45 protein-coding genes, 2 tRNA genes and 1 pseudogene (2 of these 48 cut by a window edge) are annotated in these 57671 nt (G+C 39.4%); 34 read left to right on the top strand and 14 right to left on the bottom strand.

Features of this window, described 5'->3' with window-relative positions:
- A protein-coding gene (locus ACTB00_RS03460; protein ID WP_463298552.1) for an RNA polymerase sigma factor crosses the window boundary here: on the bottom strand, positions 1-383 show its 5' portion. It extends 163 nt beyond the left edge of the window; only the first 383 of its 546 coding nucleotides appear in the window; it begins with the start codon at positions 381-383; the stop codon falls past the left edge of the window.
- Positions 384-608: 225 nt separating this feature from the next.
- On the opposite strand from ACTB00_RS03460, the gene ychF reads away from it, so the two are divergent.
- From ychF to ACTB00_RS03440, 4 genes are all read left to right on the top strand, one after another.
- Positions 609-1709, top strand: a complete 1101-nt coding sequence (gene ychF / locus ACTB00_RS03455) for a redox-regulated ATPase YchF (protein WP_463298551.1) — start codon at positions 609-611, stop codon at positions 1707-1709.
- A 369-nt stretch (positions 1710-2078) separates the two neighbouring features.
- The gene (asnB, locus tag ACTB00_RS03450) at positions 2079-3755 is read left to right on the top strand and encodes an asparagine synthase B (protein ID WP_463298550.1); all 1677 of its coding nucleotides are present in this window, start codon (positions 2079-2081) and stop codon (positions 3753-3755) included.
- 214 nt (positions 3756-3969) lie between these two features.
- Complete coding sequence (locus ACTB00_RS03445; RefSeq protein ID WP_159522703.1) at positions 3970-4161, top strand: ferredoxin; 192 nt, start codon at positions 3970-3972, stop codon at positions 4159-4161.
- A gap of 513 nt (positions 4162-4674) precedes the next feature.
- Complete coding sequence (locus ACTB00_RS03440) at positions 4675-5592, top strand: DMT family transporter (protein WP_463298549.1); 918 nt, start codon at positions 4675-4677, stop codon at positions 5590-5592.
- 6 nt (positions 5593-5598) lie between these two features.
- Here the strand turns inward: ACTB00_RS03440 and ACTB00_RS03435 are convergent, their stop codons facing one another.
- From ACTB00_RS03435 to glgX, 5 genes are all read right to left on the bottom strand, one after another.
- Positions 5599-7383, bottom strand: a complete 1785-nt coding sequence (locus ACTB00_RS03435; protein WP_463298548.1) for an ABC transporter ATP-binding protein — start codon at positions 7381-7383, stop codon at positions 5599-5601.
- An 18-nt stretch (positions 7384-7401) separates the two neighbouring features.
- A complete protein-coding gene (locus ACTB00_RS03430) occupies positions 7402-9147 on the bottom strand; it encodes an ABC transporter ATP-binding protein (protein WP_463298547.1) in 1746 nt (581 codons plus the stop codon).
- A 23-nt stretch (positions 9148-9170) separates the two neighbouring features.
- Positions 9171-10541 carry a glutamate--cysteine ligase gene (locus tag ACTB00_RS03425; RefSeq protein ID WP_463298546.1) on the bottom strand — a complete coding sequence of 457 codons (1371 nt, stop codon included), beginning with the start codon at positions 10539-10541 and terminating at the stop codon, positions 9171-9173.
- Positions 10542-10615: 74 nt separating this feature from the next.
- On the bottom strand, positions 10616-11617 hold the full coding sequence (locus tag ACTB00_RS03420; RefSeq protein WP_463298545.1) for a glutamate ligase: 1002 nt from the start codon (positions 11615-11617) through the stop codon (positions 10616-10618).
- 178 nt (positions 11618-11795) lie between these two features.
- Positions 11796-13937 carry a glycogen debranching protein GlgX gene (gene glgX / locus ACTB00_RS03415; RefSeq protein WP_463298544.1) on the bottom strand — a complete coding sequence of 714 codons (2142 nt, stop codon included), beginning with the start codon at positions 13935-13937 and terminating at the stop codon, positions 11796-11798.
- A 253-nt stretch (positions 13938-14190) separates the two neighbouring features.
- Here glgX and treZ point away from each other — a divergent pair, with 253 nt between their 5' ends.
- From treZ to treY, 5 genes are read left to right on the top strand one after another with little or no spacing between them, the layout of a single operon-like run.
- Entirely contained in the window at positions 14191-16017 is a 1827-nt protein-coding gene (gene treZ / locus ACTB00_RS03410; RefSeq protein WP_463298543.1) for a malto-oligosyltrehalose trehalohydrolase, read from the top strand.
- A 6-nt stretch (positions 16018-16023) separates the two neighbouring features.
- Entirely contained in the window at positions 16024-18015 is a 1992-nt protein-coding gene (locus tag ACTB00_RS03405) for an alpha-1,4-glucan--maltose-1-phosphate maltosyltransferase (RefSeq protein ID WP_463298542.1), read from the top strand.
- Positions 18016-18028: 13 nt separating this feature from the next.
- Complete coding sequence (treS, locus tag ACTB00_RS03400) at positions 18029-21349, top strand: maltose alpha-D-glucosyltransferase (RefSeq protein ID WP_463298541.1); 3321 nt, start codon at positions 18029-18031, stop codon at positions 21347-21349.
- Positions 21350-21381: 32 nt separating this feature from the next.
- Positions 21382-23400 carry a 1,4-alpha-glucan branching protein GlgB gene (glgB, locus tag ACTB00_RS03395; protein WP_463298540.1) on the top strand — a complete coding sequence of 673 codons (2019 nt, stop codon included), beginning with the start codon at positions 21382-21384 and terminating at the stop codon, positions 23398-23400.
- Positions 23401-23414: 14 nt separating this feature from the next.
- Positions 23415-26099, top strand: coding sequence for a malto-oligosyltrehalose synthase (gene treY / locus ACTB00_RS03390; protein WP_463298539.1), 2685 nt, complete (start codon positions 23415-23417; stop codon positions 26097-26099).
- Positions 26100-26176: 77 nt separating this feature from the next.
- Here the strand turns inward: treY and ACTB00_RS03385 are convergent, their stop codons facing one another.
- The 3 genes from ACTB00_RS03385 to ACTB00_RS03375 form a co-directional block, all read right to left on the bottom strand.
- Complete coding sequence (locus ACTB00_RS03385; RefSeq protein WP_463298538.1) at positions 26177-27151, bottom strand: hypothetical protein; 975 nt, start codon at positions 27149-27151, stop codon at positions 26177-26179.
- A gap of 104 nt (positions 27152-27255) precedes the next feature.
- Positions 27256-27714, bottom strand: a complete 459-nt coding sequence (gene smpB / locus ACTB00_RS03380; RefSeq protein WP_159522749.1) for an SsrA-binding protein SmpB — start codon at positions 27712-27714, stop codon at positions 27256-27258.
- Positions 27704-28288 (bottom strand): Yip1 family protein, encoded by a 585-nt coding sequence (locus tag ACTB00_RS03375; protein ID WP_463298537.1) that lies wholly within the window; start codon positions 28286-28288, stop codon positions 27704-27706. Before ACTB00_RS03375 ends, smpB begins: the two co-directional genes overlap by 11 nt.
- A 59-nt stretch (positions 28289-28347) precedes the next feature.
- On the opposite strand from ACTB00_RS03375, the gene miaA reads away from it, so the two are divergent.
- Positions 28348-29274, top strand: coding sequence for a tRNA (adenosine(37)-N6)-dimethylallyltransferase MiaA (miaA, locus tag ACTB00_RS03370; protein ID WP_463298536.1), 927 nt, complete (start codon positions 28348-28350; stop codon positions 29272-29274).
- A 2-nt stretch (positions 29275-29276) separates the two neighbouring features.
- On the opposite strand, the gene ACTB00_RS03365 is transcribed toward miaA, so the two are convergent.
- Positions 29277-30017, bottom strand: a complete 741-nt coding sequence (locus tag ACTB00_RS03365; RefSeq protein ID WP_463298535.1) for an acyl-[acyl-carrier-protein] thioesterase — start codon at positions 30015-30017, stop codon at positions 29277-29279.
- Between the two features lie 95 nt (positions 30018-30112).
- Here ACTB00_RS03365 and map point away from each other — a divergent pair.
- The 4 genes and pseudogenes from map to ACTB00_RS03345 form a co-directional block, all read left to right on the top strand.
- Positions 30113-30889: pseudogene (gene map, locus ACTB00_RS03360) on the top strand (type I methionyl aminopeptidase); the annotation flags it as partial.
- 76 nt (positions 30890-30965) lie between these two features.
- Complete coding sequence (locus ACTB00_RS03355; RefSeq protein ID WP_463298534.1) at positions 30966-32273, top strand: sensor histidine kinase; 1308 nt, start codon at positions 30966-30968, stop codon at positions 32271-32273.
- Positions 32274-32346: 73 nt separating this feature from the next.
- Positions 32347-32730: a co-chaperone GroES gene (locus ACTB00_RS03350; RefSeq protein WP_463298533.1), complete on the top strand. Its 384-nt coding sequence runs from the start codon at positions 32347-32349 to the stop codon at positions 32728-32730.
- Positions 32731-32911: 181 nt separating this feature from the next.
- Positions 32912-34204, top strand: coding sequence for an aminotransferase class I/II-fold pyridoxal phosphate-dependent enzyme (locus tag ACTB00_RS03345; protein WP_463298532.1), 1293 nt, complete (start codon positions 32912-32914; stop codon positions 34202-34204).
- Positions 34205-34258: 54 nt separating this feature from the next.
- Here ACTB00_RS03345 and ACTB00_RS03340 read toward each other — a convergent pair whose 3' ends face one another.
- Positions 34259-34981, bottom strand: coding sequence for a 3'-5' exonuclease (locus ACTB00_RS03340; protein ID WP_463298531.1), 723 nt, complete (start codon positions 34979-34981; stop codon positions 34259-34261).
- 2 nt (positions 34982-34983) lie between these two features.
- A complete protein-coding gene (gene udk / locus ACTB00_RS03335; protein WP_463298530.1) occupies positions 34984-35589 on the bottom strand; it encodes a uridine kinase in 606 nt (201 codons plus the stop codon).
- A 133-nt stretch (positions 35590-35722) separates the two neighbouring features.
- Between udk and ACTB00_RS03330 the strand changes: the two genes are divergently transcribed.
- The 8 genes from ACTB00_RS03330 (at position 35723) to ACTB00_RS03295 (ending at position 41084) form a co-directional block, all read left to right on the top strand.
- Positions 35723-36022, top strand: coding sequence for a Dabb family protein (locus ACTB00_RS03330; protein WP_463298529.1), 300 nt, complete (start codon positions 35723-35725; stop codon positions 36020-36022).
- A 21-nt stretch (positions 36023-36043) separates the two neighbouring features.
- Entirely contained in the window at positions 36044-37024 is a 981-nt protein-coding gene (locus ACTB00_RS03325) for a type I phosphomannose isomerase catalytic subunit (RefSeq protein WP_463298528.1), read from the top strand.
- An 89-nt stretch (positions 37025-37113) separates the two neighbouring features.
- A complete protein-coding gene (gene yihA, locus ACTB00_RS03320; protein WP_463298527.1) occupies positions 37114-37701 on the top strand; it encodes a ribosome biogenesis GTP-binding protein YihA/YsxC in 588 nt (195 codons plus the stop codon).
- A 159-nt stretch (positions 37702-37860) separates the two neighbouring features.
- Positions 37861-38799 (top strand): ribose-phosphate pyrophosphokinase, encoded by a 939-nt coding sequence (locus ACTB00_RS03315; RefSeq protein ID WP_463298526.1) that lies wholly within the window; start codon positions 37861-37863, stop codon positions 38797-38799.
- A gap of 106 nt (positions 38800-38905) precedes the next feature.
- Positions 38906-39538, top strand: coding sequence for a 50S ribosomal protein L25/general stress protein Ctc (locus ACTB00_RS03310; RefSeq protein WP_463298525.1), 633 nt, complete (start codon positions 38906-38908; stop codon positions 39536-39538).
- Positions 39539-39587: 49 nt separating this feature from the next.
- Complete coding sequence (gene pth, locus ACTB00_RS03305) at positions 39588-40154, top strand: aminoacyl-tRNA hydrolase (RefSeq protein WP_463298524.1); 567 nt, start codon at positions 39588-39590, stop codon at positions 40152-40154.
- Between the two features lies 1 nt (position 40155).
- The gene (locus ACTB00_RS03300) at positions 40156-40539 is read left to right on the top strand and encodes an RNA-binding S4 domain-containing protein (RefSeq protein WP_463298523.1); all 384 of its coding nucleotides are present in this window, start codon (positions 40156-40158) and stop codon (positions 40537-40539) included.
- A gap of 2 nt (positions 40540-40541) precedes the next feature.
- Positions 40542-41084, top strand: coding sequence for a DUF4924 family protein (locus ACTB00_RS03295; protein ID WP_463298522.1), 543 nt, complete (start codon positions 40542-40544; stop codon positions 41082-41084).
- Here the strand turns inward: ACTB00_RS03295 and ACTB00_RS03290 are convergent.
- Positions 41081-41488 (bottom strand): thiol-disulfide oxidoreductase DCC family protein, encoded by a 408-nt coding sequence (locus ACTB00_RS03290; protein WP_463298521.1) that lies wholly within the window; start codon positions 41486-41488, stop codon positions 41081-41083. The two genes, ACTB00_RS03295 and ACTB00_RS03290, sit on opposite strands and share 4 nt — an antisense overlap.
- Positions 41485-42516 carry an N-acetylmuramoyl-L-alanine amidase family protein gene (locus ACTB00_RS03285; RefSeq protein WP_463298520.1) on the bottom strand — a complete coding sequence of 344 codons (1032 nt, stop codon included), beginning with the start codon at positions 42514-42516 and terminating at the stop codon, positions 41485-41487. The genes ACTB00_RS03290 and ACTB00_RS03285 overlap by 4 nt, the downstream gene beginning before the upstream one ends.
- Before the next feature lie 111 nt (positions 42517-42627).
- Here ACTB00_RS03285 and ACTB00_RS03280 point away from each other — a divergent pair, with 111 nt between their 5' ends.
- The 12 genes from ACTB00_RS03280 to ACTB00_RS03225 form a co-directional block, all read left to right on the top strand.
- The gene (locus ACTB00_RS03280; protein ID WP_463298519.1) at positions 42628-43383 is read left to right on the top strand and encodes a 5'-nucleotidase C-terminal domain-containing protein; all 756 of its coding nucleotides are present in this window, start codon (positions 42628-42630) and stop codon (positions 43381-43383) included.
- Positions 43376-44299, top strand: coding sequence for a bifunctional metallophosphatase/5'-nucleotidase (locus ACTB00_RS03275; RefSeq protein ID WP_463298518.1), 924 nt, complete (start codon positions 43376-43378; stop codon positions 44297-44299). The genes ACTB00_RS03280 and ACTB00_RS03275 overlap by 8 nt, the downstream gene beginning before the upstream one ends.
- On the top strand, positions 44296-45897 hold the full coding sequence (lnt, locus tag ACTB00_RS03270) for an apolipoprotein N-acyltransferase (RefSeq protein ID WP_463298517.1): 1602 nt from the start codon (positions 44296-44298) through the stop codon (positions 45895-45897). Before ACTB00_RS03275 ends, lnt begins: the two co-directional genes overlap by 4 nt.
- 578 nt (positions 45898-46475) lie before the next feature.
- A tRNA-Ser gene (locus ACTB00_RS03265) sits at positions 46476-46564 on the top strand.
- A gap of 15 nt (positions 46565-46579) precedes the next feature.
- Positions 46580-46654, top strand: a tRNA-Pro gene (locus ACTB00_RS03260).
- 310 nt (positions 46655-46964) lie between these two features.
- Positions 46965-48182 (top strand): site-specific integrase, encoded by a 1218-nt coding sequence (locus ACTB00_RS03255; protein ID WP_463298516.1) that lies wholly within the window; start codon positions 46965-46967, stop codon positions 48180-48182.
- Between the two features lie 182 nt (positions 48183-48364).
- Positions 48365-48955, top strand: coding sequence for an RNA polymerase sigma-70 factor (locus tag ACTB00_RS03250; RefSeq protein ID WP_463298515.1), 591 nt, complete (start codon positions 48365-48367; stop codon positions 48953-48955).
- Positions 48956-49057: 102 nt separating this feature from the next.
- Positions 49058-50065: a FecR family protein gene (locus ACTB00_RS03245; RefSeq protein WP_463298514.1), complete on the top strand. Its 1008-nt coding sequence runs from the start codon at positions 49058-49060 to the stop codon at positions 50063-50065.
- 163 nt (positions 50066-50228) lie between these two features.
- A complete protein-coding gene (locus ACTB00_RS03240; protein WP_463298513.1) occupies positions 50229-53696 on the top strand; it encodes a TonB-dependent receptor in 3468 nt (1155 codons plus the stop codon).
- Between the two features lie 11 nt (positions 53697-53707).
- Positions 53708-55513, top strand: coding sequence for a RagB/SusD family nutrient uptake outer membrane protein (locus tag ACTB00_RS03235; RefSeq protein ID WP_463298512.1), 1806 nt, complete (start codon positions 53708-53710; stop codon positions 55511-55513).
- A gap of 17 nt (positions 55514-55530) precedes the next feature.
- Entirely contained in the window at positions 55531-56454 is a 924-nt protein-coding gene (locus ACTB00_RS03230; protein ID WP_463298511.1) for a DUF5017 domain-containing protein, read from the top strand.
- 90 nt (positions 56455-56544) lie between these two features.
- A protein-coding gene (locus ACTB00_RS03225) for a T9SS type A sorting domain-containing protein (RefSeq protein WP_463298510.1) crosses the window boundary here: on the top strand, positions 56545-57671 show its 5' portion. The gene runs 1273 nt beyond the window's last position; 1127 of the gene's 2400 nt are visible here — the first part of the coding sequence; the start codon lies at positions 56545-56547; the stop codon falls past the right edge of the window.

The following is a 57671-nucleotide window of genomic DNA, read 5'->3' as shown; positions in this document are numbered from 1 at the left end:
GCTATTGCTTTCTGCAACCGATACTGAATTTCATCACCATCAATATATGGATCAGTCTGTAGATTTTCCAGAATATAGTCGTTGGACTCTTCATTGCCGACAAAGGTTTTCTTCTTTTTCTGGTTTAAAAAAGTTAGAGATTCATTCGTCGCAATTCGGTACAGCCAGGTAAACAATCCGGATTCCTCTCTGAAATTGTCGATGTTGCGCCACACCTTAATAAAAGTATTCTGCAAAACATCGTCAGTATCATCATGACTAATTACGATTTTGCGAATGTGCCAGTACAACCGTTCTTTATAGGTCGATACTAAAGATCGAAAAGCTGCTTGTTTTGTCTTTTCTTGTTTTAGCTCGAGAATGAGTTGCTGGTCGCTTTTCATGAAATTATCCGAAAGGGTTTAGTCGATAGATCAATTAATCTTGCAATGGTTTAATCTCCTTAACGATTTTTAACGTTGCGTTTAGGCACTTCAATCAGCCTGTTATTAATAGTAATTTGTTGCGATTTTTTGTTTTGTTAATTTATTATTCTCAGAATAGAATCGGTGTTCAAAAATAGTCAAAAAGGATTAACTTTGCCCCTCAATTTTTAAGAAGAGAATAGAATGGCTTTAAAGTGTGGAATTGTAGGACTTCCAAATGTTGGTAAGTCAACCTTGTTTAATTGTTTATCGAATGCAAAGGCTCAGTCGGCAAACTTTCCGTTTTGCACCATTGAACCGAATGTTGGAGTAATTACTGTCCCCGATGATCGTTTGATTAAACTGGAAGAATTGGTAAATCCCGAGCGGGTAGTGCCTACAACAGTGGAGATTGTTGATATTGCCGGATTGGTTCGTGGAGCCAGCAAAGGCGAAGGACTGGGAAATAAATTTCTGGGAAACATTCGGGAGACTGACGCAATTATTCATGTATTGCGTTGCTTCGAGAATGAAAATATCACACATGTTGATACCACCATTGATCCGGTTCGTGATAAGGAAACAATTGATATTGAGCTTCAGCTGAAAGACCTGGAAACTGTTGAAAGTCGTTTGGCAAAGGTTGAAAAACAAGCCCGCACCGGAAACGATCCTGATGCCAAAAGGTTGTTTAAAGTTCTTTCCTTGTATAAAGAGGCTTTGAATCAGGGAAAGTCTGCCCGCACGGTTGAGCTGGATGAAAATGATTTAAAAATTGCAAAGGATCTTCAGCTATTGACTAACAAGCCCATTCTTTATATCTGTAATATTGATGAGGCTTCGGTAACCACTGGAAATGCCTATGTTGAGGCAGTGAAAGAAGCGATTAAGGATGAAAATGCTGAGATGTTGATGATTGCAGCAGCGACAGAAGCTGACATTGCAGAGTTAGAAGATTTTGAAGAGCGGAAAATGTTTTTAGATGATCTTGGCCTTGCAGAATCGGGTGTTAATAAATTAATTAAGACGGCCTATAAGTTGCTGGAGTTGGAAACTTATTTTACCGCTGGAGTGAAAGAAGTGCGGGCCTGGACTTATAAAAAAGGCTTTAAAGCCCCTCAGGCTGCCGGAGTTATTCATACTGATTTCGAAAAAGGTTTTATTCGTGCCGAGGTTATAAAATACAACGACTTTACAACGCTCGGATCAGAGCAAGCGTGTAAAGAAGCCGGGAAGATGTCCGTAGAAGGGAAAGAATATGTGGTTCAGGATGGAGATGTTATGCATTTCAGGTTTAATGTTTAATGTACATTTCAACCCTAAATATAGAAAGCAGCTTGAAAAAGCTGCTTTTTTTGTTGCAGTTGTAAAAATTACGGGTATTCGCGAAGTTCCTATAAAAGGTTGTCTTTTTCAATGAAGGGTGTCGAAAAGTGGGGGTGTTTTTCTAAAAAGATTTCTTTCTCGAATAGGAGTTGCCTCTTTTTAGGGGTGGTGTGGTTTTTAATCTATTTCAAATAGAAATCAAAGCGTTGGTTTTTATCACTGTATGATAATATAACTTCAGTATTTGTAGAAAAATGTCAGAATATGTTTTTGTGTTTAATCAAAAAGCTTATTTTTGTCAGGTTGTTTAAAGGTATTATAAGAAATTAGATTTAAAATTTTGGCATTATGTGTGGAATAGTAGGTGTATTTGATTTGAAGACAGATGCCCAGCAATTGCGGCCTCAGGTTTTAGAACAATCAAAAAAAATTAGACATCGCGGGCCAGACTGGTCTGGGATTTATTGTGGCGACAAAGCAATCATTGCTCACGAACGATTATCAATTGTTGACCCTGAATCGGGAGGTCAGCCATTATATAGTAAAGATAAAAAGCTGATTTTAGGAGTTAATGGTGAAATCTACAATCATCAGGAAATTCGTGAACAAACCAAAGATAAATATGAATACCAAACAGGGTCGGACTGCGAAGTAATTTTGGCGCTCTATCAGGAAAAAGGAATTGATTTTCTGGACGACTTAAGCGGAATCTTTGCATTTGCCCTTTATGATGTTGAAAATGATACTTACCTGATCGGTCGCGACCATATTGGCATTATTCCATTGTACATGGGATGGGACAAAAGCGGAAACTTCTACGTTGGATCCGAGTTAAAATCATTGGAAGGTGTTTGCACCAAGATTGAGGAATTTCCTCCTGCCAGCTATTTATATAGTAAAGATGGCGAAGTTAAAACATGGTGGACCCGCGATTGGATGGATTACGAAAATGTAAAAGATAATGAAGCCAGTATCGAAGAATTGAAGGAGGCGATGGAAAAAGCAGTACATCGTCAATTGATGTCGGATGTGCCCTATGGTGTTTTGCTTTCCGGTGGCTTAGATTCTTCTGTTACTTCTGCTTTAGCTAAAAAATTCTCAGGCAAAAGGGTTGAGGCTGGGGATGAGAAAGACGCCTGGTGGCCACAGTTGCACTCCTTTGTAATTGGATTAGATGGATCTCCTGACCTGGCTGCAGCGCGTAAAGTAGCTGACCATATTGGAACAATTCATCATGAGATAAATTATACCATACAGGAAGGACTTGATGCAATTCGCGACGTAATTTACCACATTGAGACTTACGATGTAACTACAATACGGGCTGCTACTCCGATGTATATGTTGGCTCGTGTCATCAAATCCATGGGGATCAAAATGGTTCTGACCGGTGAAGGTGCTGATGAGATCTTTGGTGGTTACCTGTATTTCCATAAAGCACCAAATGCCGAAGAGTTTCACAAGGAAACACTGCGCAAACTAAGCAAACTGAATTTGTACGATTGCTTGCGTGCCAATAAGTCGTTGGCAGCTTGGGGAGTTGAAGGTCGTGTTCCATTCCTGGATAAAGAGTTTATTGACGTGGCCATGCGCATGAATCCTCAGGCAAAAATGGCTAGCAAAGAAAAGATGGAAAAATGGGTTGTTCGTAAAGCATTCGAAGATATTTTACCTGCAAGCGTTGCCTGGAGACAAAAGGAACAATTCTCAGACGGCGTTGGTTATGGATGGATTGATACGCTGAAGCAAATTGCTAAAGATAAAATCTCGGATGAGATGATGGAAAATGCTAATTTCCGTTTTACGGTAAATACACCGAGATCGAAAGAAGAGTATTTGTATCGTACCATTTTTGAGGAGCACTTCCCCTCTGATGCCGCTGCTTCATGCGTGCCATCGGTACCATCAATTGCGTGTAGTACAGCCGAAGCTTTGGCGTGGGATGAATCTTTCAAGGACAATGTTGATCCATCAGGACGCTCAATAAGTGGAGTGCATGAGCAAAGCAAAATATTTGAAAAATAAGTTTAGACCAAAACCTCTTATAAATAGGCGTTGCTGAAAAGCAATGGCACATTTTGCCAAAAATGAGCGGAAGCCAGTGTTGAAAGACACTGGCTTTTTTGTTTGAAACGCTGAAAGTTGAATTGTTTTAAAACAAATTAAAGCTTCTCTCGTTGAAAAATAAAGTACTAATTAAATAGAAAATTAAAATTAATTATAACTAAAATTTATTGTTATGGCAATTACAAAAGTTTGGATTGAAGAAGGTTGTACGTCGTGTGGATTGTGTGAAAGTTCGTGCCCCGATGTATTTGAAATGCCCGATGAGGCTATTGTTAAAGAGGGAGCTGACTATGCAGCTAACGAAGATTGCATTAAAGAAGCAGCAGAAGAGTGTCCGGTAGAAGTTATTCAGTTCGAAGAATAAAGGAAGCATTCATTCTTATTCCATAATTTTATAACCGATTTTTAAAATGTAGTAATGAGCTTGGGGTACGCTAATTCTAGATCTGAATTAAAAACCCCAACTTGTTATTTTTAGAATAAAAACGAATTGACTTATCGGGAATCATAAAATAGAAAGACCGTTGGTTAGACGGTCTTTCATTCATGAGTAACAAAAATGAAGATCTTGCTTCATATTTAATCGTGCTAATTAAAGCAATGTTTTTTAGTAATTTGTGTGTTTTGCATTGAAAAATGGCAAAAGGTAACTTTTACACCAAAAACAGGCCTCCTGAATGATTTTGCTTCAACCTTAGAAGACCTTAATCTTTTATAACTACGATGGCATATTGTTGAAAGATCGAAAGCGAGACATCCTTTTTAAAACCTGAATTTTATATGCCTGTAAGTCTGATTATTTATTTAAATTAGCCGCCTTTCGATGGGTATCTAAAAATCAGAGTTAAGGTTTAAGTATGAAGGAGATTTTGTTGTAATGCAGGCTTATTGGGGTGAAATAGCGGCTTTGCTCACCGCTGTGTTTTGGACGGTAACCAGTATGGCATTTGAGTCAGCCGGTAAAAAAGTAGGCTCTTTGGCTGTAAATCTGATCCGATTGGTTATCGCATTCTTTATTTATTCGGCCTACACACAGGTAACACGTGGAATGTGGTTTCCTTTTGATGCGAACGCCTATCAGTGGTTTTGGTTGGTTGCTTCGGGCATTGTCGGGTTTGTAATTGGCGACTTGCTGTTGTTTCAAGCCTTTGTGGTTATTGGCGCCCGTATTTCAATGCTAATGATGGCCATGACTCCGCCTTTCACCGCGTTTATCTCCTATTTTGTATTAGACGAAGTTCTTTCACTTTCGAATTGGATTGGCATGGCAATTACCTTATGTGGAATTAGCATGGTCATTTTGAAACGGGAGGCTGGTCCTTTAAATGGAGAGAAAAAAATACGAAAACGGTTAACTTCAGCGTATTCAGTCCCCGGTATTTTGTTGGCGTTGGGAGGCGCGCTTGGTCAGGCAACCGGATTAGTAATGAGCAAAAAGGGGATGGGAGATTACGATGCTTTTGCGGCTTCTCAAATTCGGGTGATGAGTGGAATTGTTGGCTTTGCGATCTTGTTGTTGGTATTGAAACGTTATCATCGGGTATGGGCGGCTTTGAAAAATATCTCAGCGATGAAACGCATTACGCTGGGTTCTTTCTTTGGGCCATTCTTAGGAGTTTCCTTTTCACTAATTGCCATTCAAAATACAAAGGCCGGAATTGCGGCAACGATTATGGCAATTGTTCCGGTTTTAATTATTCCTCCGGCCATTCTTATTTTTAAAGAGAAAGTAAACTGGAAGGAAATTATTGGTGCCGTGATTACAGTAATCGGAGTCGCCATTTTCTTCGTTTAGCTTTTACTACTCTTGTTGATTTTCTTCGGCCAGTTGATGAAGCAGTTGTGCATATTTCCCTCCGTGTTGAATTAGCTCAGTATGATTTCCCCGTTCAATAATTTTTCCGTCTTCCAGAACCAAAATCAAGTCTGAGTTTTTAATTGTACTCAGTCGGTGAGCCACGGCAATTACTGTTTTCATCGAGAAAATATTAGCTATGGCTTGTTGGATGTATTGTTCAGTAACTGAATCTACAGCACTGGTTGCTTCATCCAGGATGATTAGTTCGCTGTTGCCGCTAATTGCCCGGGCAAATGAAATAAGTTGTGCCTGACCTTTTGAAAGGTTGTCACCATTATCTTGAATGATGAAGTCATACCCTCCCGGAAGCTGGTTGACGAAGTGATTGGCAAAAACAAAAGATGCTGCTTGCTCCACATCGCTTCGACTTATGAATTTTCGACCCAAGGAAATATTAAATTCAACCGAGTTATTGAACATGAAAATATCTTGTTGCATGACCGATATTGTTTCGCGAACCTGTGCTAATGGGATGCCGGTGAGTTCGCTGCCATTAATTTTTATCGATCCGCGGTAGCCGGTGTAGGTTTTGGTTAGTAGTTTGATGATGGTCGACTTGCCCGATCCGGTTGTGCCCACCAACGCCATACGATCACCTTTCTTAAGTTTAAACGAAACATTTTTCAACACATCGGGCGAATCTTCATTGTACCGGAAAAAGACGTTTTTAAATTCAATTTCTTTTAGCTCGAGTGGCTCAATTGGTTGATTGGTTGCAACTTCTTCGGGTGCTTCAACTCTTTGTTTAAATAACTCGCTGATATGTTCCAGCGCCGACAAGGCACGTTGAATGGTGGAAATTTGCTGTGCAAACTGCCTGACCGGAATAAAAAGACGTTCCAGTGTTGTGACGAAAACAATGAGTACCCCCATTGTAAATCCATAATCCCAAATTTGGATGGCACCGTACCAAATTACCAACGCTGTCGCCAAGGAGGTAATTCCTTCAACAATTGAATAGAGTGCTGAATCGTATACGTTTGAACTGTTTTGGGCATCGCAATACTGCTTGTTCAGGTCGTTATATTTTTCGAGTACTTCATCTTCGGCAGCATAAAGCTGAATGGTTTTCATACCATTGAGTGATTCCTGTAAATAAGCTGCCGATTTGGCCAGGCTGCTGCGGGAAGTATTGTAGGCTTGGCGGATCTTTTTCCGAAGATACCGCATGACCAGAATAATCAGAGGAACGACCAGGAGTAAAACCAAGGTTAGTCTCCAATTCAGATAAAACAGGTAACTGACTAATGCCAGCGTCTTAATACTGTCGGCCAGCAGTCCCAAAATTCCGGCAGCAAACGACTCCTGAATAGATTCCATGTCGCTGGTCAGCCGCGATAAGGTTACGCCGATAGGGTTTTTGTCGAAGTAGCTCAACGGGAATCGCAACGATTTCCCAAATAACCTTTTGCGAAGGTCGACAATGGCCAATCCTCCGGCTTTGGAGAAGGAATAACTGTAAAAACCATCAAATAATAAATTGACGAGCAGTACCACTGCCAGTAAAATAATTTGCGTTGTTAGCCCATCAACATTACCTGGCACAATATAATTATCCACAATATTTTCAACCAGCCAAAGAAATAAAATACCGGCAACGGTTGTAATCGGAATTGAAGCAATGCTCAAAAAGAACCACTTTTTGTGTGGCACAAAAAATCCAGCAAACTTCCGGAGTAGTTTCCAATCGTTAGTATTCGATATCTTATTTATTGTTGCCTTAAACATTTCTTTTGCCTTCAGTTCTTAATTTTCTTGTTGCAGGGTTAAAATCTCCCGGTAAAAATCTGATGTTTGAAGTAACTCCTGGTGATTGCCTTTGGCTGCCATTCGCCCTTCTTCCAGAACAATTGTGAAGTCGGTTTTTTCGAGTACGCTTATCCGGTTCGAAATAACTAACAGGCTCTTTGCCGGATGATGATCGAAAATCTGCTTGATCAGAAATCGTTCGGTGTCCGTATCTACGGCCGAAAATACATCATCAAGAATGAGCAAATCGCAAGGAGTGTAGAGTGCGCGAGCCAGACTAATCCGTTGTTTCTGTCCGCCCGAAAGCATGATGCCTTTCTCGCCAACCAATGTTTTTTCTTGCTTGGTCAGTCGATGTAAATCATCATAAAAGGCACTTTTATAAATCACATCATCAAATTCATTCTTTACAGGCGATTTTTCTGCGCCAAAAATAATATTGCTTTCAATCGTATCGGAAAACAGGAATACCTCTTGTGTTACCGTTCGAACGACCGATCGAATATCTTCACTCCGCAAATCAGCCGTATCTTGCTTGTCCAGATAAATCATTCCTTTCTCAGGACGCAGATAACCATTGAGGCAGTTAATCAAAGTTGTTTTACCCGAACCAACTTGTCCGGTGATGCCAACAACCTGTCCCGGTTTTATCGAAAATGAAATATCTTTCAAAACGGGTTTGTCCCCGTTGTGGTAGGTGAAGCTGAGATTTTTTACCCGGATGCCTTCACTGAAAAGTTGGTCTTTTGCTTGTGCTGGCAGGGCTTTTTTATGATCGTCGGTTCCCTCGCGGTTTAAAATAGTTTGCAAGCTGCTAATACCAACAAAACCTTGCTGAAATACGGTAAGTACCCAGCCCAATCCCATAATTGGATGACTTAAAAGGGCTGCGTATGCCATATAAGCAGTCAGCTCTCCAATCGTAAATTTTCCATCGATGACATACATTCCGCCTACAAAAAGCACAACGATCTTCAGGATTTGTCCAAGGTTCACGAGCAGTGGCATAATGAATGAGCGAATCCAGCTGATTTTAAGTGTTCTTTTATACAGCGAAACACTTTCTTTGTGGACTTCTTCTTCGGCCCATGGGTAGATGTTGTAACTTTTAATGACACTGTTTCCTGATAAAAAGGAGATTGTTTTGCCCGATAACTTCTGGAGAATATTCATTTGTGCCCGGGTGTTTTTAACCATAATTGCCATCCCAACGCGAACAACGATAAAGACAACGATCATTGGAATAACGCATAGCAAGGTTAGTTCGGGCGATAGTTTCCACATTTTGTATGGCGTGAGCGAAAGGGAAAGGATGATATTCCCGATTTGCAGAATACCAAATCCGGTAATCATGCGCACGCCGTTGATGTCGTTATTGATTCGGGAGATAATATTTCCGGTTGAATTTAAATCGTAATAATCTTTTCCAAACGAGGACAGCTTTTTAAACATCTCACCTTTAAGCTGTTTTTCAATAAGGCGCGCCGGAATAAAAATAAGGATTCGCGAAAAGGTTCTCACGAGTATCAGTATTAATGCAAGTCCCACAATTATTAGTACATTTTTGTGGAATTCCGATTCGTTGCCTATGCGTCCCTTCTCAATCAGGTCGATACTTTGTTGGATGAATTCGGGAATAGTAACCGATACCCAAACTGTGAGAGTCAAGAAAAACAATCCTCCGGTGTACCACCAGCGATATTTATGTGTGTAGTTTAGTAAAAATTTCAGTTTCGAGAACATGAATATACGTGTCGTTTTACTTTTTATTCGTTTGGACAACTTTGCAATTGCAACATCTGCCAATCATCCAGGAGCGCGGTTAAGTTACTATTATATTTGTTGTGGTAGCGATCCAACAACCTTTCAGCCTGAGTAATTCCACTTGCTGTAATTTTTCGAACCGGCTCAAGATATTGAGCTTCATCTTCTGAATTGCATATTACCGATCGACGGATTAGTCCGTCTACAGCAATTTGATATAGCTTTTTGGCTACTTCGCCAACATTAATATTTCCTGATGCTGCTTTTAGTCCTCGTTTTGGCACCTGACTTCTTACAGCCTGAATCGTTTCAATATCCCAGTCTGAGATCATTTTATAGGCTTCGTCGCGACTTTGTCCATCGTAAAGTAATCCGACCCAAAGAGCCGAAAGTGAGGCGATATGTGTGGCGCAGCTCGCATCGGCTCCACGCATTTCGATAAATTGTTTTAATCGAACATCCGGAAAAGCCGTTGACGTGTGTGTTTCCCAATCTTCCAATGTTGGCGATAGGCCATGCTTTCCGCCCATAAATTCGCGGAAGGTGATGCCATTGGCAGAGATGTATTTCCCATCACGATAAATGAAATACATGGGGATATCCAGCAAATAATCAACCCAGCGTTCAAATCCAAATCCTTCATCGAAAAGAAAAGGCAAGAATCCGCAACGATCCGGATCGGTGTCGTTCCATATTTTGGAACGGTAGCTGAGGTAACCATTGGGTTTGCCCGCCGAGAATGGTGAATTCGCAAAAATGGCGGAAACAATTGGTTGCAGGGCTTGCGCAATGCGCATTTTTACAACCATATCTTTTTCACTGTCATAATCGAGGTTAACTTGAATTGTGGCCGTATTGGTCATCATTTGTAAGCCTAAATTCCCTTTGGTTGGCATGTAGTTACGCATGATTTTGTAGCGTTCCTTGGGCATCCATGGCATATCCTCCAGCTTGGTTATGGGATCAATTCCCATCGGCAAACTGAAAAAATTGAGTTTTTGACAAATTACTTTCAGTTCCTCAAAATGCTTCTTCGTTTCAATATAGGTGTGGTGTATGGTTTTAAAATTTCGACCCGATAATTCGAACTGACCGCCTGGTTCGAGGGTGATTGAGGCACCATTTTTGCGCAACCCAATCAGGTGTTCTTGTTCCATAATGGGCTGCCAGTCATTTTGCTGCATGTGCTCCAAAATGGTACGGATACCTGTTTCCGAATTGTAGGTTAGTCGTTTAAAATCACCGATTTGAAAAAGGAATTTCTCGTGCTCGGTGCCAATACCCCAATCCTGAGGTTTTTTGTTTCCTCTTTCAAAGTACTCAACTAATTGCGATTTGTGCAATATTGCTATGTTACGTTCTGTTTCTGTCATCTAACAAGTGCTTTGCTTGCGTTCGGTTGATTGTTCTTATCAGAACCCGATCAATCTTGCGACTTTTATTTTATCTATTTTGAATTCAAAATACTGTCTAATACATATTTCTCTACCTGTCTGTTTTTTCCCTGATAGGGAAAATCGTGCATTGATAACATGGCTGGAGCATTTAGTTCTACCACAATATAATTCTTGGTTGAAGGAGTTTTCGTCATATCACCGATAATAATGTCGATACCGGCAATGTTCAAGCCTGCAGCTTGAGCTGATTTTACTGCCACGTCTTTGTAAAAGTCAGGCATGTCGTCAGTCACATCAATGCTGTCGCCCCCTGTGCTCAAATTGGAGTTATTTCTTAAATAGATTTTCTCTCCATCTTTCAAGATACTTTGGGGTGTTAGCGATAAGGCTTTTAAATGCCTGTATACTTCCTCGTCAATCGTAATCTTTAACAATGGATGGCGGTAATCGGTTCCCCGGCCTTTGTTTTTTTGATCAATCAATTGTTTGATGGTGGATTGCCCATCGCCGGTTACATTGGCCGGAACACGATAGGCAATGGCCCGAACTTTTTCATCAATGACTAAAAAGCGATACTCCTGCCCTTTAAAATATTCTTCAACAATGACTTTTTCAGAATGCGAAAAAGCGGCGCTGATGGCCAGTTGCAAATCTTCACGATTTTGAATATTCGTGCTGACAGCAATGCCATGATCGGTATCGGCAGGTTTCACTACTGCTGGGAAATTAATTGAATTTAATTGTTCCGGTTGATAATTTCTGGCCAACAAAATTCCGGAGGCCTGTCGAATTCCTTTCCTTTTTAAAAACTGACGACTCATCCATTTGTCGTTCGAAATCCAGTAAGCAATCAGGCTGTTGGCATCGGAAATGGTTCCCTCGTGGATAATGTATTCTTTGTTGTTGTACTTTACCGCGATGAGGTTGTTATCGGCATCAATAATCTCAAAAGGAAGATTGCGACGCAGAATTTCGGCAATGATAATCTGAGTCGTTGCTTCAAAATTCTCGTATCCTTCAAGTGGCTTGAAATTATAATTGCTGTTTTCCATTTCCTGAATCCCCCATTTATTGAAAGATCAAAATTAGGAATAACAACCGGAAAAAAGCCTTATCTCGGTCAGGTTTAGGAAATCGGTAATTCAGAATAAAATAGAAAGTACTTTCTTTGTAGTGTAATGTTCTGTTTGTGAGTGTTTTATTTTCGTGTTAAGATGTGTTTAAACTTATTTATTTGATATTTTTCAAAAGTGCGATGGATCGTCCGTTCAATTCAAAAACATTCGATACTTTGTTGTTTTTGGGATCAACATCATCCAGGTAGGAGTCAACAAGAACCTCCCAATCAGTGCTCAATCCTTCATGCGGAAGTGTAAATGAAATAGGCTCCCAGAAGCTGTTTACCAAAATCAGTAAAATGTCTTCGCCAAGCACATTCCCATTTTCATCTATTTCTTTCATCAGCTCACCATTAAGCAGCATACCCATTCCGCGAATAAAACTTGTATCCCATTCTTCCTGGCTCATGTCAATCCCATCCGTATTGATCCAACGAATATCTTTAATTCCTTCACCCTGGATGCGACGGTTCTTGAAATAACGACGTCGATGTGTTACAGGATGGTTGTTTCGGATATGGATAATTTTTTTTGTGAATTCAAAAAGCTTTTGTTGGTCTTCATCCCAATCCCAGTTCATCCAGGTTAGTTGGTTATCATGGCAGTACACGTTGTTGTTACCGTATTGTGTTCTTCCGTATTCATCGCCATGACTAATCATTGGGACTCCCTGGCTTAATAGCAAAGTCCCCAGAAAACTTCGTTTTCTTCGTTCCCGAAGTTGAATAACCTCTTTATCATCAGTGATTCCTTCAATGCCACTGTTCCAGCTGAGGTTGTGATCTTCCCCGTCCATGCTGTCTTCCAGGTTTGCATCATTGTGTTTGTTGTTGTAGCTGACCAGATCGTGTAAGGTAAATCCATCGTGTGCCGTTACAAAGTTGATGCTGGATGAAGGCATTTTTCCATTGTCTTCGTATAGGTCGCTGCTACCACTTAGCCGGAAAGCAAGTTCACTTACCTGGCTTTCATCTCCTCGCCAGAATTTGCGTACAGAGTCGCGGTATTTTCCGTTCCATTCGGCCCACAATACGGGGAAGTTTCCAACCTGATAACCTCCTTCGCCTAAATCCCATGGCTCGGCAATTAGTTTAAGCTGAGAAATAGTGGGGTCTTGATGAATGGTATCTAAAAAGGTTGACAGTTTACCAACATCGTATAGTCCACGTGCTAAAGTAGATGCCAGATCAAAACGGAAACCATCAACCTGCATGTCGTTAGCCCAGTAACGCAAACTATCCATTACTAATTGCAGGGTTCTCGCACTAAGCATGTTCAGTGTGTTTCCGGTTCCTGTATAGTCGGTGTAGTAGTATTTGTTTTCGGGTTCAAGGCGATAATAATTTTCGTTATCAATACCTCTGAAAGCCAATGTTGGACCTAAATGATTTCCTTCAGCAGTATGGTTGTAGACCACATCGAGAATTATTTCAATGCCAGCCTGATGGTAGGCTTTCACCATTTCTTTAAATTCAGTTACCTGATCTCCATGTGAATCGTACGCACTATATTCGCTATGTGGAGCAAAGTATCCAATGGAGTTATACCCCCAATAATTGTTCAACCCTTTATCGAGCAGGAATTTATTGTGTGCAAAATGATGGATTGGCATGAGTTCGATAGCCGTAATACCCAGTTCCTTGAAGTAGTTGATAATCTTGGGGTTTGCCAATCCTTTGTAAGTCCCACGTTCTTCCTTCGGAATATCAGGATGTTGGGCGGTAAAACCTTTGACGTGTAGTTCGTAAATGATCGAATTGTGCATCGGTATTTCAGGCTTTTTCACACCCTCCCAGTCAAATGTGGTATCAATCACCACACTTTTATTCATTTTGGCTGAACTGTCTTCAATGCTTTTTTTTGCATGCCCTTTTTTCGGAGCTGATTGAAACTGATAATCAAACATGCTATCATCTATTTCAGTCCGCCCGCTAATTGCTTTGGCGTAAGGGTCGATCAATAATTTCTGAGAATTAAAGCGCATGCCGGTTTTTGGCTGATACCTGCCGTAAACGCGGTACCCGTATAGCTGACCAGGTTTTATGTCAGGCAAATAAAGGTGCCAGACATAGTCCGTTACTTCATCAAAATCAACTTGTGCATATTCCTGTTCATCCTGAGGCGAATTAAAAAGACACAGTTTGATACTGGTTGCATTTTCACTAAAAATGGCAAAGTTAACTCCATTTCCATCATAAGTTGCTCCGAGAGGATATGGCTTCCCTGGTAAGACTTGCGATTTGTATTTTTTCATCTTGGTATATCAATTGATTAATACATAGGGTGAATAAGCTTATAAATGATTATTAAACCCAAATACAGGAAAAGCAGATAAAGAATCATGCCACAATCAATGAAGAGTGAATTCGCAGAATTGGGGTTTTGGAAGGACGTTTCCCTCTTAGGTAGGCACTTGCCCGATTTTAGGATGAAAATCCCAGTCGTTTATTGAAAGCCAATTTCGGTCTCGCTTTTGAGAATCTTAAAATACAAAATGATAGCACAATATGACAGAAAAAATAATTTTCCCGACGCGTCTGGAAAACAACGATTACAAGTTTACGGTATGGGCGCCTAAAGCCCGGTCGGTAAGGCTTCTGACTGAATCTCCGAAGTTCGAAATTACCATGAATAAAGAAGAGTTTGGCTATTGGTCATCAATCGTTTCGGACATTGATGCCGGCACCCGCTATAGATATGAACTGGATGGTAATAATAGTCTCCCGGATCCGGCTTCACTTTCACAACCCGATGGCGTGCACGAAGCTTCGGAAGTGATAGATATTCATGACTTTAAGTGGACTGATGATGAGTGGGTAAATGTTCTTCTTGATTGCATGATTCAGTATGAACTGCATACAGGAACATTTTCGCAGGAAGGCACATTTGAAGGAATTATTACTCGTTTGGACTATCTCAAGAATCTGGGAATCAATACGATTGAGCTGCTGCCAGTGGCACAGTTCAGTGGCTTGCGAAACTGGGGATACGATGGGGTGTATCCATTTGCAGTGCATGATGGGTATGGTGGCGCCAAGGAGCTGATGAAATTAGTCAATACATGCCATCAAAAGGGGATAGCTGTAATTCTTGATGTGGTTTACAATCATTTTGGACCAGAAGGAAATTACGTGTCGAATTTTGGCGACTACTTTTCGGGAAAATATTCTACACCTTGGGGAGAACCGTTGAATTTTGATGACATAAATTCGGATGAGGTTCGCAATTATTTTTTACAAAATGCATTAATGTGGTGTCGTGATTTTCATATAGATGGACTAAGACTGGATGCTGTTCATGCAATTTATGATTTTAGTGCTGAGCATATTATGACACAATTGGCAGGGAAGTTGGAACAATTAAGTCAACGAACACAAAAACCCTACTATTTGATTGCCGAGTCTAATCTAAATGATGTCCGCTATATTTCACCTTACTCGGCGGGAGGATACGGATTAAACGGTCAATGGTCAGACGATTTTCATCACGCTGTACACGCATTGGCAACCAACGAAAGAAGAGGGTATTATGAAGATTTTGGCACTCCGGAACAATTGTCTAAAGCGATCAAACAAGCGTTTGTTTTTGATGGAGAGTATTCAAAATACAGAAAGAAAACCTACGGAAATTCAACAAAAAATAATAGCGGTGAGCAGTTCGTAATTTTCAGTCAAAATCACGATCAGGTTGGAAACCGGAAGCATGGCGAACGACTGATTTCGCTTAGTAGTTTTGAGATGGCCAAGCTTGTTGCCGGATGCATGTTTGTATCTCCAAATGTTCCGATGCTTTTTATGGGTGAAGAATATGGCGAGCGAAATCCCTTTTACTATTTCGTGAGTCACCTGGACGAAGAGCTCAACAGGTTGGTAAATGAAGGTCGGAAAGAAGAGTTTAAAACTTTCTTTGATGACAAAGGGGAAGCTCTTGATCCGGCTTCAGAAGAGGCTTTTGAACGGTCAACGCTTTCCTGGGATATCGAGCAAAAACCGGAGCGTCAATCGATGTGTGCTTATTATAAAAAGCTGATTGAGTTGAGGAAAAATCATCCGGTACTGCAAGTTCCGGATAAGGACAAATTAACGATTACCGAAAAAGGAAAAGGGTTTACACTGCACCGATGGCGGGGCGATCGCCAGATTTTAGTATTCATGAATTTTGATCAGAATGATACAGAATTGGAAGTTCCATTTAATCAGTCTGGTAATATGGAAAAGATTCTCGATTCCACTTCAATTAAGTGGAATGGCAAGGGGGAAACCAGCCCACAAAAAATAATAGCGGGCGAAACAATTAAAGTAGCAAAAGAAGCAATTCTAATATATTCAAATTAAGCAACTATGAATGGTCAACAACGAGTAATTATTGAAAGTATAAAACCGCAAATTGATTGCGGGGCGTTTCCTGTAAAGCGCGTAATAAACGACAAGGTAGAAGTTAGTGCTGATATTTTTTGCGATAGTCATGATGTGTTGAGTGCTGAAGTCTTGTTTCGTTTTCAGGGAGAAAAGGAATGGCATATTGCGGCAATGGAGCATCTGCTGAACGACCGATGGAAAGGAGAATTCACTGTTTCGAAACTTGGGTCGTATACTTATTCGGTGCAGGCGTGGGTTGACCATTTCAGATCGTGGCATCGCGATATTTTGAAACGGATTGACGCCCAAACAGATTATTCCGTTGATTTGTTAATTGGTGCAGAAATTATAGCGGAAGCACTTCAGAATAATTCAAAAATTAGTGCCAAAGAAAAGGAATTTCTGAAAAATGTAATTCAGGATTTTCAAACTAAAGATAAAGCTGTAGAGGACAAAATTGACGTCATTTTAAGTCAGCGCCTTTATCAGGTTATGACTCAATATCCGGTAAAAAAGCATGTTTCGCTATATCCCAAGGAGTTTGAAGTAAACGTTGAGCGCGTCAAAGCAAATTTTAGCAGTTGGTACGAGGTTTTTCCGCGTTCGCTGGGGCTTGATGAAAAGCATGGAACATTTAATGATGTGGTTAATTTTTTACCCTATGTAGCCAATTTGGGATTTGATGTGCTGTACTTGCCGCCTATTCATCCGATTGGTGAAACCAACCGAAAAGGGAAAAACAATAATGTTACCGCCGAGCAAGGAGAGCCTGGATCACCTTGGGCTATTGGAGGAAAGGAAGGCGGGCATAAAGCGATTCATCCGGAACTGGGAACGATGGACGACTTTGAAAACCTGGTTCAGGAAGCAGCTGGAGAAGGAATTGATATTGCGATGGATGTGGCATTTCAGTGTTCACCGGACCACCCTTACGTGAAAGAACACCCAGAATGGTTTAAGCAACGACCCGATGGTAGTTTACAATATGCCGAAAATCCACCAAAAAAATATGAGGACATTTATCCTCTAAACTTCGAAACTGACAATTGGAAAAATTTATGGGAAGAGTTGAAAAGCGTCTTTTTGTTTTGGATTGAGAAAGGGGTGAAAATATTTCGGGTTGATAATCCCCACACAAAATCGATGCAGTTTTGGGGATGGGCTATTCAGGACATCAAAAAGGAACACCCGGATGTGATTTTTCTGGCCGAAGCTTTTACCCGCCCCAAAGTGATGAATAACTTGGCGAAGCAGGGATTTACGCAATCGTACACCTATTTTACGTGGCGAAATACAAAATATGAAATTACCAAGTATTGTAAAGAGTTGGTGAATTCGGATGCACGAGATTTTTTCAGACCAAATTTTTGGCCCAATACGCCTGATATTTTACCGGAGTTTTTACAGGTTGCCAACCGTGCCGGCTTTATCCAGCGTATTGCACTGGCAGCTACTTTAAGTTCCAATTATGGTATCTACGGTCCGGCCTACGAGCTAATGGAAAATACACCTACTCTTCCGGGAAAAGAGGAATACCTCAATTCAGAAAAATATGAAATTAAAAATTGGGATCTCAATAAGCCCAACAATCTCGGGAAAATTATAAAGAGACTCAATAAAATTCGGCATGAAAATGAAGCCTTGCAAAATACGCATAGCCTGAAGTTTCATGATATTGAAAACGAGGCTCTGGTTTGCTACAGTAAAACGACTGATGACCTAAGTAATATTATTTTGGTCGTTGTTAGCCTCGATCCGCATCATACGCACTCCGGTTGGGTGCGATTTCCTCTGGAAGAGTTTGAAATGGACGAACACACTCCATTTCAGGTGCACGACTTGTTGAGTGGTGCTTTCTATTTATGGAATGGCGACCACAACTATGTAGAAATTGACCCGGGTATTATGCCGGTGCAGATTTTTAAGGTGCGGAGAAAAGTCCGTTCAGAGAAAGATTTTGACTACTTCATGTAAAAACTTAACTATTATGGGAAACGAAGATAATAAGCGATGGTACAAAGATGCCATTATTTACCAATGTCATGTGCGTTCATTTAAAGATAGCAATGGAGATGGAATTGGCGACTTTCGAGGATTGATTGAAAAACTCGACTATCTGCAATCGTTAGGGGTCAATGCAATTTGGTTGCTTCCGTTTTACAAATCGCCGTTGAAAGATGGAGGATACGATATTGCTGACTTCACCAGTATTCATGAAGATTATGGTACGATGGCCGATTTTAAGCGCTTTATTCGCGAAGCGCATAAAAGAGGATTACGCGTAATTACCGAGCTGGTTTTAAATCACACGTCAAGCGATCATAAATGGTTCGAACGAGCCCGACGGGCAAAGCCCGGAAGTGCTTACCGTGACTTTTATGTTTGGAATGACAACACGGAAAAATACAAAGATGCCCGGATTATTTTTCAGGATTTCGAGATATCAAACTGGTCATGGGATCCGGTAGCAAAAGCCTATTATTGGCACCGGTTTTACTCACACCAGCCGGATCTGAATTTTGATAATCCGAGTGTGCACAAAGCCGTAACCAAAGTACTGGACTTCTGGTTTGAAATAGGAGTGGATGGCTTACGATTGGATGCCGTTCCGTATTTGTATGAACGGGAAGATACCAATTGTGAAAACTTGCCGGAAACGCATCAATTTCTAAAAAAACTTAGAACTCATATTGATGAGAAATACGACGATAAAATGTTACTGGCAGAAGCCAACCAGTGGCCTGATGATGCCTCAGAGTATTTTGGTGAAGGCGATGAGTGTCACATGAATTTTCACTTTCCATTAATGCCGCGTTTATACATGTCGATGCGCATGGAAGACCGTTTTCCTCTGATCGATATTTTAGAGCAAACACCGGAAATTCCGGATTCTTGCCAGTGGGCAATTTTCCTGCGTAACCACGATGAGTTAACCCTTGAAATGGTGACAGATGAAGAGCGGGATTACATGTATAAAGCGTTTGCCCAAAATCCAAAACAACGAATAAATCTTGGAATTCGCCGACGATTGGCTCCTTTGCTTGATAATGACCGGAAGAACATTGAGCTGATGAATATTTTATTATTCTCAATGCCGGGAACACCAATTATATACTACGGCGACGAAATTGGGATGGGTGATAATTATTACCTGGGCGACCGCGATGGTGTTCGCACACCCATGCAGTGGACCTCCGATAAAAACGCCGGTTTTTCAAGCGCGGAACCACAGCGCATGTTTCTACCCGTAATTTTTAATCACGATTATCATTACGAGTCTATCAATGTCGAAAACCATCAGAAAAATCCGTCATCTCTACTTTGGTGGATGCGTCGCATAATCGAAAAACGGAAGGAATACAAGGCTTTTAGCCGGGGAAATATCGAGTTTATCGATACGAATAATCCTAAAATATTAGCCTTTACCCGAAGTTTCGAAGAAGAAAAAATATTGGTGGTGATTAACCTGTCCCGATATTCTCAGCAAGCACAACTTGATCTTTCTGAGTTTGAAGGATACACGCCCGTGGAGGTGTTTAGTAGAAATGAATTTGCTCAGATTAGTGAAGATCCATATATGTTTCCTTTGCAGTTCAAAAACTATTTTTGGTTTGAACTAACGAAACCCCAGGAAGACGAACAGCTTGAAGGTCTTTCACCGGAATTCAGTATGTCATTAACATCGGCCGACTGGAACAAGATGGACAAGAAAACGAAGGCCTCACTTTCGAAGTTGCTTAAAGAGTATATGAATAAAAGCCGTTGGTTTCGAGGAAAATCAAAGCGAATTAAAAAGATTGCGATTAGTCAGACCATCCCGGTTACCAATAATGAACTGAAATCGTATATTCTGCTTGTTGAAACCCAATACATCGAAGGTAAGGATGAACACTATGTTATTCCACTTTCTATTGCAACCGGAGAGCAGGTTTTCGATATCAAGCATAAAACTCCCGAAGCAGTGGTCGTTGATGTCGATGTGGATGGTCACGAAGGTGTCATGTTTGACGGTTCGTATGACAAGGAAGTACGAGACAGTATTTTTAGAATTATTTATCAACGCGGAAAGATTCGCAATCAAAGTGGCTCAATCGTTGGGCTCCCGGGTAAAAAGTTAAATGCAAAAGTACAGAAAGATAAGCTTCCGTTGCCTTCAAAAGTTTTGGCAGCCGAGCAGTCCAATACTTCTTTCTTGTACCAACATGACTTCTTTTTCAAAATGTACCGTAGCCCGGAAGAGGGAAATAATCCGGAGTTGGATATTATAAAAACCTTGTCTGAAAATACATCTTTCAAAAATTTCCCGAATTACGCTGGTACCTTGGAGTATCGTGCTGCGGGAATGGATAATTTGCCGTTGGGGATAATGGTTGATTTTGTTCCGAATGAAGGAAATGCCTGGGAGTTTACCCAGTCTTCGATCGAGCGATACTTCGATCGGGTTTTATCTAGTAAAGAAGAGTTAATGGCAGGATACTCCGAGAAGAATGATCTGATTGATCATGTCGGTGCGGAGAAAATGAAGGACTTGCTCGGGCCATTCTTTGTTGAAATGGTTGAATTGTTAGCTCAGCGAACTGCCGAAATGCACGTGGCACTGGCTTCTGTTAAAAACAAGAAAGATTTTGTAGAAGAACCTTTCTCGTTATTGTATCAAAAGTCTTTGTATCAATCGTTCCGAACGCTAATTAAGCAAACGATGAATGATATCAAATCGTCGAAAAAACAGCTGGATGATGAGCAGCAAGAGTTGATTGATGATATCATCAAAAATGAGCCACTTTTGCTGAGTACGATTAAAAAGACTCTGGAAAAGAAGAAGATCCATTCTTCAAAAATAAGGGTGCATGGCGATTATCATCTTGGTCAGGTTTTATTTACAGGAAAAGACTTCATGATCATTGACTTTGAAGGAGAGCCTACCAGATCGCTGACTGCTCGTAGTTTGAAATACTGTCCGTTTAAAGATGTCGCCGGAATGTTACGTTCGTTCCATTACGCGATTTATATGTCGCAATTGGAGAGTAAAACCAAGATTGCCGGCAACACCGAGTTTATTCAGCCGTGGCTTGAGGCTTGGTATAAAGTGGTTCACGATATTTTTATCAACAGCTATTTAAAAACAGCTGGCGATGCTTCGTTTATTCCATCAGAAGAAATCCAGGTACACAATCTACTTTCGGTTTACACCATTGAAAAGGCAGTTTACGAAGCCGATTATGAATTCAATAACCGACCCGACTGGTTACATATTCCGCTAAACGGGCTGAAGAAAATATTAAATGACCTCGTGGAATCGAATCAATAATTTGAATTTGAAAATCAGAAAATAACATAGAAATGAGCGCAAAAAAAAATATATCTTCAAAAGCAAAAAATAAAGAGCCGGTTGCCAAGCCAAAAGTTAAACAAGTGTCAAAAGAGCAACCAACTCAAAATAAAAAATCGTCTGTTTGGGAATTTGACGAATTTTTAACCGAATATGATATTTACCTTTTTCGCGAGGGGAAGCATTTCTCCCTTCATAAAAAGCTTGGGGCACATCTAATAAGTCATGAGAAAACGAAAGGCACTTTTTTTGCCGTTTGGGCTCCCAATGCAAAGTCAGTTTCGGTAATTGGCGATTTTAATGGTTGGAACCGGGAGTCCCATCATTTGAAGTTGAGGGAAGATGAATCGGGGATTTGGCAAGGATTTATTCCTTTTGTTGGCAAAGGTGAAGCATACAAATACTTTATTTCATCGAAATACGATGACTATAAGGTTGAAAAGACGGATCCCTTTGGTAAGTTTAGCGAAGAGCCTCCAAAAACAGCTTCGGTTGTTTGGGATTATGGGTACGACTGGGAAGATGCTTCCTGGATGAAAAAGAGAAAAAAGAACAATGCGCTAGATAGTCCGTTTTCGGTTTACGAGGTGCAGTTGGAATCCTGGAGACGCAAACCGGAGGAAGATATGCGGCCACTCAATTATCAGGAATTGGCAGAGGAGTTGAGTGCATACGTTAAAGAGCAGGGATACACACATATTGAACTTCTGCCGGTTACTGAATATCCGTTTTCAGGTTCGTGGGGATACCAGGTTGTTGGTTTCTTTGCACCGACCAGTCGGTTCGGAACCCCCGATGAGTTTATGCATTTTGTTGATGTGATGCACCAAAATGATATTGGTGTGATTATCGACTGGGTGCCATCTCACTTTCCCGGCGACCAACATGGGCTCCATTTTTTTGATGGTACTTATTTGTTTGAGCATCAGGATCCACGAAAAGGATATCATCCCGACTGGAGTAGTTATATTTTCAACTACGGACGTAGTGAAATCCGAAATTTCCTGATTAGCAGTGCACATAGCTGGCTGGAAAACTTCCACGTTGATGGAATTCGCGTTGATGCAGTAGCGTCGATGTTGTACCTCGACTACTCACGAAAAGAGGGAGAATGGATTCCAAACGAACATGGAGGTCGTGAAAACCTGGAGGCGATTTCCTTTTTGAGAGATTTAAATGAGTCGATCTATACGAGCTTTCCGGATGTCCAAACTATTGCTGAGGAATCGACTGCCTGGCCAATGGTTACCCGTCCGGTTTATACCGGCGGACTAGGATTTGGTATGAAATGGAATATGGGATGGATGCATGATACGCTGGGTTATTTTCAGCGCGAACCAATTCACCGCAGCTACCATCACAACCAGATGACTTTTAGTATTATGTATGCTTTTAATGAAAATTTTATGTTGTCGCTTTCGCACGATGAGGTTGTTCATGGTAAAGGCAGCTTGATTGAGAAAATGCCGGGCGATGTTTGGCAAAAGTTTGCGAACCTCCGTGCAATGTTTGGTTTCATGTTTGGTCATCCTGGTAAAAAACTTCATTTCATGGGTATGGAAATCGGCCAATGGAAAGAATGGAACTACAAAACCAGCCTCGATTGGCATTTACTCGATTACGATACGCATTCGGGATTACAATTTTTCATGAAAGATTTAAACAGTGTGTATAAGCGACATCCGGCTTTGTATGAGCAGGATTTTACACCTGATGGGTTTAAGTGGATTGATGCTAACGATTCGACAAACTCCATCCTTAGCTTTGTTCGGTATGATAAAGAGCGAAAACAGCATGTGTTGGTTGTCGCGAATTTTACACCTGTACCACAATATAACTATCGGATTGGAGTCCCTGATGATACAACGTGGGTCGAAATACTCAATAGCGATGCTACTCAATATGGCGGAAGCGGAATGGGGAATTTTGGCGGTGTAGAAGCCAACCCGGTGGCATATCACGGTGAAGAGCAATCCATTAATATCATGATACCACCATTGGGAGTAGTGTATTTTACTCAGGAATTATAGAATCATTAAAGTTTATGACAACATATAACCCCAGATCAACCTATCGTCTTCAGTTTAATAGTGATTTTAGCCTGACGGATGCAGAAAATATTATTCGGTATCTGGATAAAACAGGAGCTAAAACAGTTTATGCGTCTCCTGTTTTTCAGGCGGTGCAAGGAAGCATGCACGGATATGATGTGACGAATCCATTAAAAATAAACGCTGAAATTGGAACAGAAGATGACTTTGGACGAGTGATTGATAAGTTGCATGCCCGAAAAATGGGGTGGATTCAGGATATTGTACCAAATCATATGGCTTATTCGCCTCAAAATCCGTGGATTGCTGATGTGTTGGAGCTTGGAGAGGAATCGGAGTATATTGATTTTTTCGATATTCAACTTCGTCATTTTAAAGATCAGACGAAGGGAAAGCTGATGCTGCCTTTTTTTGGACAGAAGTTAGAAATCCTAATTGAAAACAAGGAGCTTTCGGTGGAATACAGTGAAGCGGGATTTCAACTGAAGTACTATGAGAATACTTACCCGGTGTCGAAAAAGGCCTATCCGGTTTTGTTGAATCCAATGAAAGAGGCACGTATTCCGATCGATATACACGAATGGTTAATAGAGAAGGATAACTTGCCATGGGATCGTGCCAAGCAAAAGCTGTTCGCTGCAAGTAAACAAGAACCTGAGGTGATTCGCCATATCACTCACTGCCTATCGATTGTGAACTCCAATTCGCAGAAAATGATGGAGGTAGTGGACCAGTTGTTTTACCGGCCAACCTTTTGGAAGGATACGGAAGAAATGATCAATTATCGCCGTTTCTTCACCATCAACAGCTTGATTTGTGTGAATATTCAACACGAAAAAGTTTTTGATGCCACACATCAAATGATTGCTGACTGGATCAAGAAAAAGCTGGTAGATGGAATTCGTGTCGACCATATTGATGGATTGTTTAATCCGTCGGAATACCTGGGTCGCTTGCGAAAACTGGCAGGAGAAGATACACACCTTACGATTGAGAAAATTCTGGAGAAAGATGAAAAGCTTCCGGCCGGTTGGCCAATTGAAGGAACGACAGGATACGACTTTTTAGCATTGGTGAACAACTTACTGACCAATCCTGAAAAGGGATCAGTTTTTTATTCATACTACAACAACTGGATTAAAAAGACGGATGAATATCGGGATGTTTTTCACAAGAAAAACCGATTTATTCTGTACAACCGCTTTAAAGGTGAATTAATCAACTTGACTCAGGAATGGCGCTCAATTAGTGCTGCTTTAGGAATCCCGCTACAGGAAGAGAATGCGCAGCGGGCGCTTGGCGAGTTTTTAGTGTTATGTCCCGTTTATAAAATCTACCAGTCACCCTCCGTGTTCTCCAACACCGAGATAGAAGAAGTTAATTCTATCATTAATGCGGCAATAGCTGGAGGCAAATCAGAAAAGGAAGAATTGGAGAAGCTACGAAACTTATTTCAGTTAAAAAATATTGACAGGGAGAGTGAGCGAAAACAAATTGATACGTTCTTTCGGCATTGTATGCAATTTACGGGTCCATTGATGGCAAAGGGAATTGAAGACACCGCCTTTTATTCCTATAATCCATTCATTGGTCATAACGAAGTTGGAGACTCGCCCGGTTTTTTTGGAATTCGAACTGAAACTTTCCATCAGCTGATGCAAGAGCGGCAAACAAAAGAGCCATTGACGTTGAATGCCACTTCAACCCACGATACCAAACGGGGAGAAGATGCCCGCGCACGATTAAATGTGCTGAGTGATGTTCCCGAAAAATGGATTGAAGCCACAAAAGATTGGCGCATTTTGAATAAGAAGTTCAAGATTTTTGAAGACGAACGAGAAATGCCGACGGCCAATGATGAATACTTTATCTATCAGGTATTGTGCGCACATTGGCCCATGAGTGGTTTATTGGATGAGACATTTATTGATCGTTTGACCGAATATTTGATTAAAGCGCTGCGGGAGGCAAAAGTCAACTCATCATGGAGTGATCCTGATGAAAGCTATGAAACAGAAACGATCCAATTTGTGCGGAATATTTTGTCAGAAAAGAGCGATTTTCGGGAAAGTCTTCGTGCTTTTATTATAGATATTATACCGCATGGGATCGTTAATTCGTTGACTCAGCTGATTTTAAAAAATACATGCCCCGGAGTTCCCGACACCTACCAGGGCTGCGAACGCTGGAACTTGAGTTTCGTTGATCCGGATAATCGTCAGCCGGTTGATTATGCACATTTAGAAAGTGAGTTGGATGAGATGATTCGGAATAGTGAGGCTGACAAACTTAACTTCGCGGATCGGTTGATGCAGGAACCTGAAAGTGGCCGGATTAAGCAATGGATTACTTACCTGACCTTAAAAGAACGGAAGGACAATGAGAAGCTTTTTCTGGAAGGGAGCTATGTCCCGCTCGAGGTAGAAGGGAAATACAACAAGCATTTGATTGCTTTTTACCGGCAGTACGAAGGCACTTATTTTTTAGTGATACTTCCGTTGAATACGGCAGCATTGCCAACTAATTGCAATTGGGAGGATACATGGATATTAATGCCGGAATTAAAGGTGCTTGACTGGCAAAATTTATTATCGAATGAATTCGTAAAAAACACCAATAAACTTGAGGCCAGTAGAGTTTTTATCCGCACTCAATTTGGTTTGCTTCGGGGAGTATAACCAGAACATACAGGTTTGTCTGCAAACAAAAATGGCTGTCGAATAAGGACAGCCTTTTTGTTGTTTCTATAATCCGACTACTCTTTTTCCATATTTGGGATGTTCATTGAGCCGATATTGGTGATTTTGTAATTGCCCATGCTAAATTTTTTGTTGGCATTGGTATCAATATCCGTTACTTTCATAATTGAACGCTCCCCGGTTTTGGTATTTTCCGATTCTGCTTCCATGACAAAGCCCCACGGCATTTCGTTCGAATACTGAGCAGATTTCATGATTGTTCCAAAAAAATCACGGGTAATGATATCAACATCCTGACTAATCCAGAAATTCGATTTGGTTTCTTCTTCCGGGTTATCGTATCGGTATTCTTCGCATTGATATCCTTTAATGGTCTTTGTTTGTCCGGTCTTTTTTACATAGGGATTCATGGCAATATTGTCCGGCACATCTTCATCTTCAAGCTCCTCATAATCGTCCATGTCAAAGCCCATTCCCAGAGCACCTGCTCCATCAAACCCATACACGATGCCATTTTTCTCACCATCTTCATCAGTTAGAATGATCATGGCCTTATTTTCAAAATCCATGATAAATAAGCCTTGTCCCTTTTCTTTCATATCTCCGTTAACAACCTGATAAGCAAAGTTTTTACCATTCGGATCGATGAAGGTGATAAATTCGCCGTCGCTATCTTTTTTACCGTTCTTTTTATACGATTCAAAATGCATTTGCAATTTTGAGTCAAAGGAATAATCATCTTCGATTGAGACAGGTTCGCCGGACATGCCCAGACCTTTCATCATTTTCTGCATGCGTTCATTTTGCCTGTCACTATTATTTTCATCCTTGTTTTCTTCTCCTTCAAAAACTTTATCTAAATTTTTGTCAACCTCTTCGTCAACTTTGTCGTCAACTTTTTTTTCTACCTTTTTCTCAATCTTATCCTGAACTTTTTTGCTCAATTTGTTTAAAAAGCCTTGGGCTGAAGTAGGTTCAGATAATGATAGAAAAAATAGAATAACCAGAATTTGGGGTAAATATTTATGCATAGCACAATAAGTTTTTAGTGTTTAAAATTTAATATGCTACAAGTTACAACAATCCTAATAATGGTTGCAAATAATTAGAAGAGTTTTTTGTCTTATATAAAGGATTAAAACTTCATGGCTCGATCCATGTCGCGCTTTGCATCTTTTTCCTTTAAGGTTTCGCGCTTGTCGTGTGTTTTCTTTCCTTTTGCCAGACCGATTTCGAGCTTTGCCAAACCACGGTCATTTAGGAACATGCGAAGGGGAATTATAGTTAATCCGCTTTCTTTTATCTTTTTTTGCAGCTTGTCAAGCTCCTTTTTATTCAAAAGAAGTTTGCGATCACGACGAGATTCATGGTTGTTGATATTTCCAAAGTCATATTCTGAAATATTCATATTCACCACATATAGCTCATTTCTTGTGAATCGGCAATAAGCTTCGCCTACCGAAGCCTTTCCGTTTCGGATTGACTTTATTTCTGTTCCAACCAACTGCACGCCGGCAACAAACTTTTCTGAAATTTCGTAATCGAAATAAGCTCGTTTGTTCTTAATGTTTATATGTTGTTTTTTATGCACCATATCCGTAAAAGGCTTGAAGTAATTTCCAACTAAATACGTTCAAAATTATGAAGATAAGAAAAACCAGGAGCAAGGCAATTAATATGTAACGATTCTGATTTTCGGGCGGTAAATTCAGGCTTTCTTTTACACCCTGAAAAAATAAGAAGACTCCGTAAAGGCCTAAAATACCGATGACATATAGTCCGGGAAATAATCCGGTGATAAACGATACTGCTAAAAAAGGCAAGAACGAATAAGCTACAAGCCGACTAATCGCGTTCTGGTCTTTTTTTCCTCCAAAACTAGTTAGCAATTCATTCAACACATAAACCGAAACGTAGTACTGAAGGATATAGCTTATTACTTCGCGGGCCGCTTTTGCAATTGCATAGCCAAACAAAAACTCGCTGCTGAAAATCACTTCGCCTAAAAATACACCTGTGCCAACCAGTAGCACCAATGGAAGGAAATAGTCTTTAAAAGTTGTTTGAGTTGAATCTTCACTTTTTTCATTTTTCCAAACCTTTGTTGGTTCAATGATCACACTGCTACATGTTTGAAAAAGCTGACGATATCGTTGTTTAAAATCCATAATCTCTGGTTTTGCGTTACAAAAATACATTAATTTGTAAACCCTAATCATAAATGTCGATGAATCAACGAAAATATCATATGCTGACCATACTTGGTCCAACAGCTTCGGGTAAAACAACTGTTGCGGCGCACGCAGCTAAACTGCTTGGCGGAGAGATTATTTCGGCAGATTCAAGACAGATTTACCGCGGCATGGATCTGGGCACTGGAAAGGATTATGAAGATTACGAAGTGGATGGACAACAGATTCCCTATCATTTGATTGATATTGTTGATGCAGGATTTGAATACAATGTTTATTTATTTCATAATGAATTCTTAAAAGCCTTTAATGAGATCAAAGCAAAAGGTAAATTCCCAATTCTTTGTGGGGGGAGTGGACTTTACATTGAAGCTGTTTTAAATAATTATAAACTCATACAGGTTCCTAAAAACCTGGAGTTACGCAGTCAGTTGGAAGATAAAAGCCTGAAAGAGTTAGCAAAAATTCTGGAGGTGATGAAACCTGAATTGCACAATACAACTGATACGGAAAATCATCGCCGGGTGTTGAGAGCCATTGAAATTGAAACTTACATGCAGAATAACCCGGAGCTATCTGATGACATGCCACAAATCAACAGTTTGGTAGTTGGTGTGAAATTTGACCGCGAAAATCGCCGAAAACGGATTACTGAGCGGTTAAAACAACGCCTGGAAGATGGTATGCTTGATGAAGTACAACGTTTACTTGACAAAGGGTTGAAACCCGAGCAGTTGACTTATTATGGGTTGGAGTACAAGTATCTGACTCTTCATTTGATAGGCGAAATTTCATACGATGAAATGTTTACAAAGCTCGAAATTGCAATTCACCAATTTGCCAAGCGGCAAATGACCTGGTTTCGACGTATGGAAAAACACGGAACTCAAATTCACTGGTTGGATGGATTTATGCCTTTGGAGGATAAAATTCTAAAGATCAACGAATTGCTCAACTCGTAAAACTAAGCTTTACGAGCTCGCCAATGCGTATCCATGCAGCACAATGGCAGTCCGTCACTTTCCCGAAAAATTGTCGATTTATAATGTAAATCATCAAGCTTTTGTGTGTCAACACCTAGTTGATCTCCTGCCATCCCCTCTTTGAGATAGTTAATCTCGAGGCTCGCCAATTCATACTGATTTAAGAAATCGATTCCCAGACAATCCAAAATACGCTCCAGGTACTTTACACTGTTGAAATGCTTGTTGACATCTAAATCGCTAAACAATACAGGTCGATAGCTTAAGCCTTCTGATGCCTTGGGTGGTTTAATTCGTTTGGGATTTCGACAGGGCTGCGATTCATTCAGCCGAGGAAACGTATCCATAAATTCACGAAGTCTGACAATGCGTTTGGTTTCCACATCCAAAATTAACCAGGCTGAACTTGCTTTAAGTAATACCTCTTTTTGGGCTCTTTCTATAATAAACTCGCGATAGGCATACATTCCATCAGTGCCTGCCGACCAGGTGTTTAGCGTAATTTCTTCTTGCCAATCCGGGTATCGTTCGAACTCGAAATAAACTCGCGACAACACCCAGAACATGTTATTTAGTTTTAAATTGTCGTACCCCCAATCCATTACCTGAGCATGTTTCCAGGCTGCTTCAAGCATCATATTAAATAATGAAGTAACCGATGCTTTAGCGTATTGGTTGGTGTGATATGAACCTATGGTATAATCTTGAATGAATTTTTTCATTTGTTGTTGAGGTATTTTTTAAACCTTTCGACAAAAATATTGTTCAGTTTTGAAAATAAAGAAGCTTTTGCGACTTTTGCGAAAATTTTTTCTACAAGATGAGTGATATTATTATAAAAACGCCCGAACAGATTGAAGGGATAAGAAAAAGTAGTCAGTTAGCAGGGCAGTCATTGGTAATGATTGAGGAATTTGTGAAACCTGGGGTGAGTACAGAGTTTTTGAATGCCAGGATTGAGGAATTTGTCCGCGGTCATGGAGCCATTCCGGCAACGATAGGTTACAATGGTTATCCTAAAGCAACCTGCATATCACTCAACGATGTTGTATGCCATGGCATACCAAGCGATAGTCAGATTTTGAAAGAAGGTGATATATTGAACATTGATGTAACCACGATTCTGGATGGTTACTATGGCGATACCAGCAAGATGTACTCGGTTGGCGAAATATCGGAACGTGCAAGCCGATTGATCAAGGCAGCCAAACATTCACTGGATCTGGGAATTCAGCAGGTGAAGCCTGGTAATTACGTTGGAAACATAGGATTTGTAATTGGCCGATATGCCAAAGCCCAAAGATACAGCGTAGTCTATGAATTTTGTGGACATGGAGTAGGGCTGGAGTTTCACGAAGCACCTCAGGTTGATCATATTGCCCGCAAGAATACCGGAGACATTATGCAACCAGGAATGACCTTTACCATCGAACCCATGATTAATGAAGGACGGGCATCAACAAAAGTTGATAGAGAAGATGGATGGACAGCCCGGACAAAAGATGGCAAACTTTCTGCTCAGTTCGAACACACCATTCTGGTTACCGATGATGGTTATGAAGTACTTTCGGATGTAAGTGGTGATTACCGCTAAAGTTTTATCATTTAATATTTTTTGAGTAGTGTATTAGTCTAATGAATTGGCTATTTTAGTATGAAAATATAACGCTGTGAGTAAGCTTTTTGACTACTACTTTAAATTACTACTTTTTAACACGAATGATAGCTCATACGAGTTGCTGGAAGAAAAGAAGAAGAGCATTTTATTGCATCTTTTCCTTTACCTCTTTTTTTTAGCTATTAGTGTTTTCCTAATTAGCAATATCTTTCATGCCGATTACGCAACAGCCATCTTCAATGGAAGCTGCTTGATTGTTGGATTATTGACTTTCTATTTATTGCGAAAGGGAAAAAATATATTTATTCCATCCCTCATTTTTGTTATCGTTATTTCAGTTATTAGCACCTACTTTTTTATAACGGGGGGAAATAATAATTCCGGCATTGCTTTTATGCTAATGCTTCCTCTTCCGGTGATTTTAATACTTGGGAAGGAAAGAGGGCTATTGGCATTGAGCATTTTTTTTGTGCTAAACGCGGTAGCTTACTATGGGTTAAAAGAATTCGCTTGGTGTCCTGATTACAACATTAGTCTCATTTGTCGGCTTTCAATTGTTTTCCTCTTTATTTCTGCAATGGCTTTTGCCAACGAATATGTTTTTGAAATCCTGTATGGCCGCTTAGAAAAGATATCATCTTCGTTGAAGACGAGTCAGCAGAGATATAAGAACCTGGCTTTGAACAGGGAAAAGTTTTTGTCCGTAATTTCCCACGACTTAAGCGACCACATTGGTAGTTTCATGTCTATTTCAACGTTGTTGAATGAGCAATACGATGAGATATCGGAAAAAGACCGCATGAAATTGATCAAACAAATGGCTAACGTTTCGAAAAATAACTATAAGTTACTCGAGGATCTGTTAAAATGGTCAACCGTTCAGCTTGATCATATTCCATATTCTCCGACAGCTTTTAAATTAGAAAGAATCTATCGCGAGGTTATTGAGCTTTTTAATCCCTTGCTTGAGGGGAAACAGCTCTCGATTTTTCTGAAAATGAAAAGCAACTCAGAAATATTTGCCGATTATCATATGGCGAGTGCCATCTTAAGGAATCTGGTTTCGAATGCCATAAAATTTTCGCATCTCGGAGGCGAAATACGCATTTCTGCGGTTGAAAAAGAGGATAAAATGCTCGTTACAGTTAGCGATCGTGGAATTGGTATGAGCGAAGAATTGCTGCTGCGCTTTAACTCGTCACTTTCGTTTTCAAACCCGGGAACCATTCAGGAACCCGGATCGGGGATTGGATTGATTCTTGCCAAAGAGTTTGTTCAGAAAAACGAAGGAGAATTATTTATTAAAAGTGAGCCAAACGAGGGTACGGAGGTTAGTTTCACCCTGCCGTTGGTTGATTAAAGGGTGTGGTTCTTTTTGATCAATCTGAATAATAGCACACCAAGTATAAATTTTATCTTTGTAGAAAAAAAACATGTCTCTAGTTATAGAAGAAAAGGATCTCGAAAAATTTATCATGATAGGAGACCGGGTGTTAATTAAACCCAAGCATCCGAAAAACAAAACAAAATCCGGATTGTACCTTCCTCCAACTGTTCAGGAAAATGAAAAAACACAAAGTGGTTATATTGTAAAAGTAGGTCCGGGATACCCAATTCCATCAATCACTGACGAAAGTGAGCCATGGGAAGGGCGTAAGAATGAAGCCAAATATATTCCATTGCAGGTAAATGTTGGTGACTTGGCAATCTACTTGGCAAAGAGTGGTTTTGAAATTGAATTCAACAAAGAAAAATACCTTATTTTGCCGCACGCTTCAATTTTAATGATCATTCGCGACGAAGAATTGTTAAAATAATTACGAATCGTTCAATCTTCAGACTATTGTTTTGTTTGATTTTACGAATCGTAAATAAAACGATATTGATAATTTCAAATTGAAAGAAAATTAACCATTGAATCAAGTTTTTTAATAAATTGCGCCCGTTTTTGATCCAGTCAGGAATATGGAGTTTTTCTAAACTGTTAAATAATTAAATATGAATCCACAAGCTGAAGAATTAAACAAAATTATTCAAGCTAAACATCCAGTTGTTTACGATCTTTTGTCTGATAAAGGAAAGAATATCTTTTTCCCTAAGAAAGGTATTTTAGGACAAACAGCTGATGCAAAAGGCACAAAAATAAATGCCACCATTGGAGCAGCTGTTGAGGATAATGGCAGTCCAATGCGTTTGGGCAGTATTGAGTCAAATGTCAAGTTAGATCCTTCATTGGTTTTTCCATATGCACCAAGCTATGGCCGTCCTGATATTCGTGCGAAATGGAAAAGCATGATTTACGAGAAAAACCCGACTTTAAGAAATAAGGAATTGAGTTTGCCGGTTGTAACCAATGCTTTAACTCACGGTGTAAGCATGGCCGGGTATCTGTTTTTAAATGAAGGCGAAAAGGTAATTGTTCCCGACTTGTTCTGGGGAAATTATAACTTGATTCTGAACCATGCTTATGGAGCTGAAGTGTCCAAATTCAACCTTTTTAAAGATGGCGGTTTTGACATTGATTCATTCAAAACTAAATTAGCAGAAGGCGGAATTGGTAAAAAAGTACTGATTCTAAATTTCCCCAATAATCCGACAGGGTACACTCCAACAACCAATGAGATTAAAGACATCGTCAAGGTAATTAAAGAATCAGCAGAGCAAGGCAATAAAATTGTTGTTTTCTCCGACGATGCTTATTTCGGACTGGTGTATGAAGATGGCATTGAAAAGGAAAGTATCTTTTCGTTTCTATGTGACCTGCACGAGAATGTATTGGCACTGAAAATTGACGGTCCTACAAAAGAAGATTACGTTTGGGGATTCCGCGTAGGTTTTATGACTTATGGTATAAAAGGTGGCGATGCTGAATTGTACACTGCACTTGAAGCTAAAACTGCCGGAGCTGTTCGAGGAAACATCTCCAATGCAGCAAATATCTCTCAGTCGCTACTCTTGAAAGCATTTGAAGATGAAGCTTACCAAGCGCAAAAAGCGGAAAAGTTTGATATCATGAACAAGAGATATCACGCAGTAAAAGAAGCAGTAAAAGAAGAAAAGTATGCTGAGTATTTTACAGCATTACCATACAACTCTGGCTATTTTATGTGTGTTCAGCTTGCTGATGGATTAGACGGAGAGCAAATCCGTAAAATATTGATTGACAATTACAGCATTGGACTGATCAACTTGAATAATGTACTGCGTGTCGCATTCTCGGCCGTAGCAGCTGCAGATGTTAAAGAGTTGTTCGAAGGAATATATAATGCATGTAAAGATTCGAAGCAATAAAATAAATAGTTGACTAATGATAAGTGCCTTCTCATTATTGGGGAGGCATTTCTTTTACACGACTTCCATATTCTCCATTGGGATTATTTCCTCGCCTTTATAACGCAGCAGTAGGTTAGCTACTGCCAAGGTATCTTTCTCGCAATATCGTATGATTCTGTCAATTTCTCCATCATTGTAATAAACACTGGCCACCTGGCTGCCGTCAATATCGTCTTTTGGAGTTGGGATGTTGAAAACAGCGCAAAGCAAGTTCAGTGACGTGTAGTTTTTGTAATCGCCAAATTTCCAAAGTTGCAAGGTGTCCATTAATCGGTCTTTAACTTCCCAGGGTTTCATGCCTGCAATATCCAACGATTTTGGAAGTGGCAGACCGTTGATTAGTGTTCGCCTGGCAATATACGGGTAGTCAAATTCTTGTCCGTTGTGGGCGCAAATCCGTCTTCCCGGATGCGACATAAATTTATTGAGCATGTCGTTAAACTGGCTTAGCAGTTTTTTCTCATTGTCATCAAAAAACGACTTAACCCGGTAGAATCGTTCCCCTTGCTTTTGTGTGACAACTCCGGCTGAAATGCAAATTATTTTTCCAAATTCAGCATATATCCCGGCGCGTTCGTATACGTCGCCGGCGGTTTGATCATCAGTTCTGAAATAGGTTGATTTTTTATCCCATAACTGCTGAAAGACCTCAGGTAGTTCTCCAAAATCAGGCTGTTGTGGTACCGTTTCAATATCGATAAACAGGATGTCTTCTACATTTAATTGGTTGAGCATGGTTATAGGTTTTGTTTGATGAAATTGGTGAAAATATTGATCGCCACCGTATTGTTGCCTCCTTGTGGAATGATGATGTCGGCAAACCGTTTGGTGGGCTCTATAAATTGCAAATGGCTTGGGCGAACGGTTTCTTCGTATCGAGTTAGTACCTCCTGAACATTGCGTCCTCGCTCAATAATGTCACGTTGGATAACCCGCGAAAGACGGAGATCCGAATCGCAATCGACAAAAGCTTTAATGTCCATCATTTTGCGCAACGAAGCGTTAGACAACACTAAAATTCCTTCAACAATTAATACCGATTTCGGATGAATTGTTCGAGTAGCTTCTTGTCTGGTACAGGTCAAATAGGAATAAACTGGCTCTTCAATAGGCTTTCCTTCCTTTAATTCTGCCAAGTGCTTCGTTAATAGACTAAATTCAATGGAATCAGGATGGTCAAAATTTATTTCTTTTCGTTGTTCCATCGGAATATGACTGCTGTCACGATAATAGGAGTCCTGCGAAATGACAGCAACCTCGTTTTGAGGTAGTTGCTCAATTATTTTTCGTACAACCGTTGTTTTGCCGGAACCGGTTCCTCCGGCAATACCGATAATGATCATTTTTGTATAATTTTGAAGTAAAGATAAACAAGCCCAAACGTTTTTCTATATTCTAATGGTTGTTTATGGCTCAATAGTTGGAAAATATTACCTTCGCAAACGAAAAACAAACCGTAACCAAATTTTATTTGATATGATAAACCATGTCGTTCTTTTCAAATTAAAAGGATATCCTGAAGCTGAAAAAGAAGCTGTAATCCGGAAAGTGAAATCAGCGTTGGAAGCACTAAAAAGTAAGATTGAACAAGTTAAACATTTAGAGGTTGGTTTAAATTACGAATTGAATGCAAAATCGTATGACATTTGCCTGATTTCGCATTTTGAATCATTGTCTGATTTGGATGGTTACCGTGTTCATCCGGAGCATTTAAAAGTGGTGGAGCTGATTAATGAAACTACAGTAGAACGTGCCGCGGTTGATTTTGAGTTCTAAAAAAAACATTAAACCCAATCAATGAAAAGCTTATATCCTTTGAAGTTTAAACCCCAGTTTATGGATAAAATTTGGGGTGGAAATAAGATAAAAACACATTTAGGAAAAGATTTTGGAAATCTACCCAATTGTGGCGAAAGCTGGGAAATATCGGGTGTTCAGGATCACGTATCGGTCGTTGAGAATGGTTTCCTGGCAGGAAATAGCCTGGAAGAGTTGATCGAAATTTACATGGGCGAAATGGTTGGCGACAAAGTGTATGAGAAATTTGGGGTCGAGTTTCCGCTGCTAATCAAGTTTATTGATGCGAATGATGACCTCTCCATACAAGTACACCCTGATGATGAGCTGTCGAAGAAGCGGCATCAGGCTTTCGGGAAAACCGAAATGTGGTATGTGATACAAGCTGATAAAGGGGCTAAATTGAATTTAGGTTTTAAAGAAGAATTGACACAAGATCAATACCTGGAGAAATTTAATGCCGGTCAACTCATGGAAATCCTCAATTTTGAGGAGGTAAGTGAAGGAGATATACTGTTTATGCCGGCAGGTCGTGTACATGCAATTGGCCGCGGAGTATTGGTTGCAGAGATTCAGCAAACTTCAGATGTCACTTATCGTATTTATGATTTCGACCGGAAAGATGCGCAGGGTAACGGGCGTGAGTTACATACCGAATTGGCTTTGGGTGCCATTGATTTTGCAGTTCCGGAATCATATAAGACGGATTATGTACCGAAAAAGAATGAGCCTGTTGAGGCCGTGAAATGCAGGTACTTTACAACCAATGTGCTTGAGTTGGATCAAAAGCTGGAGCGCGACTTTCATAAAAAGGATACTTTTGTGATTTACATTTGTCTGGAAGGAGATTTGGAAATTGAATATCAGGGAGGACTTGAAACAGTTAAGAAAGGTGATACAATATTGGTTCCTGCGGCTTTGGAGCATTTTTTCCTCATCCCACAAAGTAACGGTGTAAAGCTGTTGGAAGTTCATTTGTAATAGTTTACTAATTTTGTCGGCTATTGTGAATTGAGACTTGTAATAGTAATAGCTGACACCGAATTTGGACCTTGAAATTTATTGAAGTTATGGAGATAAAAAATGCCCGGTTTTTAATGAGTAATTCAGATGTCAGTAAATGTCCTGATCCCAACAAGCCGGAGTTTGCTTTTATTGGTCGGTCAAATGTGGGCAAATCTTCATTGATCAATATGATGACCGGGCAGAAAAAATTAGCCAAGACTTCTTCGCGCCCCGGAAAGACTCAGTTAATTAATCATTTCGTAATCAATGATGATTGGTATTTGGTTGATTTACCCGGTTACGGTTATGCCAAAGTTTCGAAAAAAAGCAAACAGAAATTTCAAGCCTACATCGTCGACTATGTGTTGAAAAGACAAAGTCTGTATTGCCTGTTTGTTTTGATCGATTGCAGACACGAACCCCAGCAAATCGACCTGGAATTTATTAATTGGTTAGGTGAAAAGGAGGTGCCTTTTGCTTTAATTTTCACTAAAGCCGATAAGCTTGGGACGAACCAATTAGCCAAAAATCTGACAGAATACAAGGAAACGCTATTGAAGCAGTGGGAGGAACTACCTCCACTTCTGGTTAGTTCGGCAGAAAACGGCTTGGGACGAGAAGAAATATTAAACTTTATTGAGCAAAGTATCTGATTTAGTTTTTTTATGCTGTTAGAAAACAGGGATTTATGCTATTCGTGAAGTGCTTTGCATGCAATTTAAATGAACTTCCAATTCATACAGGTAAAGATATTTTAAAGATTTTTTTACCTTTGCCCGCGATCCCAAGCTACATAAATTAAAAGAAAAAAAATGTCGAAAAAGGCTCCGTTAAAGATTTTTACAGGTACGGCAACAAAGTATCTAACTACAGAGATTTGTAAAAGTGTTAATGTTGACCTGGGAAAATCTTCCTGTCCTATTTTTGCAGATGGTGAGTTTGAACCCTGTTTTGAAGAAACAATCCGTGGAGCGCATGTTTTTCTGGTGCAATCAACCTTCCCTTCAGCTGACAATTTGTTGGAGCTGTTGTTAATGATTGACGCGGCAAAAAGAGCTTCAGCGTATAAGATTATTGCCTGTATTCCCTATTTTGGATATGCTCGTCAGGATAGAAAAGATAAACCACGGGTTTCTATTGGTGCCAAGTTAATGGCCGATTTACTTTCGGCAGCGGGTGTTGACCGTATTATTACTATGGACTTGCACGCTGATCAAATTCAGGGTTTCTTTAATGTTCCGGTTGATCATTTATTTGCCTCGGCGATGTTTATTCCTTTTATTCAGAAAATGGGATTGCGCGATATTGTAATTGCTTCGCCAGATGTTGGTGGTACAAAACGTGCAAATACTTATGCGCGGATGCTGGGAACCGATATGGTAATATGTCATAAGTCGCGGGCTAAAGCTAATGTTGTAGGAAGTATGACCTTGATAGGCGACGTGCGCGACAAGGACGTAATAATTGTAGATGACCTGATCGATACTGCCGGAACAATAACCAAGGCGGCCGGCTTGATGATTAAAGAAGGAGCAAATTCAGTTCGGGCATTTGCAGCTCATGGATTATTATCAGAGCCCGCATACGAGCGAATTGAAGAATCTGCATTACAAGAGGTTTATTTTACCAATTCAATACCCCCAAAAAAGGAATCAAAAAAGATTAAATATATTTCACTAGCCGAAGCATTTGGAGAGGCTATTCAGCGAGTGTATAAAAATGAGTCGATTAGTTCGCTTTTCTTTAAATAATTTAATACATTTGCACCGCTTTTTCCAACGGCATCAAGGTTATGTATGCTGTTTGCCCTTTTAACAAAAGGGAGGGCTGAGTACCATAATAATAAAATATTTTAAAATGAAATCAATTGAAGTTAAAGGCCATCTAAGAGAAGGTCTTGGAAAAAAAGAATCAAAGAAATTAAGAAGTGAAGATAAAGTACCATGCGTTTTGTATGGAAACGAGGAGCCAATCCATTTTTATGCTGATGCAGCTGCTTTTCGTCCATTAGTTTATACACCAAACGTATATCTACTTGATTTGGATATTGATGGCACGGTTTATAAAGCAATCATGCAAGATGTTCAATTTCATCCAGTTGATGATCAGATTCTTCATGTTGACTTTTTGAAAACAACCGATGAAAAACCAGTTAAAATTGAAATTCCAATTAAAGTTTCTGGTTATGCAAAAGGTATGAAAACCGGGGGTAAGTTGAAAGTGAACCTACGCCGCTTGAAAGTTAAAGCTTTAGCTAAAGATCTTCCTGACACGATTAAGATCGACATTACGAATCTTGAATTGGGAGATAGCTTTAAAGTTGGTACTCTGGAAATGGAGAATATCCAATTCTTAAACAACAAATCAGTACCTGTTGTTTCTATTGTCATTACACGTGCTGCCCGTGCTGCACTTGGTTTAGCACCTCTACCGGAGGATGAGCCTGAAGAGGTAGAAACTGAAGGAGCAGAAGCAGCATCTGAAGAATAGGGAATTTCCCTTTGCATACGTTACTGTCAGATAGAATGAATACCAACGTATGAAATATTTAATAGTAGGACTAGGAAATCCGGGGAGTGAATATGAAAATACCCGGCACAACATAGGATTTAAAATATTGGACGCTCTAGCTGATGCGTCCAATATTGTTTTTAGCGATAAGCGTTATGGCTTTGTTGCTGAATACAAATTCAAGGGGCGAACGTTTGTGCTGCTCAAACCAACCACTTTTATGAATTTAAGTGGAAAGGCTGTGAATTATTGGTTGCAAAAAGAAAAGATAAGTTTCGACAACCTTTTGATTCTGACCGATGATTTGGCGCTGCCTTTTGGTACGCTTCGCTTACGTGCCAAAGGTGGAGATGCCGGGCACAATGGTCTTAAAGATATCCAACAGGTAACGGGGCGAAGCGATTATGCCCGACTTCGATTTGGTATTGGTAGTGATTTTCGTCCTGGGCAGCAGGTCGATTATGTGCTTGAAGAATGGAGCAAAGACGAAGCTGCTGAACTGCCTCTGAAAATAGATACCTGTATTGAAATTATCAAAAGCTACGGCACAATTGGTGTTGCCCGGACAATGAATCAATTCAATAAACGAAAATGATATGGGTGATCAGGTTCGTGTTGATAAATGGCTGTGGGCTGTGCGGGTATTTAAAACCCGAAGTGCAGCTACAGAAGCCGTTAAGAAAGGTCGGATTTCAATTGACGATTTGGCTGTAAAACCTTCGCGAAACATAAAAATAGGGGACGTTATTAAAGTTCGTAAATCTCCGGTAACCTATAGTTATAAGGTATTAAAACTTGCCGGAAAGCGCATGGGGGCAAAGCTTGTTGATGACTTTGTGGAGGATGTGACACCAAAAGAAGAGCTGGAAATACTGGAAGTGCAAAAGAATATGGGTTGGTTTAACCGTCAACGTGGAACAGGCCGCCCAACAAAAAAAGAAAGAAGAGATTTAGATGACTTCTTTCAAGGAGACGAGTAATCATGTTAATTGCCAAAGAAAAAAGGAAGACAAATATTGCTGAGTATATTCTATACCTGTGGCAGGTTGAGGATTTGCTGCGTGCTTTGAAGTTTGATCTTGATCAAATTGGCAAAAGTTTGGTTTCCCGGTTTGATGTTGATGACGATACACGTCTCGAGATTTTCGATTGGTACCGTAATTTGGCTACCATGATGGAGAAGGAACGAGTTACAAAGACCGGACATTTGCAGTTTATCCTGAACTTGATTGATGATCTGAATGAATTTCACATCCAGCTACTGCAAACAGGTAAAGACCGTCAGTACCCTGCGCTATTTCAACTAGCGAAACCCGTGTTGAACGAATTTAAATCAAAGAGTCTGGAAAAGGGGGATAACGATATTCGATTGGCATTTCAAGCTTTATACAGCATTATTCTATTGCGCCTGCAAAACAAGGAGATTTCTGCTACTACACAGTCAGCTGTCGATCATATTAGTAAACTGATGGGCCATTTGTCTGCCCGTTATCTTCAGCACGAGCGAGGCAGATTCGAGTTTTAGAGAAAGCGATCTTTGTCGTCGGCTGATGGAATCATGCAGCTGTTTCGTTTTCCAAACCAATGAAAACGATTTTTAGCAATCCACTGGTAGATTTGATCGCGCCACTTTCGTGGAAGAATTTTAAATACCAGTGCGAGTTTAAAAAGACCTCCCAGCTCGTTTGCAATAACTAAGGCTGCGTCCGATTGGATATTGTATCGCTTATTCTGAATTAAAATAATTGAATCAATGTTTGAAGGGATGTTGAATTGAGCGATTAATTCTCGGCCTGTGTCACTGCTTAAAGGACAAAATAAAAACTTCTTTTCGTTGTCATATTTTAGGATTGTTTGCACCGACCGATTGCATAAATGGCAATATCCGTCAAACAAGACAATGCTTTTATCCTTGGGAATCTGAATCATTTGTTGTTTTTAAAATCGAGTAATAAACCTTCAGCAAGCCAGTTTGCTAATGCTTGCCGATTATTGTTGCGTATAAATCGTTGCTGATCGCGATAGTGATTGATATTTCCCAATTCAATAAAAACGGCGGGAGGGTAACTGTACTTCAATACGTATAAATTCCGATCTGAAATTGTTCCATGATATCCCCGATTGGGTTGGTGAGTGTCGTATTTCTTTTTAAAAGTTTGCTGTAGATTGCTGGCTAATTTTTTCCCTGTTTTACTGCGTTTGTCATGATAGAAAAAGACATCGATATTTTCTCCTCTGCTTCTCGAATCTACATGAGTAATGATTAGTCTTTGGAAGCTTCCTTTGTGCTTAATGTAAAGCTTGTTTACAGCGTCTTTTCGTTGTCTAAGTCGTCTCACCTGATTTCGGGGGATTGTATGGTTTGCGTAGCACTTTTCATCTTTGTCAGGAGTTAAGTAGCTATCATCCCTGATACCATCATTTTCATCCCTGATAATCATATAAACCAAAGCGCCATGTTCGATCAACCTACGGGCAAGCCTTAAGGTAACATCGTACGCATACTCATCTTCGCAAAGCGTATGATTGCCGTAGCGACCAACAGCTCCGGGGTCTGGGCCGCCATGACCGCTTACTAAATAGTAAACAGCACCATTTAGGGCATTGTCAATTGGAATGACTTTTTCATATGCTTTTCCGAAAATCAAGTAGGTAGCTCCGCTTACAGGTATGCTATTTGTCATTTCTTCTTCAATAGGTAACGAATAGCTTTGACCCGCAAATAAGGTATTGTTTCTGCCCAGTTTGCTTTTATTTAGCTCAATAAATGGGTCAAAGTGATCTGAAGGAGATAGTCCATTCCGTTTTAGTATACTGTATATTCCGTCTCCTTTTTCGGCAACAACTGTTTTATATTCTTGCGCCTGGATGTTGGTTGTAAGGAAAAGTAACAACAAAAACACACGGAAATATTTATACGAAAAGCTGATTCTATTATCTGAAAATTTGTTTTTCATGTATTTTCACAATGTTTTAATAAGAACGAAATGTTAAGTTTAATGTTTATATGTAATATTGACAACGTAATTTTTAATAAAGCTATTTTATATTCCGTAAAAATAAAACGAATGCGAAGCACAGTTTTCATCATTGGATTGTTAATAATCATGGGTTCCTGTAAGACGTCTCTGAATATCAGTGATGTGGAGGCTCAAAACATTCCTGTTGGGTCAACCGAACTATCTGCCGATTCTTCAATTATTCTGATGGTTATGCCCTATAAACTCAATTTAGAGAGCGACATGTCGGAAGTAATTTCAATCTCGAACGAAGAATTGGTTGCAGAAAAGCCTGAAAGCAAGTTGACTAATTTGATGGCAGACCTCATCCTGCAATCGGGGCTTGCTTATTGTAAAATGAATTATAAAAATTTTAAACCGGACATGGCTTTTGTGAACTACGGTGGCTTGCGTTCGTCGTTGCCAAAAGGACAAATTACCGTGGGAGATATCTATGAGTTGATGCCTTTTGAAAATACCATGGTTTTATTAAAAGTTGACGGCGAAACCATGTACGAGTTTGTCAGTCAAATCGCAAGTCGTGGAGGTGATGGAGTGGCAGGCATTCAATTGGGAATAAATGATGATTCTATCGGAACGCTTTCCGTTGGAGGAAAGCCATTTGATAAATCGAAAGATTTCTGGATTGTAACCAATGACTACATTGCTGCAGGAGGTGATAATATGAGTATGTTGTTGGATCGAAAGCAATTTATAAGTACAGGCTTAAAAATTCGCGATTTGGTGATTGATAGTCTGAATGAACAATTTAAAAGAGGCAAGCGTATACAGGTTCAACTTGACGGGAGGATGTATTATGAATAGCAGAAGGAAGTTTTTAAGAGATTTGGCGGGGGTTTCAGCCGGTGTTGGTTTATCTGCCTTACCCTACGATTTATTGGCTCAACAGGATTTGGAAAGTTTGACGATTCTTCACACCAACGATATTCACTGCCATATTGATCCTTTTCCAGAGGGTAATTCGACTTATCAAGGTCGGGGAGGCTTAGCCCGAATGGCTGGGATGATTAATCGAATTAAAGAAACGAATGACAATGTTTTGTTACTCGATGCGGGTGATATGTTTCAGGGAACTCCTTATTTTAATTATTATAAAGGTGAGCTGATTTTGAAAGTTATGTCAGAAATGGGGTACGATGCTTCAACTATTGGAAACCATGAATTTGATAATGGACTGGAAGGCATTGAGAATTCTATTGACTTCGCAAATTTTCCATTTGTATGCAGTAACTACGATTTTTCAAATACACGCCTTTTTAATGTCTTTCCTGAGTTTACAGTATTCCGTAAGAATGGTATCAAGGTGGGCGTTTATGGTTTGGGTATCGAATTGGAAGGCTTAGTTAGTGAACGCAATTACCAGGAAACAATATACCGAGACCCGGTAAAGATAGCACTCGAAAAAGAAGTCTTTCTAAAGCATGAGAAAGCTTGCGATGTCGTCATTTGCTTGTCTCACCTTGGACTGGAGTATGCGGAATCGAAGATATCGGATAAACTGCTGGCAGCAGAAACTCATCATACCGATTTGATTATTGGAGGTCATACTCATACATTTCTGGATGCACCATTGGAACTGAAAAATGCAGATGGTAATCGGATTATTGTCAATCAGGCAGGCTGGGGAGGAATGGCTCTGGGGCGGATTGATTTTATTTTTGATCGAAATAAAGATACCAAAGAAGCGATTCTTACTCAGAATTCGCTGACCGATCTATGAAAAAAACACACTTCGTCTTATTGTCGATATTGAGTGGGGTCTTGCTAAGTCTTCCATGGCTTACAGGCGCTGCAGGGTGGGTTTTGTTATTTGCTTTTGTTCCCCTGTTGTTGGTCGAAGATTTTTTTTGTAGCAACAAAGAACAACATTCGCATATTGAGTTTTTGGGCTATTCTTTTTTAAGCTTTTTGACTTGGAATTTACTTTCTTGTTACTGGATCGGACGGGCGGTTCCTTTTGGAATGATTGTCATTGTTACACTCAACGCATTGTTGATGTCTACTGTTTGGTGGATGTTTCATAGGATGAAGCGAGAGTTCAATGTAAATCTTGCAAATATTTCACTGCTTGTTTTTTGGCTTGCCTTCGAATATTTACATTTCAATTGGGACATGGAATGGCCGTGGCTAACTTTAGGTAACGGATTTGCCAACCAAGTGAGACTGATACAATGGTATGAATTCACCGGAGTTTTAGGAGGTTCACTTTTAATTTTGGTAGCCAATCTTATTCTATTTAGCTTCCTGAAAAATGTTCTCAAAAAACAGGTTTTTAAGGCTGTAGTTTATGTATCTGTATTTTGTGTAGTTGTCTTTGCCCCGTTGATATGGTCGAGTCGTTATTATCAGAATTATGCAGAGACAGGTGGAAAATATGACGTGTTGGTTCTTCAGCCTAATGTTGACCCATACACCGAAAAGTTCGACGATAAGCAAAGGAAAAAACAGATCGCTACTTTGTTGGAACTAACTGACTCATTATTGAATAAGAATAAAACTCTTGTGATTGCTCCGGAAACTGCTCTGCCAACGTTAATTGAAAATGACAGTTTACCCACCCGGTCTTCGATATTTCAGTTTCGCGAACTGGCACAGCAAGGTCTGCAGGTCAGCTTTGTACTGGGTGCAAATACCCTGAAATACTATAATGGTGACGAAGAACCTTCCAAAACAGCTCGATGGGACGCTGATCGAAATCAATACTACGATATCTATAATTCAGCCTTGCTGGTCAATGAAAATCCTCTTGTGCAGATTTATCACAAAGGGAAGTTGGTTAGTGGGGTTGAGAAGATGCCTTTCAGTAAATATCTTTTGTTTGTAGAACGATATATTGTTGATTTGGGAGGGGCAACCGGTAGCCTTGGAAGGCAAAATGCACCAACAATTTTCACAACTAATTCAGGCTTGAAAATAGCTCCCGTCATTTGTTTTGAATCAGTTTTTGGGCAGTACATTAGCACAAACGTAAAGAATGGTGCCGAATTAATTGTGATGCTGACCAATGATGGTTGGTGGGAAGGAACAATTGGTTATCGTCAACATTTAGCTATTTCGTGCCTGCGAGCGATTGAGACAAGAAGAAGTATTGCACGTTCAGCAAATACCGGTATTTCAGCGTTGATAAACCAACGGGGAGATGTTTTGAAAAAAACGAACTACGGCGTAAAAACGGCTATAAAAGGTAATTTGAAAGTCAATGAGAAGCTAACTTTTTACGTAAAATATGGAGATTACCTTGGACGAATAAGTGCCTTCGTTGCTGTATTGTTATTGCTATATTTCTTTGTTCAGAAAAGAATAAAAGTAGGTAACTAAAAAGCAAAAAAAATCCGCATTAATTCGTTTGTGTAAAATCCCTAAAAATAAGGATTTGAGTGCCTGAACGATCAGACTTCCATCGGTAGTAAACTACTCACCCCGAGTAATCGGGGCTACAAGGCCTGTCTTTACGTCCATAAGCTTTCTCGGTTCGATATAAACTGTTGAATTTACCAAATTTGAACTAATGCGGACAATATCTTTGTGAAAGAACGTTTTCTTAGATCAAATATAGTTTTCGGAAGCTGACTTTCCAAGTAAAATGTGGGATTTTATAACATTTTAAGAATATCTCATTGATTTATAATACGATCGGATAAGGCAATGTTTTTCGAGATTAACTTTCTCATTTTTTCTGCGTACAAATGCCCTCGAAACCCTTGTTGTTATTGTTTTTGCTTGGCAATAAGCCACTTCGCTTTTAAGGGGTGAAAATGATTTGTTTTTTTGTCGAAATAATTTTGCGAAAGAAAAAAGTAGTTCTATATTTGCACGCACATTCACAAAGGGGTAAGACCAGAGTGAAACAGTTCTGAAGAGAATTAAGGAGAAAAAAATTTAGTCACGATATTTCAGGAGAGATGGGTGAGTGGCTGAAACCACCAGTTTGCTAAACTGGCGTACTTCGCAAGGGGTACCGGGGGTTCGAATCCCCCTCTCTCCGCATTAAAATATTATTCGGGATGTAGCGCAGTCCGGTTAGCGCACCTGCTTTGGGAGCAGGGGGTCCCAGGTTCGAATCCTGGTATCCCGACAAATTGGGAAATCAAAGAGCATCAAAAGCCTGTAAATTGTATGATTTACAGGCTTTTTTGATTTTAGCCATATCAATTCATATCAGAAAATATCACAATTCAGGTGAGTTAAACGGTGAGTCTTTTTTTATTTTACCTTTGAACTCACCAGAAGGGCTTAATCGTTTGTATTTCAGTTGTTAATAAAGGTCATTTTTGTAATTATAGACCATGATTTTTGACCGGTTTTGGTGAATTCCGGTGAGTCTTTTGGCCTTGTTTTTCAACTGAAGCAGTTAAAACAGATTAAACTGATAAAAATTGAATGATATGAAAACAACCCACACCTTTGGTATCCAGTTTATTATCCGGACTGGCAAAAAGGACAAAGACAAGGCGCTCGTTTATGCCAGAATTACCGTAGAGACGCGCAGGATCGAGATTTCCCTGAAGAAAACCATCGCAGTTGAAGAATGGAATAAAGCTCGTGGAATGGCCAAGGGCTTTAGTCCTGAAGCCAAAAAGTTTAACAGTTATCTGGAGCATGTCCGTTCGCAACTGACCGACGCTTACCGGGAGTTGCAGATCAACAAAGAGAAAATTACCCCGGAAAATATTAAAGTGCTTTTTCTGGGTGATTCTGATGAGCACACGCTGATCGAACTGGTGGATTATCACAATACCACGCAAGCCAGTGTCCTTTCCCCTGGGACGATGAAAAATTACCGGACCACAAAAAAGTATCTGGAACGGTTCCTGAAAAAGAAATTCAAGGCTTCGGATATTTATCTGGTGCAGGTTAACTACAAGTTTATCACTGATTTTGAATATTTCCTGAGAAATTACCAGCCTTTGGATCACCAAAAGCCTATCGGGAACAACGGGGTGATGAAACACCAGGAAAGATTTCGCAAAATGATTAATTTGGGATTCCGCCTGGGTTGGATCACCCAAAATCCGTTTGACTCCTACAAATTGAATTTTCGCAAAGTTGACCGAGGGTTTCTAACGGAGAGGGAGCTGGATGCCATTGAAAACAAAAAGCTCAAAGTCGAACGGTTACAAATTGTGAGGGATGTTTTTGTTTTCAGTTGCTACACCGGCCTTTCTTATATTGATGCCATTAACCTGAGCCCGGATGAAATCAATTTGGGAATAGATGGCCAATATTGGATCTTTTCAAAAAGGCAAAAGACAGATACGAAGCTGAGAATTCCGCTCCTACCCAAAGCACTGGAAATAGCTAACAAGTGTCAGAAACATCCCAAATCAATCAGCAGAGATAGAGTTTTCCCGTTAATCTCAAATCAGAAGTTGAACAGCTATTTAAAAGAAATTGCCGACTTATGCGCGATAAGAAAGAACCTGACTTTTCATTTGGCGCGGCACACTTTTGCGACCACAGTTACCTTGAGCAATGGTGTCCCAATTGAAACAGTTAGTCAGGTGCTGGGACACAAAAGCATCTCGACGACTCAGATCTATGCCAAAGTATTGGAGAAAAAGATTAGCGAAGATATGGGAAAGCTCAAGTTGAAGCTGAGATAACAAATTTTGCTATTACTCCGCTCAGGCATATTGGCCCTGTATTAATCCGGATCAATTACGTTCCGGCATCAATGACAAAGAAGGCAGAGTATCGGAACAAAAAATGAGATTCCTTGCCGGATGGATTGATTAGACTAAGTTTTGTTTTTTTGTTAGTTTTGTCACACCTGGAATTAATTGAAATGACTGAACCCGAAGCACAACTTGTAAAGAAAATTATGAATGGCGACGATGTTGCCTTCAAAGTTCTCTACAATAAGTATTTTCCGAGATTGTATTATTTTATTTACGAGTTCATTCGCATAGATGACATCGCGGAGAATATTGTGCAGGATACATTTGCAACGTTTTGGGAGAAACGGCAAACCTTAAAGGAGGATATGAATGTCAGTTCTTATTTATATTCTGTTGCAAGGAACAATTGTTTATACCGGCTTCGGGATCAACGCTACAGACGAAAACTATTCACCTCAGGCTTAGCCGCTCCGAATGAATTGAACCAAAATCTAAAAGCTTTAGATGCAATTGACACGTCAGTCCTGGTTTTTAACGAGATTGAGCAAATCATCGATAGAACGTTGGAAGATTTACCTCCTCAGTGCAAAAAGGTATTTATGCTGAGCCGGTTCGAAGGAATGAAAAACAGGGAAATCGCAGAAGAACTCAATATTACGACCAAAGCTGTTGAAGGGCATATAACCAGAAGCCTGAAAATATTTAAATCAACATTAAAAGATTACCTCCCATTGGTGACCTATATTTTTATTTCATAACATTCTGTTTTTAAGAACAATAAGCTGGTTTTTGCATTTTTATTCAAACCTTTTTTTAAATTTCATATAGGGTAAATTCAATTTCGTGCAAATAATAAGAGTATGGAACGAAATGTGAAAAATACTGAGGACATAATGAATCTTGCCGCAGGCTGTATTGAGCCAGGACGTGAAGAAGAATTGTTTTCAGAGATCGAAAAGGATCCGGAAAGTGAAAAGATATATAACAAGGCAAAAGCAGCATGGGCCTTTCTGGCATCATCCAAGGATATGCCGGAATACAAGATTGAAAATTCATACAAAAAGCTACAAGCAAGACTAAACCCGAAAAGTAAAACATTCCGTTTAAAAACAAACCTTTTTTTAAAATACGCCGCTGTTCTGCTACTGTTTTTGTGTACACTACCGTTAGCATTCTACCTGAAAAATCAATTTAGCAATGAGACCGACTTAAAATACACATCAGTAGTTGCCAAGTATAAACAGATCGCTGAAGTCATTTTACCGGACAGCTCAGTTGTATTATTAAACTCAGGAAGTACGTTAACATACAACAACAACTACTCTCGGGATAATCGTGATGTATCCTTAATAGGAGAAGCCTATTTTGACATCAAAAGGAATAAAAAAATCCCATTAACGGTTAGTATTAATGATTTTAAAGTGAAGGTTTTGGGAACTAAGTTTAATGTCAGCGCTTACCCGGATGACCAGGAGATAACCGTTGCCCTAGAAACAGGAGCAGTTGAATTGCAGCATGAAAAAAGCAAATCCTTCAGTTATAAACTGGAGCCTGGAGAAATAGCAGAATATAACACAGCGATAAAAGATGTCAGGGTGAAAAAAACATCCATAGGAGATTATACCGCATGGAAAAATGGGTTGTTAGTTTTCAAAGATACACCAATGGATGAAGTCATTAAGATATTGGAAAGAAAGTTTAACGCAGATTTCATCGTTGAAGATTCTGCCATTTATGACCCTGCGTTTAATGCAACATTCCAAGACGAGAATCTGGTTGAAGTTCTGGATTACATTAAATTCACATGCCATGTCAACTATACTCTTGGTAAAGATGATAGCAACAGAACAATAATAAGGCTCTACTAAAAATACTTGTAATTAACCTAAAACAAACGCTTATGAAATAACACGATGCTTAAAAAAAAGGAGATGCGACAAACACCTCCTTCTCTGTTCCTTATGTGCTTGAGCTCCTTAAACTTTGTGCACATAACAATTTGAATTACAAAACTCAAATCATTACAAATTTATGAAAAAAAATCATTATTCATGGATTTCCACGGCTAAGCTTCTGTGGAGATCGAAACTGTTAAAAACTATGAGACTAACGCTGTTTGCAATACTGGTAAGTGTAGTCCAAATTTTTGCTACAAACGCACACGCTCAGCAAACCCGTCTGAGCCTAAACCTGAAAAATACGCCCATAAGGAATGTGTTAGGACAGATTGAAAATCAGACCGATTTTTATTTTATCTATAACGCCAAAGCGGTTGATGTCGAAAAGGTGGTGAGTATAGAGGTTGAAAATGAGTCTATCCCTGAAATACTTGACAAAATTTTTGAAGGAGCAAATGTAGCCTGCAAGATCGATAAAAGGCAAATTGCGATCTCAACAAATTTACCTGAAAGTGCTGTTCAACAAAAAATCACCGTCTCTGGCCGTGTAACTGACTCCTCCGTCTCTCCTCTTCCTGGTGTCACTGTAATTATTAAAGGTACCACTCAGGGAATCATTACCGATGCTAACGGAAATTATTCAATCTCAAATGTTCCTGATGATGCCACACTACAGTTTTCGTTTGTGGGGATGGCTACTCAGGAAATTCAAATTGCAGGCAAGACTTCAATTGATGTGGTGATGGTCGAAGATGCGATCGGGATTGAAGAGGTCGTGGCTGTTGGTTATGGAACAGTCACAAAAAGAGACCTTACGGGTTCTGTTGCTCAGGTTAAATCTGAGCAATTAGTTCAGGCACCTGTAAAATCTTTTGATGATGCCTTAGCAGGAAGAATGGCAGGGGTACAAGTTAGTGCCACAGATGGTCAACCGGGAAGTTTACCCAATATTATTATTCGTGGAGGTAATTCAATTTCACAAGATAATTCGCCCTTATATATTGTCGATGGTTTCCCGGTAGAAGATAATGATAACAGTGCAATTAATACATCAGATATTGAGTCGGTTGATGTGTTAAAGGATGCATCAGCAACGGCAATATATGGAGCTAGAGGGGCAAATGGTGTCATTATTATTACAACCAAAGAAGGGCGCGAAGGTGCTTCTGAGATCAGGTTTGATACCTATTATGGTATACAAGATGATATAAACAGAGTGGAAGTTTTAGATCCTTATGAGTTTGTTCGCTTACAATTGGAAATAAATGAAGAAGAAGCTTCTAGTATTTATTTAAGTGAAACGACAACCTTAGACGATTATAAAGATGTAAAGGGAATAGACTGGTATGAGAAAATCATGAGAACAGCCCCTATACAGAATTATAATTTATCGATATCGGGAGGTAATGATAAAAGCAAGTATTCTGTTACTGCATCGTATCTTGATCAAAAGGGGATATTTGTAAATACTGGATTTAAACGCTACCAGACCAGAATTAACTTGGAAGAAACAATAAGCAAGAATTTAAAATTTGGAGTTAAAGCAAACTATGGGGATACCAAACAATATGGTACGGTGGCAACAACCAACGAATCAAATTATTTGGGAGCCAGTTTAATGAATAGTATTTGGGGGTACCGCCCAATAACTGGTATTGCAGATGGTGACATTGATATCGAAAGCTTATTGGTTGATCCGGAGATGGACACAGCTGATGAGTATAGAGTCAATCCGTTGATACAATTAGAGAATGAGGTCAGGGAGAAGCTTTCAAGTAACTTAATGGCTAATTTTTATGCGGAATATACCATCATAAAAGGATTAAAGCTAAGGGTCACAGGCGGCGCAAATATCATACGTTGGCGGAACAATCAATTTAATAATTCGAAGACTAGAACTGGTAGCACTTATTTTCCCTTTTCATTAGGTCCAAATGGAAGTCAGGCTGCTACGAATGTTAAAAGTTTCATGAATGAAAACACCCTTTCATATAAAACTAAAATAAATAAAGATCATACCATTAGTGCTCTTGTTGGATTTACTCAGCAAACCAGGAAAATAGATTCATTTGGGGCTACGGTAATACAAGTTTCGCAAGAATCACTGGGATTGAGTGGTTTGGATACGGGAACGCCATATGAAGTGATGTCATCAAGTTCGAACTGGGGATTACAATCTTTATTGGCCAGGGTGAATTATGGATATAAATCAAAATACCTTATAACAGCTACAATGAGAGCTGATGGATCGTCTAAATTTAATCCGGAAAATAGATGGGGATATTTCCCTTCAGGTGCTTTTGCTTATCGCCTAAGTGAAGAAGAATTTATCAAAAAAAATGATTTTATTTCGAATATTAAACTTCGGACTAGTTACGGGGCTACAGGTAGTAATCGGGTAAGCGATTTTGCTTATCTTGCATCAATAGGGACTAATTATTCAACTGGTTATTCTTTTGGTAATCAAACACCAACACGTGGTACTTACGCATCCGATTTGGGTAATGGTACACTAAAATGGGAAACAACAACACAGTTGGATTTGGGTATTGATATTGGCTTATGGAATGAACGCCTTTCCCTGACTTTTGATTACTATGATAAAGTAACCAAAGACATTCTTTTAAATGCAGATCTTCCAGTATCAACAGGGTTTGCCAGTGCTTATAAAAACATCGGAAAGGTTGGCAACAGCGGGATTGAACTAACAATCAATACCGTTAATGTTCATAATAGCTCATTTTCATGGAACTCCAGTTTTAATATTGCTTTTAACAGAAGTGAGTTGCTTAGTTTGAGTGAAAACCAAGAGGCTTTAACGTCAAGCATTAGCGCCATATCAGGAGCACTTTATAATATTCCACAATATATTGCAAAACTAGGCCAACCTATCGCACAGTTTTACGGTGTCGTATTTGACGGTTTATATCAGATCGACGACTTTGTTCTTCAATCAGATGGTAACTATGCATTAAAGCCTGAAATTACGGGTAATGGAGGTGTTCGTACTTCAATTAGGCCTGGGGATGCTAGGTACAGGGATATTAATAATGATGGATTAATCAATAGCAATGACTATACGGTTATTGGTAATCCCAATCCTGATTTTATAGGCGGACTAAATAACTCCTTTAAATACAGGGGATTTGACTTGAATATATTTTTTCAATTCTCGTATGGAAACGATGTTCTTAATGCGAATAAATTGCTATTTGAGAATGGGATGTATTTAAATATGTTCAAGAACCAATTTGCATCATTAGCCAATAGATGGACTGAAGAAAACCAGAATACTGATATACCAAGGTTAAATGGTTATGGAGCTTATTTCTACTCTTCAAGGCTAGTAGAAGATGCCTCCTTTTTACGGCTTAAAACAATTTCACTTGGGTATAATTTCCCGACAAATATTTTGAAATATTTGAGTTTAGTGAAGTCTTTAAGGCTATATGCTTCTGCCCAGAACTTACTAACCTGGACTAATTATTCAGGAAGCGATCCTGAAGTATCAACTAGGCATTCTGCATTGACCCCCGGATTTGATTACTCTCCGTATCCAAATTCAAAGACTATCATATTTGGACTAAATGTAAAATTTTAATTTGCAAAAAAATGAGAAAACTAAATAAATTACTGTTAATAGGTTTGGTGATTTTAATATCATCATGTGATGTGCTGGATACAACTCCTACAGATTTTATTTCGCCAAAAAATTATTTCCAGAACGAAGCCGAAATCGGAGAAGCACTGGCGGCAGTATATGATATTCTTGGTTTAGGAGGTATTTATGGAGGTGTTGCAGATCTGGGCATAAAATACAATTGTACCGATGAAATGTTTTTCAGGAATTCAGGTTCAACGAATGGAATTCAGGTTTACAATTATACTGCAAAAGATACCAGAGGAATATGGTTGTCGATGTTTAGAGGTGTTGAACGAGCTAATATATTACTGGAAAATCTAGATAAAGCTGAAATGGATAACTCTAAAAAGGAGGTTATTCGTGGTGAAGTAAAGTTTTTAAGGGCTTATTTTTATTTCATCATGGTTCAAAATTATGGCGACGTACCTTTAAGGGTGCATTCTACAGAATCTGTTGAGGATATTTATTATGCGCGCACACCGGCAGCTGAGGTTTACGATTTTATTTATAATGAGATGGTGGAAGCAGAAGCAATGGTCAATCCAATTACTGAATATAGCCATGCAGGGAAAGTCACTAAATCAGCTATTCAGGGATCATTGGCAAGGGTATGCTTATTTATGGCCGGATATCCGAATTATATAGATGGAAAATATGAAGATGCCTTATATTGGGCAGAAAAACTCATTAGTTCAGGGTTACACCAACTTAATACTGATTACTCACAAATATTCATAAATCTTGCACAGGACAAATATGATACTAAAGAAAGCATCTGGGAAGTTGAATTATATTCGGAGGGATCTACTGATCCTTACCGGGAATGGGGACAATGGGGTAATGTTATAGGGATATATCAGACTAATGTTAATTATGGATATGCATTAGCATATTATAAAGTCCATGAATATCACTACCAGAGATATAGTGAAAGAGATATGCGAAGAGACTGGAATATTGCTCCATATAACTATAAAGGTAATAATACAGATGTAAAGGTGTTTTGGGCGGCCAATAAAATATACGATCGTTATGTTGGTAAATATCGAAGGGAATATGAATTAATTGAAAACAGAGCAAAAGGACAAACCGGTATTAATTTTCCACTGCTTAGGTATTCAGATGTCTTGCTAATGGCAGCAGAGGCAGAAAATGAGTTGAATGGTCCTACTTCAAAAGCATTATCTTATTTGAATGAGGTTAGAAGACGTGCTTATGGAAGTGGAAAAAGTTTAAAATCTATTGATGTAACAAACGGAGGAAGTGGTTATACTTCAGCACCAACTGTTACCATCTCTGAAGGAAATGATCAGGCAGGTATCCTTCCAACAACAGCAACTGCAAAGGTGTCAGGGGGAGTAGTAACAAGTATTGAAATTGAAAATTACGGTACGCTTTACAATGCTGTGCCTACTGTTATTCTTTCAGGTGGTAGTGGAGCAGGAGCGACTGTAGTAGCCAATTTGACTACCATTGATGATGCCGATTATAAATCATCAGATTTATCAAGTAAAGATAGTTTTAGAGAAATTATACAAGATGAACGTGCCAGGGAATTGTGTTTTGAAGGTATGCGTCGTGTTGAATTAATCCGCTGGGGAATCTTTGTTCCTAAAATGAAAGACCTAGCAAATTTCATTTCTAATTCAGCGCCTAATAATTATAAATTTGCGTCCAGAGCTGCAGATAACATTTCTGAAAAGCATAATTTGCTTCCTATCCCTGAGGCAGAATTGACGCTCAACAAAAAACTTACACAAAATCCAGGTTGGTAATTTTAACAAGAAAAAAAATGAAGAACTATATATTTTTATTGGCTTTATTAATTATAATAGCCCTACCTAGCTGTACTGAAGATAAATTACGCAATGTTAGTTTTGATGTGGATATAATATCAACAAGTTATAATGTTGGCGACACGGTAAAATTCAATATTAGTGGAGATCCTGATTTAATCACTTTCTATTCGGGAGAACATGGGAAGTGTTATGAAAATATAGATAGAACAGAAGCCACAGGAACACCAATCCTTCAGTTTACTACTTTACGTGAAAATGGAACAGAATCAGGAAATATTTCATTAATGATATCTTCTGATTTTGAAGGAATTTCTGTTGAAGATACTTCAGTTACTGTGTCTAGAATAAAAAGTGCCAGATGGAAAGATATTTCCAATAAAGCAAGTTTGTCAACCGGGTCGAATATGAACTCAGGCGAAGTAGATCTTAGTCAGTATGCAGACGCAGACAAACCTGTTTTCATAGCATTTAAGTATGTTGGGAGCCAAGGGCAAACACAGAGTAAATGGACCATTAAAGACCTTACTGTTACCAATACATTGTCAGATGGTTCTGTCTATACCATAGCAGACCTTTCGAAAGGATTAATTTCCAATTATGGTATTTCAACCATGATTAGTCCAGGATGGGTTTCTTATAGTACAGAAGGTGATAATTGGTGGAACGTACAAAGCACTTCAATTATCATCAATGGAACCAATAACGATGTTGAGTCCTGGGTATTTAGTGGCCCGATCAATTTAAAACAAGTTGTACCCGATTTAGGAGTAGCAATTCAGGATTTAACAACACGCATAGATTCATATACTTATGTTTATGAAGCTACAGGCACTTATAAAGCAAGTTTTGTTGGTAGTAATAACAATGTATACGGGATTGAAGAGGTTGTAAAAACATTTGAGATAACAGTAGAATAAGACCATTTGATCAGGTCACTGATATTTTGAATGTAGGAATTATCAGAGGCCTGATATTTAGCAACTTAATACTAACAAACAAAATTGAAAATGTCAAAAACAATTTTTATACTCTTCCTATGTCTTTTTTTGCGAATTTTTGATGGATATTCTGAGCCCAATGATTCCATCCCGGAGGATGTTTGGATAGGCATGGACATGGGGGCAGGAGGATATTTAAATGGCTGTCAGGCCGGACCAACTGGTATTATGTTATTGATATCGGATTTAAGCGGTGCATATATTTCAAAAGACAGAGGGCAGAGCTGGAAAAACATCGGATATGAGCAAGGTATAGAAAATACGCATGCGAGTACTATGGGATTTGATCCGGTAGATAGTAATGTTATGTTTATTGGAGTAGGTGGAGGCATTTATAAAAGTAAAGATGAAGGCTCCACATTCTATGAAAGCTTGGATAGTATGTTTTGCACTGAAATATGTATTTCAAAAAACAACCATCAAATTGGATATGCAGGTGGAAACTCTAAATGGAATGTTGCAGATGGAAGCTTATATCAAACAACAAACAATGGTGACAATTGGACAAAGCTTTCCACTAATTTACCAACAGAGGATTTTATGATCCATAAAATTGTGATCAGCAATAATGATCCCAATAAGTTGTATCTATTATCCCATTCGGGCAGATTTGCTGAAGCAGACAAAGCACTATTTTTTAGTAAGGATGGTGGTTCAAATTGGATAGAAATTAATCCGGCTTTATTGCATGGTGAGATTAATGATTTTGCTGTTGATCCAGTTAACGAGGATATTATCTATGCCAGTCGAAATGGAAACAACACAGACGTTTTAAAAAGTATAGATGGTGGTGAGAATTGGAAGATTGTAATTAATAAAAATACTGGACTCCTTGTAGTTAAACCAGATATGCCCAATGTAGTTCGCTGCATTTCATCATGGCGATTAATTGAAAGTTCAGATTATGGAGAAAATTGGATTTTTCATCCGGCTTGGCCGTCTTCCGATTATTTACCAGGACGAAGATGGGTAAATACCTCCAGGAAATGTGAAGATTTGTCAGATTCCGATACTTACTTCTGGACCAATTCATGTTGGATTTTTGCTTCATTTAATGGAGGAAAGAACTATAAGCAACTGTGGACGACAGAAATGCCCGATAATACAGGATGGTGGATTACAAGAGGGGTCGAAAA

The sequence above is a fragment of the Sunxiuqinia sp. genome (assembly GCF_055140945.1).
The sequence above is the reverse complement of the archived record's forward strand: the minus strand, read 5'-3'. Positions and strand labels throughout refer to the sequence as shown.

Excerpts from the sequence above, each read along its gene's own strand:
- ychF (WP_463298551.1), top strand. The coding sequence starts at position 609 with ATGGCTTTAAAGTGTGGAATTGTAGGACTTCCAAATGTTGGTAAGTCA.
- asnB (WP_463298550.1), top strand. The coding sequence starts at position 2,079 with ATGTGTGGAATAGTAGGTGTATTTGATTTGAAGACAGATGCCCAGCAA.
- ACTB00_RS03445 (WP_159522703.1), top strand. The coding sequence starts at position 3,970 with ATGGCAATTACAAAAGTTTGGATTGAAGAAGGTTGTACGTCGTGTGGA.
- ACTB00_RS03440 (WP_463298549.1), top strand. The coding sequence starts at position 4,675 with ATGCAGGCTTATTGGGGTGAAATAGCGGCTTTGCTCACCGCTGTGTTT.
- ACTB00_RS03435 (WP_463298548.1), bottom strand. The coding sequence starts at position 7,383 with ATGTTTAAGGCAACAATAAATAAGATATCGAATACTAACGATTGGAAA.
- ACTB00_RS03430 (WP_463298547.1), bottom strand. The coding sequence starts at position 9,147 with ATGTTCTCGAAACTGAAATTTTTACTAAACTACACACATAAATATCGC.
- ACTB00_RS03425 (WP_463298546.1), bottom strand. The coding sequence starts at position 10,541 with ATGACAGAAACAGAACGTAACATAGCAATATTGCACAAATCGCAATTA.
- ACTB00_RS03420 (WP_463298545.1), bottom strand. The coding sequence starts at position 11,617 with ATGGAAAACAGCAATTATAATTTCAAGCCACTTGAAGGATACGAGAAT.
- glgX (WP_463298544.1), bottom strand. The coding sequence starts at position 13,937 with ATGAAAAAATACAAATCGCAAGTCTTACCAGGGAAGCCATATCCTCTC.
- treZ (WP_463298543.1), top strand. The coding sequence starts at position 14,191 with ATGACAGAAAAAATAATTTTCCCGACGCGTCTGGAAAACAACGATTAC.
- ACTB00_RS03405 (WP_463298542.1), top strand. The coding sequence starts at position 16,024 with ATGAATGGTCAACAACGAGTAATTATTGAAAGTATAAAACCGCAAATT.
- treS (WP_463298541.1), top strand. The coding sequence starts at position 18,029 with ATGGGAAACGAAGATAATAAGCGATGGTACAAAGATGCCATTATTTAC.
- glgB (WP_463298540.1), top strand. The coding sequence starts at position 21,382 with ATGAGCGCAAAAAAAAATATATCTTCAAAAGCAAAAAATAAAGAGCCG.
- treY (WP_463298539.1), top strand. The coding sequence starts at position 23,415 with ATGACAACATATAACCCCAGATCAACCTATCGTCTTCAGTTTAATAGT.
- ACTB00_RS03385 (WP_463298538.1), bottom strand. The coding sequence starts at position 27,151 with ATGCATAAATATTTACCCCAAATTCTGGTTATTCTATTTTTTCTATCA.
- smpB (WP_159522749.1), bottom strand. The coding sequence starts at position 27,714 with ATGGTGCATAAAAAACAACATATAAACATTAAGAACAAACGAGCTTAT.
- ACTB00_RS03375 (WP_463298537.1), bottom strand. The coding sequence starts at position 28,288 with ATGGATTTTAAACAACGATATCGTCAGCTTTTTCAAACATGTAGCAGT.
- miaA (WP_463298536.1), top strand. The coding sequence starts at position 28,348 with ATGAATCAACGAAAATATCATATGCTGACCATACTTGGTCCAACAGCT.
- ACTB00_RS03365 (WP_463298535.1), bottom strand. The coding sequence starts at position 30,017 with ATGAAAAAATTCATTCAAGATTATACCATAGGTTCATATCACACCAAC.
- ACTB00_RS03350 (WP_463298533.1), top strand. The coding sequence starts at position 32,347 with ATGTCTCTAGTTATAGAAGAAAAGGATCTCGAAAAATTTATCATGATA.
- ACTB00_RS03345 (WP_463298532.1), top strand. The coding sequence starts at position 32,912 with ATGAATCCACAAGCTGAAGAATTAAACAAAATTATTCAAGCTAAACAT.
- ACTB00_RS03340 (WP_463298531.1), bottom strand. The coding sequence starts at position 34,981 with ATGCTCAACCAATTAAATGTAGAAGACATCCTGTTTATCGATATTGAA.
- udk (WP_463298530.1), bottom strand. The coding sequence starts at position 35,589 with ATGATCATTATCGGTATTGCCGGAGGAACCGGTTCCGGCAAAACAACG.
- ACTB00_RS03330 (WP_463298529.1), top strand. The coding sequence starts at position 35,723 with ATGATAAACCATGTCGTTCTTTTCAAATTAAAAGGATATCCTGAAGCT.
- ACTB00_RS03325 (WP_463298528.1), top strand. The coding sequence starts at position 36,044 with ATGAAAAGCTTATATCCTTTGAAGTTTAAACCCCAGTTTATGGATAAA.
- yihA (WP_463298527.1), top strand. The coding sequence starts at position 37,114 with ATGGAGATAAAAAATGCCCGGTTTTTAATGAGTAATTCAGATGTCAGT.
- ACTB00_RS03315 (WP_463298526.1), top strand. The coding sequence starts at position 37,861 with ATGTCGAAAAAGGCTCCGTTAAAGATTTTTACAGGTACGGCAACAAAG.
- ACTB00_RS03310 (WP_463298525.1), top strand. The coding sequence starts at position 38,906 with ATGAAATCAATTGAAGTTAAAGGCCATCTAAGAGAAGGTCTTGGAAAA.
- pth (WP_463298524.1), top strand. The coding sequence starts at position 39,588 with ATGAAATATTTAATAGTAGGACTAGGAAATCCGGGGAGTGAATATGAA.
- ACTB00_RS03300 (WP_463298523.1), top strand. The coding sequence starts at position 40,156 with ATGGGTGATCAGGTTCGTGTTGATAAATGGCTGTGGGCTGTGCGGGTA.
- ACTB00_RS03295 (WP_463298522.1), top strand. The coding sequence starts at position 40,542 with ATGTTAATTGCCAAAGAAAAAAGGAAGACAAATATTGCTGAGTATATT.
- ACTB00_RS03290 (WP_463298521.1), bottom strand. The coding sequence starts at position 41,488 with ATGATTCAGATTCCCAAGGATAAAAGCATTGTCTTGTTTGACGGATAT.
- ACTB00_RS03285 (WP_463298520.1), bottom strand. The coding sequence starts at position 42,516 with ATGAAAAACAAATTTTCAGATAATAGAATCAGCTTTTCGTATAAATAT.
- ACTB00_RS03280 (WP_463298519.1), top strand. The coding sequence starts at position 42,628 with ATGCGAAGCACAGTTTTCATCATTGGATTGTTAATAATCATGGGTTCC.
- ACTB00_RS03275 (WP_463298518.1), top strand. The coding sequence starts at position 43,376 with ATGAATAGCAGAAGGAAGTTTTTAAGAGATTTGGCGGGGGTTTCAGCC.
- lnt (WP_463298517.1), top strand. The coding sequence starts at position 44,296 with ATGAAAAAAACACACTTCGTCTTATTGTCGATATTGAGTGGGGTCTTG.
- ACTB00_RS03255 (WP_463298516.1), top strand. The coding sequence starts at position 46,965 with ATGAAAACAACCCACACCTTTGGTATCCAGTTTATTATCCGGACTGGC.
- ACTB00_RS03250 (WP_463298515.1), top strand. The coding sequence starts at position 48,365 with ATGACTGAACCCGAAGCACAACTTGTAAAGAAAATTATGAATGGCGAC.
- ACTB00_RS03245 (WP_463298514.1), top strand. The coding sequence starts at position 49,058 with ATGGAACGAAATGTGAAAAATACTGAGGACATAATGAATCTTGCCGCA.
- ACTB00_RS03240 (WP_463298513.1), top strand. The coding sequence starts at position 50,229 with ATGAAAAAAAATCATTATTCATGGATTTCCACGGCTAAGCTTCTGTGG.
- ACTB00_RS03235 (WP_463298512.1), top strand. The coding sequence starts at position 53,708 with ATGAGAAAACTAAATAAATTACTGTTAATAGGTTTGGTGATTTTAATA.
- ACTB00_RS03230 (WP_463298511.1), top strand. The coding sequence starts at position 55,531 with ATGAAGAACTATATATTTTTATTGGCTTTATTAATTATAATAGCCCTA.